The sequence below is a fragment of the Bradyrhizobium pachyrhizi genome, assembly GCF_001189245.1.
Classification (GTDB): Bacteria; Pseudomonadota; Alphaproteobacteria; order Rhizobiales; family Xanthobacteraceae; genus Bradyrhizobium; species Bradyrhizobium pachyrhizi.
This window is the reverse complement of sequence record NZ_LFIQ01000052.1, coordinates 1-55,846: the sequence shown is the minus strand read 5'-3', so window position 1 is coordinate 55,846 and position 55,846 is coordinate 1. Positions and strand designations below refer to the sequence as shown.

General features: G+C 64.3%; 52 protein-coding genes and 1 pseudogene (1 of these 53 cut by a window edge). 21 read left to right on the top strand and 32 right to left on the bottom strand.

The features are described from left to right. The 3 genes from AKL29_RS09800 to AKL29_RS09790 all read right to left on the bottom strand — a co-directional run. Nucleotides 1-1,720: the 5' portion of an AMP-binding protein gene (locus AKL29_RS09800; RefSeq protein WP_082190531.1), read on the bottom strand. 896 nt of this gene lie to the left of the window's left edge; 1,720 of the gene's 2,616 nt are visible here — the first part of the coding sequence; the start codon lies at nt 1,718-1,720; its stop codon lies off the left edge, out of view. Between the two features lie 275 nt (nt 1,721-1,995). Continuing rightward, nucleotides 1,996-3,006: a UDP-glucose 4-epimerase GalE gene (galE, locus tag AKL29_RS09795; RefSeq protein WP_050384000.1), complete on the bottom strand. Its 1,011-nt coding sequence runs from the start codon at nt 3,004-3,006 to the stop codon at nt 1,996-1,998. 97 nt (nt 3,007-3,103) lie between these two features. Then, nucleotides 3,104-4,021 (bottom strand): LuxR C-terminal-related transcriptional regulator, encoded by a 918-nt coding sequence (locus tag AKL29_RS09790; protein WP_028335244.1) that lies wholly within the window; start codon nt 4,019-4,021, stop codon nt 3,104-3,106. Between the two features lie 460 nt (nt 4,022-4,481). Here AKL29_RS09790 and AKL29_RS09785 point away from each other — a divergent pair, with 460 nt between their 5' ends. Beyond that, on the top strand, nt 4,482-5,138 hold the full coding sequence (locus tag AKL29_RS09785) for a LuxR C-terminal-related transcriptional regulator (protein WP_225162391.1): 657 nt from the start codon (nt 4,482-4,484) through the stop codon (nt 5,136-5,138). A gap of 53 nt (nt 5,139-5,191) precedes the next feature. Here AKL29_RS09785 and AKL29_RS09780 read toward each other — a convergent pair whose 3' ends face one another. Beyond that, nucleotides 5,192-5,608: a VanZ family protein gene (locus AKL29_RS09780; protein WP_082190530.1), complete on the bottom strand. Its 417-nt coding sequence runs from the start codon at nt 5,606-5,608 to the stop codon at nt 5,192-5,194. A gap of 620 nt (nt 5,609-6,228) precedes the next feature. Next, nucleotides 6,229-6,465, bottom strand: coding sequence for a DUF6894 family protein (locus AKL29_RS09770; protein ID WP_028335246.1), 237 nt, complete (start codon nt 6,463-6,465; stop codon nt 6,229-6,231). A gap of 499 nt (nt 6,466-6,964) precedes the next feature. Here AKL29_RS09770 and AKL29_RS09765 point away from each other — a divergent pair, with 499 nt between their 5' ends. Continuing rightward, the gene (locus AKL29_RS09765; protein ID WP_028335247.1) at nt 6,965-7,225 is read left to right on the top strand and encodes a hypothetical protein; all 261 of its coding nucleotides are present in this window, start codon (nt 6,965-6,967) and stop codon (nt 7,223-7,225) included. A 314-nt stretch (nt 7,226-7,539) separates the two neighbouring features. Here AKL29_RS09765 and AKL29_RS42745 read toward each other — a convergent pair whose 3' ends face one another. Next, a complete protein-coding gene (locus AKL29_RS42745; RefSeq protein WP_157347893.1) occupies nt 7,540-7,728 on the bottom strand; it encodes a hypothetical protein in 189 nt (62 codons plus the stop codon). Between the two features lie 236 nt (nt 7,729-7,964). Here AKL29_RS42745 and minC point away from each other — a divergent pair, with 236 nt between their 5' ends. From minC to AKL29_RS09740, 4 genes are read left to right on the top strand one after another with little or no spacing between them, the layout of a single operon-like run. Next, on the top strand, nt 7,965-8,681 hold the full coding sequence (minC, locus tag AKL29_RS09755) for a septum site-determining protein MinC (protein WP_028335249.1): 717 nt from the start codon (nt 7,965-7,967) through the stop codon (nt 8,679-8,681). Between the two features lie 21 nt (nt 8,682-8,702). Next, the gene (gene minD, locus AKL29_RS09750) at nt 8,703-9,518 is read left to right on the top strand and encodes a septum site-determining protein MinD (RefSeq protein ID WP_028335250.1); all 816 of its coding nucleotides are present in this window, start codon (nt 8,703-8,705) and stop codon (nt 9,516-9,518) included. Further along, nucleotides 9,518-9,796: a cell division topological specificity factor MinE gene (gene minE / locus AKL29_RS09745; RefSeq protein WP_026192121.1), complete on the top strand. Its 279-nt coding sequence runs from the start codon at nt 9,518-9,520 to the stop codon at nt 9,794-9,796. Before minD ends, minE begins: the two co-directional genes overlap by 1 nt. Further along, nucleotides 9,793-10,089, top strand: coding sequence for a hypothetical protein (locus tag AKL29_RS09740; RefSeq protein ID WP_016842303.1), 297 nt, complete (start codon nt 9,793-9,795; stop codon nt 10,087-10,089). Before minE ends, AKL29_RS09740 begins: the two co-directional genes overlap by 4 nt. A 156-nt stretch (nt 10,090-10,245) precedes the next feature. Here AKL29_RS09740 and AKL29_RS09735 read toward each other — a convergent pair whose 3' ends face one another. Next, entirely contained in the window at nt 10,246-11,049 is an 804-nt protein-coding gene (locus tag AKL29_RS09735; protein ID WP_050383996.1) for an NAD-dependent protein deacetylase, read from the bottom strand. Between the two features lie 152 nt (nt 11,050-11,201). Here AKL29_RS09735 and AKL29_RS09730 point away from each other — a divergent pair, with 152 nt between their 5' ends. Continuing rightward, entirely contained in the window at nt 11,202-11,570 is a 369-nt protein-coding gene (locus AKL29_RS09730; RefSeq protein ID WP_050383995.1) for a c-type cytochrome, read from the top strand. A gap of 32 nt (nt 11,571-11,602) precedes the next feature. Here AKL29_RS09730 and AKL29_RS09725 read toward each other — a convergent pair whose 3' ends face one another. Both AKL29_RS09725 and AKL29_RS09720 read right to left on the bottom strand, forming a co-directional pair. Continuing rightward, complete coding sequence (locus AKL29_RS09725) at nt 11,603-12,754, bottom strand: Ig-like domain-containing protein (protein WP_244481875.1); 1,152 nt, start codon at nt 12,752-12,754, stop codon at nt 11,603-11,605. Nucleotides 12,755-12,939: 185 nt separating this feature from the next. Further along, nucleotides 12,940-13,404 (bottom strand): Lrp/AsnC family transcriptional regulator, encoded by a 465-nt coding sequence (locus AKL29_RS09720; protein ID WP_028335254.1) that lies wholly within the window; start codon nt 13,402-13,404, stop codon nt 12,940-12,942. Nucleotides 13,405-13,565: 161 nt separating this feature from the next. Between AKL29_RS09720 and AKL29_RS09715 the strand changes: the two genes are divergently transcribed. Next, the gene (locus AKL29_RS09715) at nt 13,566-14,579 is read left to right on the top strand and encodes a 1-aminocyclopropane-1-carboxylate deaminase (protein ID WP_028335255.1); all 1,014 of its coding nucleotides are present in this window, start codon (nt 13,566-13,568) and stop codon (nt 14,577-14,579) included. A 405-nt stretch (nt 14,580-14,984) separates the two neighbouring features. Further along, nucleotides 14,985-15,227, top strand: coding sequence for a hypothetical protein (locus tag AKL29_RS09710; protein ID WP_050383993.1), 243 nt, complete (start codon nt 14,985-14,987; stop codon nt 15,225-15,227). A gap of 1,205 nt (nt 15,228-16,432) precedes the next feature. Here the strand turns inward: AKL29_RS09710 and AKL29_RS09705 are convergent. After that, complete coding sequence (locus AKL29_RS09705) at nt 16,433-16,744, bottom strand: hypothetical protein (protein WP_244481874.1); 312 nt, start codon at nt 16,742-16,744, stop codon at nt 16,433-16,435. Between the two features lie 475 nt (nt 16,745-17,219). Between AKL29_RS09705 and AKL29_RS09700 the strand changes: the two genes are divergently transcribed. Then, a complete protein-coding gene (locus AKL29_RS09700; RefSeq protein ID WP_050384059.1) occupies nt 17,220-18,485 on the top strand; it encodes a S1C family serine protease in 1,266 nt (421 codons plus the stop codon). Nucleotides 18,486-18,793: 308 nt separating this feature from the next. Here the strand turns inward: AKL29_RS09700 and AKL29_RS09695 are convergent, their stop codons facing one another. The 5 genes and pseudogenes from AKL29_RS09695 to recQ all read right to left on the bottom strand — a co-directional run bounded on the left by AKL29_RS09695 (nt 18,794) and on the right by recQ (nt 24,827). Then, the gene (locus AKL29_RS09695) at nt 18,794-19,738 is read right to left on the bottom strand and encodes a metallophosphoesterase (RefSeq protein WP_050383992.1); all 945 of its coding nucleotides are present in this window, start codon (nt 19,736-19,738) and stop codon (nt 18,794-18,796) included. 82 nt (nt 19,739-19,820) lie between these two features. Continuing rightward, nucleotides 19,821-21,569 (bottom strand): flavin-containing monooxygenase, encoded by a 1,749-nt coding sequence (locus AKL29_RS09690; protein WP_050383991.1) that lies wholly within the window; start codon nt 21,567-21,569, stop codon nt 19,821-19,823. Nucleotides 21,570-21,730: 161 nt separating this feature from the next. After that, nucleotides 21,731-22,025, bottom strand: a pseudogene (locus AKL29_RS09685) (MFS transporter); the annotation flags it as partial. A gap of 90 nt (nt 22,026-22,115) precedes the next feature. Then, entirely contained in the window at nt 22,116-22,814 is a 699-nt protein-coding gene (locus tag AKL29_RS09680; protein ID WP_028335262.1) for an alpha/beta hydrolase, read from the bottom strand. Nucleotides 22,815-22,958: 144 nt separating this feature from the next. Next, nucleotides 22,959-24,827 (bottom strand): DNA helicase RecQ, encoded by a 1,869-nt coding sequence (recQ, locus tag AKL29_RS09675; RefSeq protein ID WP_050383990.1) that lies wholly within the window; start codon nt 24,825-24,827, stop codon nt 22,959-22,961. 131 nt (nt 24,828-24,958) lie between these two features. On the opposite strand from recQ, the gene AKL29_RS09670 reads away from it, so the two are divergent. From AKL29_RS09670 to AKL29_RS09660, 3 genes are read left to right on the top strand one after another with little or no spacing between them, the layout of a single operon-like run. After that, entirely contained in the window at nt 24,959-26,302 is a 1,344-nt protein-coding gene (locus tag AKL29_RS09670) for a cytochrome c (protein ID WP_050383989.1), read from the top strand. Next, nucleotides 26,299-26,790, top strand: a complete 492-nt coding sequence (locus tag AKL29_RS09665) for a (2Fe-2S)-binding protein (protein ID WP_050383988.1) — start codon at nt 26,299-26,301, stop codon at nt 26,788-26,790. Before AKL29_RS09670 ends, AKL29_RS09665 begins: the two co-directional genes overlap by 4 nt. After that, a complete protein-coding gene (locus AKL29_RS09660) occupies nt 26,787-29,009 on the top strand; it encodes a xanthine dehydrogenase family protein molybdopterin-binding subunit (protein ID WP_050383987.1) in 2,223 nt (740 codons plus the stop codon). The genes AKL29_RS09665 and AKL29_RS09660 overlap by 4 nt, the downstream gene beginning before the upstream one ends. A gap of 233 nt (nt 29,010-29,242) precedes the next feature. Here the strand turns inward: AKL29_RS09660 and AKL29_RS09655 are convergent, their stop codons facing one another. Beyond that, complete coding sequence (locus AKL29_RS09655; protein WP_050383986.1) at nt 29,243-30,463, bottom strand: T6SS phospholipase effector Tle1-like catalytic domain-containing protein; 1,221 nt, start codon at nt 30,461-30,463, stop codon at nt 29,243-29,245. After that, on the bottom strand, nt 30,445-30,822 hold the full coding sequence (locus AKL29_RS42740; protein ID WP_160321726.1) for a hypothetical protein: 378 nt from the start codon (nt 30,820-30,822) through the stop codon (nt 30,445-30,447). Before AKL29_RS42740 ends, AKL29_RS09655 begins: the two co-directional genes overlap by 19 nt. Before the next feature lie 88 nt (nt 30,823-30,910). Between AKL29_RS42740 and AKL29_RS09650 the strand changes: the two genes are divergently transcribed. After that, nucleotides 30,911-31,438, top strand: coding sequence for a hypothetical protein (locus AKL29_RS09650; RefSeq protein WP_244481872.1), 528 nt, complete (start codon nt 30,911-30,913; stop codon nt 31,436-31,438). 15 nt (nt 31,439-31,453) lie between these two features. Here AKL29_RS09650 and AKL29_RS09645 read toward each other — a convergent pair whose 3' ends face one another. The 10 genes from AKL29_RS09645 to AKL29_RS09600 all read right to left on the bottom strand — a co-directional run bounded on the left by AKL29_RS09645 (nt 31,454) and on the right by AKL29_RS09600 (nt 40,715). Further along, entirely contained in the window at nt 31,454-32,830 is a 1,377-nt protein-coding gene (locus tag AKL29_RS09645; protein ID WP_050383984.1) for a vWA domain-containing protein, read from the bottom strand. A 104-nt stretch (nt 32,831-32,934) separates the two neighbouring features. Beyond that, entirely contained in the window at nt 32,935-33,882 is a 948-nt protein-coding gene (locus AKL29_RS09640; protein WP_021078095.1) for an AAA family ATPase, read from the bottom strand. Between the two features lie 309 nt (nt 33,883-34,191). Next, nucleotides 34,192-34,509, bottom strand: coding sequence for a hypothetical protein (locus AKL29_RS09635; RefSeq protein ID WP_028335270.1), 318 nt, complete (start codon nt 34,507-34,509; stop codon nt 34,192-34,194). 165 nt (nt 34,510-34,674) lie between these two features. Next, complete coding sequence (locus AKL29_RS09630) at nt 34,675-35,307, bottom strand: HAD-IA family hydrolase (protein ID WP_157347913.1); 633 nt, start codon at nt 35,305-35,307, stop codon at nt 34,675-34,677. 169 nt (nt 35,308-35,476) lie between these two features. Beyond that, a complete protein-coding gene (locus AKL29_RS09625; RefSeq protein ID WP_050383983.1) occupies nt 35,477-36,163 on the bottom strand; it encodes a methyltransferase family protein in 687 nt (228 codons plus the stop codon). A 97-nt stretch (nt 36,164-36,260) separates the two neighbouring features. Next, complete coding sequence (locus tag AKL29_RS09620) at nt 36,261-36,602, bottom strand: hypothetical protein (RefSeq protein WP_152977495.1); 342 nt, start codon at nt 36,600-36,602, stop codon at nt 36,261-36,263. A 36-nt stretch (nt 36,603-36,638) separates the two neighbouring features. After that, on the bottom strand, nt 36,639-36,818 hold the full coding sequence (locus AKL29_RS09615) for a hypothetical protein (protein ID WP_016842277.1): 180 nt from the start codon (nt 36,816-36,818) through the stop codon (nt 36,639-36,641). Between the two features lie 56 nt (nt 36,819-36,874). After that, the gene (locus AKL29_RS09610; RefSeq protein ID WP_016842276.1) at nt 36,875-37,066 is read right to left on the bottom strand and encodes a hypothetical protein; all 192 of its coding nucleotides are present in this window, start codon (nt 37,064-37,066) and stop codon (nt 36,875-36,877) included. Between the two features lie 172 nt (nt 37,067-37,238). Continuing rightward, the gene (locus AKL29_RS09605) at nt 37,239-39,686 is read right to left on the bottom strand and encodes a S8 family serine peptidase (RefSeq protein ID WP_050383982.1); all 2,448 of its coding nucleotides are present in this window, start codon (nt 39,684-39,686) and stop codon (nt 37,239-37,241) included. A gap of 354 nt (nt 39,687-40,040) precedes the next feature. After that, complete coding sequence (locus AKL29_RS09600) at nt 40,041-40,715, bottom strand: LuxR C-terminal-related transcriptional regulator (protein ID WP_050383981.1); 675 nt, start codon at nt 40,713-40,715, stop codon at nt 40,041-40,043. 28 nt (nt 40,716-40,743) lie between these two features. Between AKL29_RS09600 and AKL29_RS40450 the strand changes: the two genes are divergently transcribed. Together AKL29_RS40450 and AKL29_RS09595 are read left to right on the top strand one after the other, a co-directional pair. After that, nucleotides 40,744-41,019, top strand: coding sequence for a hypothetical protein (locus AKL29_RS40450; RefSeq protein WP_082190529.1), 276 nt, complete (start codon nt 40,744-40,746; stop codon nt 41,017-41,019). Nucleotides 41,020-41,149: 130 nt separating this feature from the next. Continuing rightward, the gene (locus tag AKL29_RS09595) at nt 41,150-41,911 is read left to right on the top strand and encodes a S1 family peptidase (RefSeq protein ID WP_050383980.1); all 762 of its coding nucleotides are present in this window, start codon (nt 41,150-41,152) and stop codon (nt 41,909-41,911) included. A 98-nt stretch (nt 41,912-42,009) separates the two neighbouring features. On the opposite strand, the gene AKL29_RS09590 is transcribed toward AKL29_RS09595, so the two are convergent. The 3 genes from AKL29_RS09590 to AKL29_RS09580 form a co-directional block, all read right to left on the bottom strand. Next, the gene (locus AKL29_RS09590; RefSeq protein ID WP_050383979.1) at nt 42,010-44,232 is read right to left on the bottom strand and encodes an acetate--CoA ligase family protein; all 2,223 of its coding nucleotides are present in this window, start codon (nt 44,230-44,232) and stop codon (nt 42,010-42,012) included. A 170-nt stretch (nt 44,233-44,402) separates the two neighbouring features. After that, entirely contained in the window at nt 44,403-44,993 is a 591-nt protein-coding gene (locus AKL29_RS09585) for a class GN sortase (protein WP_050383978.1), read from the bottom strand. Between the two features lie 205 nt (nt 44,994-45,198). Beyond that, nucleotides 45,199-47,472 carry a marine proteobacterial sortase target protein gene (locus AKL29_RS09580; protein WP_050383977.1) on the bottom strand — a complete coding sequence of 758 codons (2,274 nt, stop codon included), beginning with the start codon at nt 47,470-47,472 and terminating at the stop codon, nt 45,199-45,201. 199 nt (nt 47,473-47,671) lie between these two features. Here AKL29_RS09580 and AKL29_RS09575 point away from each other — a divergent pair, with 199 nt between their 5' ends. Beyond that, the gene (locus AKL29_RS09575; protein ID WP_050383976.1) at nt 47,672-48,439 is read left to right on the top strand and encodes a helix-turn-helix domain-containing protein; all 768 of its coding nucleotides are present in this window, start codon (nt 47,672-47,674) and stop codon (nt 48,437-48,439) included. Between the two features lie 108 nt (nt 48,440-48,547). Here the strand turns inward: AKL29_RS09575 and AKL29_RS09570 are convergent, their stop codons facing one another. Next, a complete protein-coding gene (locus AKL29_RS09570) occupies nt 48,548-49,768 on the bottom strand; it encodes an ABC transporter substrate-binding protein (protein WP_028341508.1) in 1,221 nt (406 codons plus the stop codon). A 125-nt stretch (nt 49,769-49,893) separates the two neighbouring features. Beyond that, the gene (locus AKL29_RS09565; protein ID WP_050383975.1) at nt 49,894-51,435 is read right to left on the bottom strand and encodes an acyl-CoA synthetase; all 1,542 of its coding nucleotides are present in this window, start codon (nt 51,433-51,435) and stop codon (nt 49,894-49,896) included. 215 nt (nt 51,436-51,650) lie between these two features. On the opposite strand from AKL29_RS09565, the gene AKL29_RS09560 reads away from it, so the two are divergent. From AKL29_RS09560 to AKL29_RS09545, 4 genes are all read left to right on the top strand, one after another. Next, complete coding sequence (locus AKL29_RS09560; protein ID WP_028335282.1) at nt 51,651-52,787, top strand: acyl-CoA dehydrogenase family protein; 1,137 nt, start codon at nt 51,651-51,653, stop codon at nt 52,785-52,787. Between the two features lie 190 nt (nt 52,788-52,977). Then, on the top strand, nt 52,978-54,147 hold the full coding sequence (locus AKL29_RS09555; RefSeq protein ID WP_028335283.1) for an acyl-CoA dehydrogenase family protein: 1,170 nt from the start codon (nt 52,978-52,980) through the stop codon (nt 54,145-54,147). Then, the gene (locus AKL29_RS09550) at nt 54,147-54,803 is read left to right on the top strand and encodes a glutathione S-transferase family protein (RefSeq protein WP_028335284.1); all 657 of its coding nucleotides are present in this window, start codon (nt 54,147-54,149) and stop codon (nt 54,801-54,803) included. Before AKL29_RS09555 ends, AKL29_RS09550 begins: the two co-directional genes overlap by 1 nt. Nucleotides 54,804-54,978: 175 nt before the next feature. After that, complete coding sequence (locus tag AKL29_RS09545; RefSeq protein ID WP_028335285.1) at nt 54,979-55,809, top strand: helix-turn-helix domain-containing protein; 831 nt, start codon at nt 54,979-54,981, stop codon at nt 55,807-55,809. Nucleotides 55,810-55,846 lie beyond the last annotated feature (37 nt).

The following is a 55,846-nucleotide window of genomic DNA, read 5'->3' as shown; positions in this document are numbered from 1 at the left end:
CAAAGAAATCATCGTCAACGGTCACGGCCTCGTTCTTGAGCAGCCTGCGCCAGAGGGTCAGCAACTCGGCTTCCAAATTCAACGGCCCGTTCGCGACGGGCTCCGGCATCGTCGCCTGGTGCCCCCGTGGCCGGTCGACCAGCTCGCGCAGACGTCGCCGCTGAACCTTTCCCGTCACCCCCTTCGGCAGATGGTCGAGCGTCAGAATACGTCTCGGAATCTTGAACGAGGCCAGCTCGCGTTGCAGGAACAGCCGAAGCTCCGCAGCGCTCGCCTGCGCGCCGCGATGAAGGACGATGGCGACTGCGACGTCCTCGCCCAGGCGCGGATGCGAGATCGCGAAGGCCGCAGCCTCGGCGATCGCCGAATGTCGCAACAGCGCGGCTTCGATCTCGGCGGGAGAAATCTTCTCACCGCCGCGATTGATCAGCTCGCTCAGGCGGCCGTGCAGCGAAAGGAAGCCGTCTTCGTCGAGGCTGCCGATATCGCCGGTCTGAAACCAACCCTTCGTGAAAGCGGCTTGATTGAGTCCCGGCGCATCGAGATAGCCCGACGTCACGGTCGGTCCACGAATCCAGATCTCTCCGCGCTCGCCGGCTGCCAAGGGATGTCCATCCTCGCCAACGATCGCCACAGTATCGGGCCAGGGTCTTCCGCAGGTGCCGGGCCTGTTCGGACCGGGCGGCAGCTGGTTGGCGGCGATTTGGGCCGCCTCGCTGGAGCCGTAATGCTCCAGCACCGGCACGCCGAGAGCGTGTTGCAGGCCGTCCTGCACGGCTCTCGGGAGCGGCGCGCCGCCCGACATCGCGAACCGCAGAGTGTGCGCAGCCTGTGCATTCTCGAGGCCCTGCGCCTTGTCCAGCACCGCGGTGTGAAGCGCAGGGCCTGCCGAGTACCAGGTCGGCCGCAGGACATCGAACCACTCATCGAGTGCGACGACGGCACTGTTCGCCGGGATGGCAATGCTGCCTCCGGTCAGCAACGGCGTGAAGATCGTCACTTTGAGCCCATGGGAATAGTAGGGGGGCGACACGCTCAGGCATCGGTCCCGGGACGTGAGGCCGAACCAGGCCTGAAGGCGTTCGGCTGCCGCCAGCATATTGTCATGACTGAACGGAATGAGCTTCGGCTGCGCGGTCGTGCCCGACGTCTGCAGAATGAAGGCGGGGGAGCGCGGATCCGGCTCGGCGTCGATGGCAGGGGAGCCGGCAACTTGCACGGCGATCTCGAGTCCAAGCTGGCCCTGTCCGACCGGAGCGGCTTCTATGATGGCAAGCGTTCTGCGGGCCGCGGCTTGGCGAGCTTCAGGGGCACTGCCCTGCAGCACAACGAGCGCGCTCAGGTTCAGCATGTCGAGACGCTGCTCGATTTCAGGCTGGGAGAGGCGTGGGTCGAGAGGAACCGCGATGGTACAGCAGGCGACAGCCACGATGGCGAGAACCGCCTCCGGGCCGTTCGGCATCAGGACCCCGATCCGGGTATTGCAATCGAATCCGGCCAAGCGCAGCTGCCGGCGGAATGCGTTCAACTGGCGTTCAAGACCGTTGTATGTCAGGGGCTCGAAAGCGCTCGAGACGATCGCCGGCTGGTTCGGAAACTGACTGGCAGTTCGACCGATGACCTGGCCTATTGTGAGCCGGGCTTCCGGCTCCCCACGGTCGCGAGCGCGGAAGCTCTCGGAACACATGGTGGCGCCAGTCGTCTCGTTGTCCAGAAGCATTCCGTCCTACCTTGAACCGAAAGTCGGTTCACAGGACGATAGCCCGCAGTTCCCGAAGATGCCTTGTCGTACAGCAAGTGAAGGCAGCAATTAAGGATTAACCAATACTCGGTGCGTCATCCTGCCATTCTGCGAATTGCGAGCATTGGTGAGTGGTGGCTTAACCAGGCGGCGCTACTTGAGCTGGCCGATGAGAGCAGTCGTCTGGCTTGCGCGGGATTGAGCAGGCCTCGAACAAGACAGAAATTCTCGAAGACGCAGATGGCTCTCGCCGACTACGCGCCGCGATAGCCGTTCGGGTTCTTCATCTGGAAATGCCAATGGTCGGCACACATCTGTGTCAGTGATCGCGTTGATGTCCAGCCCAACAGGTTCTTCGCGAGAGTTGAATCGGCATAGCAGATTGCGACGTCACCGACCCTGCGTTGGTCGATCACATACGGGACTGGCCGGCCACTCACTTCCTTGAATGTTTGGATCACGTCCATGACGCTACTGCCGCTTCCTGTTCCGAGATTGACCGTCAGAAGGCCGGGCTGTCTCAGTTGGCTCAGGGCGCTCAGATGTCCGGATGCAAGATCGACAACGTGAATGAAGTCACGGATCCCGGTGCCGTCCGGAGTATCATAGTCGTTTCCCCAAACATGCACCTCCGGACGCCGTCCGATCGCCACTTGTGCTACAATCGGCAACAGATTGTTCGGCACGTCCAGGGGATCTTCTCCGATCAGTCCGCTTTCGTGGGCGCCAACCGGATTGAAGTAGCGCAAGATGGCAATCCGCCAATCCTTGTCGGACTCATGAAGATCCTTCAGTATTTCTTCGATGAAGTATTTTGTGCGGCCGTACGGATTGATCGGTGCGACAGGATGCTTCTCGTCCAGCGGCAGGTACGCGGGTGTCCCGTAAACGGTTGCGGATGAACTGAAGACCAGCGTCTTGACGGATGCTCGCGTCATGGCGGACACGAGCCGCATCGTTCCCACGACGTTGTTGTCGTAATAGGTGATGGGTTGAGCGCTGGACTCGCCCACCGCCTTGAGGCCGGCGAGATGAATGACCGCGGTCACGTCGTGGGCGCGCAGGATTTGGTAGATCGCCTCTTCATTGCGGATATCGGCATGCCGGAAAATGACCGATCGCCCGCAGATGGCTCGTATCCGTTCGAGGGAGGCGCTGTTGCTGTTGGAAAGATTGTCGACCGCGACGACATCGAGCCCGGCGTCGAGTAGCGCGACAGCGATGTGGGATCCGATATAGCCGGCACCGCCGGTCAACAAGATCATTTCCGCTTCCGTTTCGCGTCTGCGTGGTCAATGCTCGCCGCGCGCGGGAAATCATCCCGCGCGGTGATGTCGATGCGCCAGACCGGACGAGTCTCGGCTATTTCCGCAGTCGGATCGCCCCGTCGGCTTTGCTCATGTCCTTGCGGGTATGGCCGTTGGTGAGGGAGACTTCGAAGTAGTTCTCCGCATGGTCGATCGCGCCAAGTGGTGCCGGCCGGCCCGCTCTCGCGATCTTGGGAATTTCCCGGCCGGGTGGGAGGAGCCGCTCGGTCACGTCAACGATCTGATGCGCCGAACTGCTGTTTCTCGACCAAGCCGCAGATCGATGGTTCAATCCCCAGATTGCTGCCTGCGTTCTGTTTTGAACCCGAATCTTGCGAAGGATCGCCTTGATGTGAACCTTCACCGTGGCTTCGGCAATCTTGATCTTGCGCGCAATGCACTTGTTGGAATCGCCTTCAATCAGGCACTGCACGATTGAAACTTCCCGCGGCGAAAGTTGCTGAGCCAGCGTGTCATCTGCCGTTGCGACGGCATGATCGTCATCGTTGGCTACAGGGGCATCGTCCAGCTCGCGTTTCTCGGTATCGAGAGCGGACTCCAAAAATGCCGGCGGGAATACCGTCCCACCCATCATGACGAGTTCGATGGACTTGATGAACGCGTCGCAGTTCATCACGTCGATGAAATATCCGGTGGCGCCGGCTCGGAATGCGGCAACCAGATCATTCAGTTGAAAGTGATCCGCGACAACTGCGACACGTGCATCCGCGTGACGGCGCTTGAACGAGTCGATTTGCTCGACTGTCGGGCGAAAATCATCGCCACTATGAACGATGAGGAACAGCGCCGGACTGGCGGGGGCTTTCTGAAGCGCCTCGTCGCCGGGCCAATCATCGGCGTCGTATATTGAGGTTAGGACGAAATTCTCCGAATTTAGAATTCTTGCAAGGCCTTCTTTGCGAAGACTATTTTCACCAACCAGCGCAATGGCAAAAGGATATCGTCGTCTCATGGAAACTCTCCCGGACGCTACAATGATACAAGCGGTTGAACGGTTGAACCCGGCTCATTTTTGGTGGCCCGCCCAGCTGAAAAGAACGACGTAAAAACAAGCTTCCTCAGATTTGGTCGATGGAACAAACCTGGGACGAAAAGCGCTTAACCCACTCCGAAAATATTTAAGAATGTTAGATGCTAATCCCCAATATCCCTATATACCGTTGGTTATAGGCATTTGGGGCCGCCAAACTGACGAGGGTGATCTCTTGGTCCTGGTCGACGGGCACTCGCTGAGGGTGCGTCGGATCGTCGCTGCGATTACGCGTTGTGTAATCACTTTGTCGGCGTGCTCCGGGCGGTAGATTCACGGGACCCAGCGACAACAAAACCTTACTGAAATGTCTCATATTGGAGTAGCTTATTAATGACATGGGCGCCGATCTGAACTGAGGGGGACTGAGGGTTGATCGGAAATGCATTTCAGTCGTGTAGTCATTGCCAGTAGATATCCAGTCGTTTTATTGGGTCTGAACTGCCTGCTCGAAGCAGAGCGTGATTTCAAAGTTGTTGCTCGCTGCAATGATATTGCGAGCTGCTTCAAGGCAATACAGAGCCTTGCGCCCGACATCGCCATTTTGGACATGTCGATGCCTGACATTTCTGGGCAGGCCATGCTCGAGGTCGCAAATTCCGGGGCGCTTGGTGTGCGGCTCGTGTTTCTTGCCGCCTCGGTTGAGGATCGCGATCTCGCGATGCTCGCAGCAGCGGGAGCTTGCGGTGTTCTTCTGAGCGAGGAGGAGCCCGAAACGCTCTTGCAGACGTTGCGGCAAGTCGCCGACGGCCAGAAGACGTTGCCTCCGCCCTCGTACGAAGAAGCCATCCCTTACGCGCAAACGACGATCCCGGAGAAATATCTTGCGGTGCTGACGGACCGCGAGCGTCAGATCATGCGTTTGGTATCGGAGGGCTTGTCGAACAAGGAGATTGGCCGCCGTCTGAAGGTGGCCGACGGTACCATCAAGGTTCATCTGCACCACATCTTCCGCAAGCTCGAGATCAGCAACAGGACCGTCCTTGCTACGCTTGCCGTCTCATATTCCGGGCCGACCGGGTCTCCATCCGTCGAATAGCGGCGACGGGCCGGCGTTTTTTCATCGAGCTTCGCGCGCGATGATCATCCGCGCTAGATCAACGGGCTGCCTGTCCGCTTGGAGATTGCGGAAAACGTGCGTCGCAAGGCAGTTGCGATGATGACGCCTGCGCAGCAGCCAGTGCCTTTGACGAGCATGTCCTTTACGTATCCATGTCTGTCGGGGAGCGTTCTTTGGATGAGTTCGAAGCCGACGACTATAGCGAGAAGGACGAGCAGGATTGGCAGCACGTGCTTCGGATAGGCGAGCGAAAAGGCGACCCCGATAATGAACAGAGCTGCAAAACGATCGATGTTCGCCGATATCAACGTGTGCGGACGGAATGCCAGCGGAGTATCGGTGACGATGAAGAGGCCTAGGATCAAACCCCAAGCCAAGCATCGGAATACGGTTTGCGTCATCCCTTGTGGTTCAGCAAGAGCGCAGTAACCTGGTTTCATCATTCGCATTCGCAACTACTCTTCAGGCGCGGCCGTTTCAAAAGATGGATCGTCGTTGCACGATGGGATCAAGCTCAACTGCGGATCACCATGGCGGGCTAGGTTTTGCCAAGCCACTGGCCAATGTCTCTCGATCCGATGACCCGTTTGGGCCGGTACGGGTTGATCGTTCCAGCCGAAAGTCTCTCGATGCGCTGGTCCTCCGCCAGTTTCCTTGTGAACTGCTTCGCATCCTGTTCGGATACGAATGTCGCAGTCCTTCGTGCGTGCCTGTCGGGCGGAGCATCGCGTTGATCAATGAAGGAGACGTACCAGATGTGCCTTGCTGTCATGCGGGACCTCCGAGGTCAGGTCTAGGCGCGAATACAAATTCGAGACACCAGGCGGTGATATCTGAAAGCGCTTCGGCGAAGCGTCTTCTCCGTTGTGTAGTCGTGATTGGTTTCTGCGAGCCAAAGCAAGCCGGCGATTGGTCCGTCCACAATGGACGGGAATTGCAGCTTTAGCTCAGCGTGTCTCCGGGGCTTTCAGAGTACTCCTCCTGGACATCAAGCTTGCACGCTTCGCTCCATCGCGAAGTTTTAAGATGGCCACGAGGCGCCGCAAGCGAGCGCTGCGTTCGCTGCTATTCATGCCGCAATGGAAAACTGAAGGACGAACAGTGACTGGCCGCCCGGCTCGGGGCTGTCGCTGATTTCGACATGCCAGCGAAGATGACGCAAGAATGGCTCCGTCACGTCGTGCTTGAGTATCTCGCCGCTCAGTTCAATCGCCGTCGTCCGTGCGGCGAAAATGTCGGGAAGATCCAGGCCGACATCATCGAGCACTGAATGGCCGCCGTGGATATGAAAAAAATACCGCGGCATTGATGTCTCCGGATGAGGCGAACATTCCGACGACTGCGACGAGCTCGACGCATCAAAGTGGTGTCATCGCACCACGGTGAGGCGGACGGCAAGCCGCTATTCTAGGAGGGCGGATCATCATTGTTGGGTACCCCGACGTGGACCTGCACCATCATCGGTTCGGAAGGTCGAGCGACGCATCGGGTCGACAGAGGAGACCAGCCGAATTCGTGCGGGCTTGTCGGCAATGAGCCAGCGATTCGGTCGTCGTGATTTCGAGACAATGGCAAGCGGCCGGCAGGACGCCGAGAACGCCGCTCGTCACCGCGAATACAATCACGCCGCTACAGAAGCAGAGGCAGGCCAGCACCCGAAGCTAACGAGCAGCATTTTCACGACGGCCCATGGTGCTCGCCAGAGACGCGGGCGATCAATTATTTGTGCGGTGCGGCAACATTTATATTGCATTGCAATAATAGCTGACTAACTCTGCTTCTCACGTGCCATTGAGGAGCCTTCCGTGATCAAGATTTCCCTCTCCGCCATTGCCGCCGCTCTCGCGATCGCAACCGCTGCGTCCGCTGCGGAACTTCCGACCTACGAGGCCGCGGGCCTGCCGATCTCGGCGGTGCAGGCCGGCGTGATCGGCGCCGCCAATGCCCGCGAGCAGGCGCCCGTTGCCACCACGTCGGCAACGCCGCATCAGCTCAGCGTTCTGACGCCCCGCAACAAGATGACGACCGCGCGGGCCGCTGCCCGCACCGACCGTTCGGTCCACTGATCGGCGTAGCCGTTCCCGGGAGGCCCGCGACGAAGTCGCGGGTCTTCGGCGGGCCAATCCTCTTAGACCAAAATAGATCGCGTCGCCGCCAGGTCGCGCTTGCCGGCGGGTGATACGCTTGGCGCGAACTCCCGCAAGTGGAGTTTGATTGCGGCGTCGACCTCGTCAGGGTGATCGACCTGAGGCAGCCGTCGAGGTCGAGAAATGGTGGCTGATCGTCAAGTCGGCGAATATCAAGCCGGAATAGCTGCAATTAATTGATCCAATGACAATTTTTTGGCGTGATTGGCGGATGCGCGCCAAGACATGCGCTGTCATGGCAGGGCTGGCAGCTTGCAGGCTCGGCACTGGAAATCGTCGCCGCGCTCGTCGGCGCGAATTTCGAATTCCTCCGAGACCCGAACAATTCGGTTGCGAAACGGGGCGACCTCGGAAAGCTCAGCGTGGCCCGTGCGTCGGCATTTCGGGCACCGCAGGATCTCGATCCAGCTGGAGTGGGTCATGACGTGGTCTGCAAACGCTCGCGGAATGATAACCCCGTCTGGCGCGAAGAAAATTGATCCAGCTCAAAAACGCGGTCGTATCTCCCCCAATTCCGCACCTGTTCAAACGCCAAAGCGCGTTTCGAGGCTCCCGGGCGAGCGCTGTCCAAATCGGTGAAAACCCTGACCGCGTTAACCTTTGATTAACCATGCGGTCCGATTGTTAACCATTCGACAAGACAACCGAGTCAGGGGCGATGGACGCAACTCAACAGGTCGCACGTCAGCAGGTCCGCATGCGCGGCCGTTCCTACGTTGCGTTCGTTTTCTCGCCGGTCGTGCCTGTGGTGTCCTGGCTGGCCGAGATCGACGCGACGCTGGCGAAGTCGCCGGGTTTCTTCACCGGCAAGCCCATCGTGCTCGACCTCTCGGCGGTCGATCTCAGCCAGACCGCGATCGCGCATCTGATCGGCAGCCTCGGTGAGCGCAACATCCGCATCCTCGGCATCGAGGGCGTCGACGAATCGAAGCTCGGCGCCAACATGCCGCCGCTTCTGACCGGCGGCCGGGCCTGCGCGATCACCCATGTCGAGCCGCAGAAGCCGCAGGTGCAGGAAAAAAACAAGGACAAGGACAAGACCAAGTTGCCGTCGCTGCTGCTGGAGAGCCCGGTCCGTTCCGGTCAGTCGATCGTGTTTGCCGAGGGCGATGTCACCGTGCTCGGCTCGGTCGGCTCCGGTGCCGAGATCGTCGCCGGCGGCTCGATCCATGTCTACGGCACTCTGCGCGGCCGCGCGATGGCTGGCATCAACGGCAATTCGGCAGCCCGCATCTTCTGTCAGAGGATCGAGGCCGAGCTGCTCGCGATCGACGGCTACTACCAGACTGCGGAAGAAATCGCCGACAGCTTGCGCAACCGGCCCGCCCAGGCGTGGCTCGAGGGCGAAATGCTGCGCATCACACCATTGAACTGACCGACCACAAGGAGAGAGAGAATGGCCAAGGTTTTGGTCGTGACGTCTGGGAAGGGCGGGGTCGGTAAGACGACCTCAACCGCCGCGCTCGGCGCGGCGCTCGCACAAATGGGTCAGAACGTCGTCGTCATCGATTTCGACGTCGGCCTGCGCAACCTCGACCTCGTGATGGGCGCGGAGCGGCGGGTGGTGTTCGACCTCATCAACGTGGTGCAGGGCGTCGCCAAGCTGCCGCAGGCGCTGATCCGCGACAAGCGGCTGGAGAATCTCTGGCTGCTGCCGGCGTCGCAGACCCGCGACAAGGACGCGCTGACCGAAGAGGGCATCAAGAGCGTGATCGCCGACCTCAAGACCAAATTCGACTGGATCCTGTGCGACAGCCCGGCCGGTATCGAGCGCGGCGCGACGCTCGCGATGCGCTACGCCGACGAGGCCATCATCGTCACCAATCCGGAAGTGTCGTCGGTGCGCGACTCCGATCGCATCATCGGCATGCTCGATTCCAAGACGGTCCGCGCCGAGCGCGGCGAGCGAGTCGAGAAGCATCTTCTGGTCACCCGCTATGATGCCGGCCGCGCCGCGCGCGGCGAGATGCTGTCGATCGACGACATCCTGGAAATCCTTGCGACCCCCTTGCTCGGCATCGTCCCGGAAAGCCAGGACGTGCTGCGCGCTTCCAATGTCGGCTGTCCGGTCACGCTGAACGCAGCAAGCAGCGCGCCGGCGCGGGCCTATACCGACGCGGTACGCCGCCTGATGGGCGAGGCGGTGGAGATGACCGTACCGGTTCAACGCAAGGGGCTGATGGACCGGCTACTGCGACGGAGGGCGGCATGATGAACGTAATGCGGCTGTTCGGCGGCCGCGCCGCATCGGCGCCCGTCGCGCGGGAGCGGTTGCAGATCCTGCTTTCGCATGAGCGTGGCCGGACCGGCGCGCCGGATCTCCTGGAGACACTTCGTTCGGAAATCCTGAGCGTGGTTTCCAAACATATCGACGTCGACCCCGACAAGGTCGTGGTCCGGATGGACCGTGGCAAGTTCGTCTCGATGCTCGAGGTCGACATCGAGGTTCCCAATGGCGTGCAACGATCGAAGATGGTGGCGGCCACATGACGGCAGACAGCGATAGTCACATTGCCTGGCAGCGCGCGCAGCTCAAGAAGCTGCGGGCGGCGTTGAAGGCGATCGAGGCCGATCAGCTCGGTAAGGCCAATTGCGGCCGCGCGACGCAGATGACGATCGACGAATTGCAGCGCAAGATCGGCGAGTCGGGCCGCTGCATCGCCGAGTACGAGCGCCGTACCCGTCGCCCGCTGGCGACGGATCTCGGCAGCCTCGCCAGCGTCAGCTGGACGCACTGGAACGCCAACATGCCGATGGCCAAGGCGCCGCGCCATCGCGCGTGAGAGCTGGTTGTGACCGCTTGCTCCGTCATTGCGAGCCACCCGGTCGGCGCAAGGCGCCGCCGGATGACAGGCTCCGCGACGCAATCCATCCCTCCGCGCGTGGGGTGACGATAGATTGCTTCGCTTCGCTCGCAATGACCTGGAGAGGCCAGCGGCCTACAGCAAGAACGCCAGCGCGCTCTCACAACTATCCTCGATCTTGAGCGTGAGCAGTTCGTCGGCGCGGGTGCGGCCGAGATTGACGGCGGCAATCGGCAGGCCGCGCTGCTCTGCCATTCGGACGAAGCGAAAGCCGGAATAGACCATCAGCGAGGAGCCGACCACCAGCACGGCGTCGGCCTGCTCGAGATGGGCCTGCGCTGACGCGACCGTATCGCGCGGCACATTCTCGCCGAAGAACACCACATCGGGTTTCAGCACGGCGCCGCAGGCCTCGCAGACCGGCACCACAAACGACGAAAAATCCTGCTCGAGATCGGCGTCGCCGTCGGGTGCGTCGGCGGCATCGAGCGCGAGCCAGGCGGGGTTTCGTCGCGCGAGCTCGTCCTGGAATTGTTCGCGCGGCATCGTCGCGCCGCAGCCGAGGCAGCGCACCACGTCGAGCCGGCCGTGCAGGTCGATTACCCGCTGGCTGCCGGCGGCCTGGTGCAGGCGGTCGACATTCTGCGTCAGCAGCAGCTCGCAGCGCCCTTGCTGTTCGAGCTTGGCCAGTGCGCGATGCGCGCCATTTGGCGCGGCGCGGCCGAACCGCCGCCAGCCCACCATGCTGCGCGCCCAATAGCGCTGCCGCGTCGCCGCTTCGCCCAAGAACGCCTGGATCGTCACCGGGCGCGTCCGCTTCCAGTTGCCGTCACTGTCGCGATAATCGGGAATGCCGGAATTCGTGCTGCAGCCGGCTCCGGTCAGGACAAACAGGCGCTTGTGGCTGGCGACGAAATCCTCGAGGGCGGGGTGTTGCATGGCAGCACATCTAGTGCGGCGCGCGCATCTGCGCCAGATGTGGGGCTGCCGCGAGCGGACCTTTCACGGCGCCTCTGCGTTGACGGCATGGCACCCGAGACGTGGTGCTGCGCGCGCCTGTTTGCCTGGCGCAATTGCCGACGGAGTGATCGATGCGGCCGGGATTCATCGTCGTCGTTTGCGGGCTGATGTCGCTGGCGCTGTCGCCGTCCCATGGTCAGGATACGGGCGTGTCCGGCGAGCAGGCGTTCAACAATTCCTGCCGCACCTGCCATACGGTCAAGGACGGCGACAACCGCGTTGGCCCGAACCTGCACAATGTCGTCGGCCGCAAGGCCGGATCGGTTGCGAACTTTTCTTATTCGGAGGCGATGAAATCATCCGACATCGTCTGGGATGAGAGCACGCTGCTGCGCTTCATCGAGGATCCCGAGGCCGTGGTGTCGGGCAACGGCATGAAGCCGTATACCGGCGTGCGCTCGGCGGAGGATCGCGCCAGGATCGTGGCGTTCCTGAAATAACCCGGCAAGTGACCGTTGGCGAAAGGCCGGTCTCACTTTGCCGGCACGACGAAGACCTGGCCGGGATAGATCAAATTGGGATTGCGGATCTGCTGCGAGTTGGCCCGATAGATCACGGCGTAGCGCTGTCCGGCGCCGAATGCGCGCTGGCTGATCCGCCACAGGCTGTCGCCGCGGGCGACGGTGGTCGTGGTGATCTTTGGCACGATCACAGCGGAGGGGGACTTCACATCAGATGCGGTGGTGGTCGCCGCGGCGGCGAGCTGCGGTTTGGCGATATCCGCACGGACGGACGAGGTTGGCGATGCCGGGATCGATGCGGTCGTCATCGTGTCCGGAACGTTGAACGGCACCTCGGCCCGCGCGCGGACCTTGCCGGAGGTGGGGTCGACGTCGTCGAGCCGCACCTGATAGTTGCCGGCGGTCACGCCCTTGTTGATCGTGACCGAGAGGTGCCCCGCCTCGTCGGCTGTCGCGGACGTGATCAAGCTGCCGTTGAGATAGAGCCTGACGGTCGCGCCGGGAGCTGCCTGACCGCTCACATGGAGCTTGCCGTCCGGTTCGGTCTCGACGGCCTCGATGGCCACTTTCGCCGGCGCCGTGGCCGCAGGTTGCGACAGCACGCGGACCGGTTTGTCCGGCGCCATCAGCGCCACCATCGGCCGCTCCCTCGTCGCAGCCTCGAGCGCCACCGCCACGCTTTGTTTGGAGGTCACCTGCTTGCCGTCGCGCGTGATGCGCAGGGTGAGGTCATAGTCTCCCGGCGGAAGCGGGCGCGGGACCATGACGAACTGGCCGGACTTGTCTGCCACGGCGCGATCGTGCACCTCGCCATTGCGCAGCAGTTCCACCGTCGTGCCCGGTGGCGCCCGGCCGGCGACAACGGTCTCGCCGGTCGGTTCGATGTTGACGACGTCGAACTCCGGCACCGCGTCGCCGCCCGGTGCCGGCGCCGGTCCCGCCAGCACGTCGGCCAGCGCCGCGGTCTCGGTTTGTGCCTTTGCCAGCGCGGTCTTGCTTTGGTCTCGCGCCGGAGCCGCCGGCGCGGATGGTGCCGTCGCCGTCAAAGGCGTGTTCCCGCCCAGGATTTGCTGGGTTTGGCGGATGCCGAAGACGAGCGCCGCCGTGCCGCCGGCGGCAAGTGCCAGCAACGGAATGACCAGTCGGATCGCCGTGGCATTCATGATTGTCATCCGCGGATGATGTCCCCCGCGCATCCGCGCGCGACCCCCGCCCCCCGCGGGGATTTAGTGAGAGACTGCGCCGGTTTGCGCCGGCCATCAAGTCGGATGTAGGGATTACTTCTCTCGGGCAGGCCGGCCGATCTGCCGGCTCACGGCGCCCGGCCCGTGCCGGGATCACGTCAGGTTCAGAACTCCAGCGCCGCATTGTCCACTACCTCCTTCATGACGAAGAAGGTGCGGGTCTGCCGCACGCCGGGCAGCGCGATCAGCTGATCGCCATGGATGCGCTTGAAGTCGTCGACGTCGCCGGCGCGGATCTTGAGGAAGTAGTCGAAATCGCCGGCGACGAGGTGGCAGTCGAGCACGCATTTGAGCTTCGCCACCGCCTGCTCGAAGCTCGCAAAGCTCTCCGGCGTCGAGCGGTCGAGCACGACGCCGACCATGACCAGCGTGCCCTTGCCGAGCTTGCGCGGCGCCACCATGGCGCGGACGCCGCTGAGATACCCCTCGTCGAACAGCGCTTGCGTCCGGCGATGGCAGGTGGCGGGGCTGACGCCGACCTGATCGGCCAGCTCGGCATTGCTGAGCCGGCCGTTCTTTTGCAGCAATCTCAACATCTTGAGGTCGATGCGATCGAGACGCGCGGGCATGGAAGAATCTCTCACCATTAGCGAATTTTGTGAGAGAAAACATATCATTTGGGCCAGATCCAGCAATCTTTAGGAACTACGCGAGCCGAGTTAGAGAGCACCTTTCGCGCCAGGGGTGATAGCTGTGGCCGCCGTTCCAGACCACCAAAGAGGATGCCAGCATGCTGGAGAAGTTCGCGCGCTATCCGCTCACATTCGGGCCGACCGCCATCGAGAAGCTCGATCGGCTGTCAAAGCATCTCGGCGGCAAGGTCGAGCTCTATGCCAAGCGCGAGGATTGCAATTCCGGGCTCGCCTATGGCGGCAACAAGCTGCGCAAGCTCGAATACATCATCCCCGATGCGATCGCCTCCAACGCCGACACGCTGGTCTCGATCGGCGGCGTGCAGTCGAACCACACCCGCATGGTCGCGGCCGTCGCGGCCAAGATCGGCATGAAGTGCCGGCTGGTGCAGGAAAGCTGGGTGCCGCATGAGGACGCGGTCTATGATCGCGTCGGCAACATCCTGCTCTCGCGGGTGATGGGCGCCGATGTGCGGCTGGTCGACGAAGGCTTCGACATCGGCATCCGCAAGAGCTGGGAGCAGGCGATCGAGGAAGTGAAGGCGGCGGGCGGCAAGCCCTATGCGATTCCGGCCGGTGCGTCCGTGCACAAATATGGCGGGCTCGGCTATGTCGGGTTCGCCGAAGAGGTGCGCGCGCAGGAGCGCCAGCTCGGCGTCAAGTTCGACTACATCATCGTCTGCACGGTGACCGGCTCGACCCATGCCGGCATGCTGGTCGGCTTCGCCGCCGATGGGCGTGCGCGCAACGTGATCGGCATCGACGGTTCGTTCACGCCGGCGCAGACCAAGGCGCAGGTGCTGTCGATCGCGCAGAACACGGCAAAGCTGGTCGAGCTCGGCCGCGACATCGTCGAGGATGATGTCGTGCTGATCGAGGACTACGCCTATCCCGCCTACGGCGTGCCGTCGGAGGAGACGAAGGAGGCGATCCGCCTCAGCGCGCGGCTCGAGGGCATGATCACCGACCCCGTCTATGAGGGCAAGTCGATGCAGGGCATGATCGATCTGGTCCAGAAGGGCTTCTTCCCGGCCGGATCGAAAGTGCTCTACGCGCATCTCGGCGGCGCACCGGCGCTCAACGGCTACGCCTACGCGTTCAGGAACGGCTGAGGCGAGCCGGCTTCTGATTTCGTGGCTTCGTAGCCCGGATGAAGCGCAGCGCAATCCGGGTAGGTCTCTCGGCTGCACGATCCCCGGATTTTCGCGGAGCCTGTCACCGGGCGCGCGTTCGCGCGACCCGTTGGCTCCATCCGGGCTACGCATTCCTACCTCCTCTTGAAAAGGGGAGGTCGCTTTGCTCGCAGAGCAAAGCGGGTGGGGATCTGCTCTCTCCGCTTGCAGCGTCGCCTGCGGCTGACCCCCATCCCGACCTTCCCCCTTGCAGGGGGAAGGAGCTGGCGGGCTTCTGATTTCGTGGCTTCATCCGGGCTTCTTTCGATGTCCCATGTCAGGTCCGCGTCAGCTTCGCCCGGTAATTTTACTGGGCCAGGCGAGTTGGGAGACCATCGCGTGAGGATGAATGCATTCGGCCGAGCCATCGCCACGCTCGGCATTGGCATCGTCGCCGTGGGGCATTGGGTCTGGACCTACCAGGGCCAGGGTGCCGCGCCGCACGCCCGCCTGCTGGCGATGAATCACGCAGTCGAGCTCTACGCCGGCATCTTCCTGATCGGCGTCGGCGTCCATGCCCTCGCATCCTGGTACTGGTTCAGCGATCCAAATCCGCCGGCGCGCTCCTCCGTCGGGGAGCCGCAGTAGCGTCCGCCTTGGCGGCAATGCCGGTTGAGGTACTGTCCCGGTTAGGACACTCGGAGAGGGAAGTCAGGACACCTGATGCCCGGTGGAATCTGGAATGGGACACTGCCGCTGACTGACATACGCTAAAGCGCCCGCCTGATCAGACGTGTAACACTTTGAACATTATGTTCAGGACCGATTTAGATGGCGTCGAGTTCAGCCTCATAGGTTTGGCGGGGATATCGCTCGTCGCGTTCATCATCAGCTTAGGCTGGCTTCTGATCGGCTGAACTGCCGTAGCTCATTGGAGACGTCAACTTGGCCTTAGCGCTCTCCCGGCGCTGGGGCCGTTTTCTAATTAGGACACTTCCAAAATCAACCTAGGACACGGGGCATCAATACGGACAGCCGCCCGGTTGAGGTGCTGTCCTAGTTAGGACACTCGCTTGGGGAAATCAGGACACTCATTCACATATGCAAATGCCCTTCCGTGCCATCGAGGTTCTAGCTTACGCGGGGGTGTCCATAATCTTTCCCTACCCCACGGGCGCTCCCCGGCCTCAGCCTCGTTGTCCGAGTGCTGGGGCCGTTTGTTTGAGTGCCGCATCGCATCTGCCATGACACGCATGCTGACTTTCCCATGTGAATGCGGGAGCAGACCTATTGGACGCAGGGTCGAGTTCTCATGGAATGACAATCCCTCTGGCCCCGGCGCTAGCTGCGTGCCGGGGCCGCTTTATTCTCAGCGGCGCGGTAAGGCGGCCTCAGCGTTCGTTCCAACGCGCTGGGGCCGTTTCCTTGAGGGGAACAGTCTCGCTGGAAGGCCTGATTGATCGCCACTCTCTACATAGCATCTCGGATTGGTGTCCCAGCATACCCGATTGGGCTGCGACATTCCGGACAATGGCGCGCTCGGGAGCGAGTAGCTTCAAGGCCACATCATCACACTGCGCTGCCATCGCTCGCATCTCTTCCGACGTCATGGTGTCGTATTAGAGGGCGCTTCGACCGGGGCTGCATTTGCCTATGTTTCAGCCCCAAGCTGGGGATTGTGCCAGAGATTCAGCCGCGGGCTTGCGGAGGATGGATCGCAACTACAGGAAGGGACGCGCCGCTCTCTTTTGGCGTGACGGCTAACTCGGAAGCAGAAGTGCGCGAGCGATTTGAATCGAGCTTGCGCCGATGGATCGGCATCATAAACGGAGAGGCCGCCAACTGAGGCGGCCTTACTCAACGACGCCTTTGATATCGGACCTTCGCCGGAACAGTCTTATTTGTCCGATCAGCGGTCGGATCAGATATTTTAGAGCAAGGCCGAGACCTATGATCGACACCAGGATTGGCCAGTAGGCCAAGATCGCAAGAACGGCCAACCATTCCGGGCTGCGCCGCTCCCGCCAATAATACACCGACGCCGCGATGACGTGGGCCACCAATAGCGCGGCCCAAATGGCTAGCGCGACGATGACGGGCTCATCGAATGTCAACGCTTCCCACGCGGCTTCAGCCGGCCTTGAAGGCGCACTTTCGCTTCCCATGGCTTGCTCGACCTCCCTCAGCTTCCAACCCCCGCGAGGGCGGGCTTATTCCATTGGAATGCTAAGGGGGACGGTAGCGGCGGCTGGAACTCCGTTCACCCACGGAGAACCCCGGTAATACTTCTTCCCCGTGGAGGGAGAGCACTTGGCGGACCATAACGATTGCTAAAGCCAGAACATCTGACGTGCGACTCAGTATTCTTACCGAGAACATCGGCCAAGCTACGGTTTTCGTTAGCTTTATCGGAATCAGGACACCCCAAAATTCAACTTGGGACACGGGGCTTAAATACGGACAGCATCTCGGTTGACAAAGAAACAAAATAGGAACATAGGTTCTGTAACCTGAGGATGTGGCGATCGCCTCATTTGCGGCGGTATTGCGCGGCTGCAGGACCAAGGACCAAGCCGCGCACCACTTGCGGATGAATTTCGCCGCCCCCTATGATAGGTTGTGGCTGGGGGAATGCGCGTCATGAGAGTTGCGATCTGGGCGGCCGTTGCGGCCGCGTGGCTGTTTGCGCCTGCAACTCCGTCGAGCGCCCGCGGTCCCTACGGCTCGATCACGGTCGGCAACTGGAAGGGCGGTGCTTTCACCAACGACAAGAATGGCGCCTTCACCCATTGCTCGGCAGGCACCACGTATCAAAGCGGCATCTTCTTCATGGTGTCGATCGCCGAGAATGGCAGCTGGCGGCTGGGCTTTGCCCATGACAGCTGGCGTCTCACGCCGGGCGAAGCGTTTCCGCTGGCGCTGACCTTCGACGGCCAGCCGGCGTTCAACGTCTACGGCATGCCGCTCGGCACCCAGCTCGTGAATGTCGAGATGCCGGTGAATTCCAGCCTGATCAACCAGTTCCGCAAGGCGCGCCAGATGACGGCCTTCGCGCAGGGACAATTGTTTCAGTTCAACCTCAATCAGACCGCGCAGCTGCTGCCGGCACTGCTCAACTGCGTCGTCTCGGTGAAGAAGAACGGCGTCTCCAATGCCGGCGAGTTCGCGGTCGCGGCGAAGCCTGCGGCTGCCCCGCCGCAGCAGGCGGCAGCACCCAACGCGCCGCCGGCGAAACAGGCGAGATCGGGGACGGGGACCGGCTTTGTGGTCAGCAGCAGCGGCCATGTCGTCACCAATCACCATGTCGTCGGCGGCTGCAGCGAGATCACGGGCAACCTGAGCGGCGAGGCGCCGGTCAAGCTGCGCCTGGTGTCCGACGACGAGACCAATGATCTCGCGTTGCTGCAGGCGCCGACTCCGTTCAAGGATGTCGTCAGCCTCAGGCAAAACCCCATCCTGGTCGGCAACGGCGTAGTGGCGATCGGTTATCCCTATCACGGATTGCTGACATCGGATTTCACGGTCACCACGGGCATTGTCTCTTCGCTGAGCGGCATCCTCAACGACACGCGTCATCTGCAGATCAGCGCCGCCGTGCAGCCAGGCAACAGCGGCGGTCCGCTGTTCGACCTTACCGGCGCGGTGGTCGGCGTGGTGGCCGCCAAACTCGACGCGGTCAGGATGGCGCGGGCAACGGGGACCATCCCGGAGAACATCAATTTCGCGATCAAGACCGGCGCGCTGCGCGACTTTCTCGACAACAGCGCGGTGGCGTACCGGACCGCCGAGTGGCGCGAGGAGATGAAGAAGGAAACCGCCGAGATTGCCAGGAATGCGCGCGGCTACACGCTGCTGATCACCTGCACAGTGAACGAGCAGAGCGCGAACGCGAAGCGGGGAAACTGAGGCCTCCGCTGTTCCCTCTCCCCGTCCTTGCGGCAGGGCGACCGGATAGGGCTATCGGCCACACGTCCTTCCCTGCGAAATCCGGGCAGCCGCCGGCTCCTTTGCATGGGGTTGTTTTCGATATTTTGGCAATGCGCGCCTGCGACGTCGGTTCGTAGGATGGTAGAGCGAAGCGAAACCCATCATCGTTCAGGTGAGAGATCGATGGGTTTCGCTGAGTTTATCATCGAGCCGCGCGTTGCGCGGACCCGTTGGCTCTACCATCCTACGCTTGCCATGCCTGCCGCGTGCAGGCGGGGCATCAGAGCTCAGTCGCCGAGCCGCCGCAGCGTATGCACCGTGATCTCGGCCGGGCAGTTCAGCCGCACCGGCGCAAGGCTGGTGCCGGCACCGGTCGATGTGTAGCCGGCAAGTTCACCGAACCGCCAGGCGCCTCTGCCCATCCGACGCGGCAGCCGCGCCTCCAGCTTGATCGCGATGCCGCCGGGCAGGCAGAGCTGGCCGCCATGGGTATGGCCGCTCAGCATCAAATCGAAGCCGGCCGCCGCCGCCGCGCGGTAGGATTCGGGCGTATGCGCCAGCAGGATCGAGAACGCATCGCGCGGGATCGCCGCGGCAGCCTTTGCAATGTCGTCGGTGCGGTAGAAGTGCGCATCGTCGATCCCGGCGAGGTGGATCGTCACGCCATCGCGCGTGACCGGCTCCTGCTCATTGAACAGCATCCTGATGCCCATCGCCTCCAGCGCCGGCGTCATGCGGATGCTGTCATGATTGCCGAGGATGCCGTAGAGCGGCAGCTTGATCCGTGCGCACAGATCCCGCATCAACGTGAGGCTCGTTTCAAACGGCCCATACGTCTTGCCGCGGTAGTCGCCCGTGAGAACGCAGATATCGCAGGCGATGTCGCTCACGATGTCCATCAGATGCCGCATCGCGTCCTGGCTGATGTCGGCGTGGAGATCGCTGAGCTGAAGCATGGTGAAGCCGTCGAAGGCCGCCGGCAGGCGCGCCGACGTCACCAGATTGCGTCGCACCTCAACCTGGTCGGCATTGCGCCGCGCGCGGCCATGGAGGCCGGCGACTTTCAGCGCAGTCTCGACGATCCGCGGCGCCAGCTTCCAGTTCTCGACATTGAACAGCAGCGTGCCCTGGCCGAACACCTGCTTCTCATGCGCGGCCTCGATCCCAAGCCGGCGCACGACGTGATCCGCGCCGATCCGCTCGACCAGTCCCTGCAATGCCGTGTCGGCCATCGTCCCCCGTGCGGCCCGCGATGCGAAGCGCGGACCGGCGCGACACTATCATGCGCAATCCCGGTGGGGATACCGCCGGCCCTCAGACCACGGGAACCCGCTTCGCGGCGACCGCGGCCGGCGAGATCACCTCGATGTCGAGCGGCACCTGCCAGCGCTCGGTGAAACGCACCTGCGGCGGTGCATTGCCGTTGCGCCCGCCCTGCAGCACGAAGCCGTCGTAACCCGAGTTCATCACCTCATTGCACTTCTGCACATAGATCGGGAAGCCGCCGATATAGGGCATGAACACGCGGGGACGGCCCGGGATGTTGGCGCCGACATACCACGAGCTGCAGGTCGAGCGTAGCGAGACCGTGGAGACGTCGTTGACATGGGCGACCCAGGCGTCCTCGTCGTCGCGGACCGCTTCGATCGTGCCGGCGCCGATGTCGCGCATATGACTGATGCAATCCGCCAGCCAGTCGACATGCTGCTCGATCGCCTGGATCATGCTGGCGAGTACTGAGGGGCTGCCGGGCCCGGTGATCATGAACAGGTTCGGAAAGCCCTCGGAGGCAAGGCCGAGATAGGCGCGCGGGCCTGCGCACCATTTCTCGGCCAGCGTCTGCCCGCCGCGGCCGGTGATCGCGATCTTGTCGAACGAGCCGGTCATGGCGGCAAAGCCGGTGGCGGAGACGATCGCATCGAACTTGTATTCGGTGCCGTCGACGATAATGCCTTCCGTCGTGAAGCGATCGATCGGCGTCGTCGACACGTCGACGAGCTTCACATGCGGCAGATTGTAGGTCTCGAAATAATTGGTGTCGACGCAGAGCCGCTTGCAGCCGAACACGTTTCGCGGGCACAGCAGCTCGGCGGTGGCGGGATCCTTGACGATGCCGCGGATCTTCTCGCGCGCGAAATCAGCGATGGTGTCGTTGGCGGCCTTCTCGAACAGGAGATCGCCGAACGCGCCGAGGAAGGGCAGGCCACCGCGCTGCCAGGCCTCCTCATAGAGCCGCTCGCGTTCCTGCTCGCTCGCCTGCAAGGCGGGCTGGGCGTTGAATTGGAAATAGAAGCCAGTCGGGCGCGCGCGGGCCTTGGCGCGCAGCTCCGGATAATGCGCTTTGGCCTCCTTGAGATATTCCGCCGACAGCCGCTCGTTCCACGCCGGCACCGACCAGGTCGCGGTGCGCTGAAACACGGTGAGCTCGGAGGCCTGCTGCGCGATGATCGGGATCGACTGGATCGCCGACGAGCCGGTTCCGATCACGCCGACGCGCAGGCCGGTGAAGTCGACACCCTCATGCGGCCATTCGCCGGTGTGATAGATCGGCCCGCGGAAATCCGCCATGCCCGGGAAAGCCGGCCGGTTCGGCGCAGACAGACAGCCGACCGCCATGATGCAGAACTTTGCGGTGACCTTGTCGCCGCGGTCGGTCTCGATCAGCCATGCGCCTGCCTGCTCGTCGAAGGTCGCCGCGGTGACGCGGGTGTCGAACACGATCTGGCTGCGCAGGTCGAAGCGATCGGCGACGTGATTGGCGTAAGCGAGAATTTCGGGCTGCGGAGAATATTTCTCCGACCAGCTCCAGTCCTGATCGAGTTCCTCGGAGAACGAGAAGGAATATTGCAGGCTCTCGACGTCGCAACGCGCGCCGGGATAGCGATTCCAGTACCAGGTGCCGCCGACGCCGCCGCCGGCTTCATAGACCCGCGCGGTGAAGCCGAGTCCGCGCAGCCGATGCAGCATGTACATGCCGGCGAACCCGGCGCCGATCACCACGGCATCGAACGTTCCACTTTCGGCAGGGCGCGCAGCCTTGCGCGCGGTGCTCTCCTGAGCCATGGGCCGTCTCTTCCCTATATCGTTGTGTCTTGTCCGTGTCTCGTTGGACGCGGTGGGCAAAGATTAGGGCCAGGGCGGCGCGGCCTGCAAGCGCAGGCGTTGCCCCGTCGGGTATGGCTCCTATGCCGCGAGGCGAAGGGCTGCGGTATCCGGGCGCCGCTTCACTCCAGCCGCTGGACCTTGCGCAGCGCCGGGAACAACCACATCCAAAGCAGCGCCACCGCAACAGTGCCGATTGCCGCCGATCAATGCAGCCGGCACCGTGCCGAACAAGGCGGCGGTGATGCCGCTCTCGAACTCGCTGAGCTGGTTGGAGGCGTTGACGAACAGATAGTTCACCGCGCCGACGCGGCCGCGCATCTCGTCCGGCGTCGCAAGCTGCACCAGCGAGACGCGGATCACGACGCTGATCGTGTCGGCCGCGCCCATCGCGGCGAGTGCCAGCGTCGAGAGCCAGGTGTTTGAGGCTCCATCGGCTTCCCCGTCGCAGCGACACAAACTGACATGGCCGGAACACGTCCGGCCATGTCAGGACAACTCGCGTGCTTACGCATTTGCCAGACTGGCTGCGGCCTCGTCGATGAAGGCGGTCACCTCGTCCGGCTTCGAGGCCAGCGAGGCGTGGCCGGCGGCGAGCGTGATGATCTTGCGGGGCTTCATCCGTTCCGACATCCGCTTCTGGTTGTCGGGGTTGATCATCCGGTCTTCGCTGGAAATCTGGTACCAGACCGGCTTCTTTTTCCAGGCCGGCGCGGTGACGTTGTCTCCGAACGTGCTGGCGAGCGGTGCCTTCTGCGTGACTGCCATCACCAGCGCTTCATCGGCGGGCAGATCCTGGCAGAAGCTCTCGTGAAACTTGTCAGGCTTGATCCAGAGATAGCCGTCGCTATCCGGTGCGACATTGGCAATCGCCGCCGGCGGGAGGCCCGCGGTGATGGCGCCGGGGCTCTCGCCGGCGTCCGGCGCGAAGGCCGCGATGTAAACGAGGCCGACCACGTTTGCCAGATCGCCGGCTTCGGTGATGACTGCGCCACCATAGGAATGGCCGACCAGCAGCGTCGGGCCGGCCTGCTGCTTGACCATCTTGCGCAGGCGTTCGGCGTCGTCGGCGAGCGAGGTCAGCGGCATCTCGACCGCTTGCAGACCGGTGTGCCCCTTGCGCGAGAGTGCGACGATCACCTTGCTCCAGTGCGCCGCGCCTCCCCAGAATCCGTGAACCAGAACGATCGTCGGCTTGCTGCTCATGTTCGGCTCCTCTGGTCAATGAGTTAAGGAAACGTGGTCAGCATGAGTGGGCGTCCAGCGGCCGTCAACGAGACAAAGCACGGCCGCGTCGCGCCGGTGTCACGATGTCGTCACCAACAGGCGGCAGTCGTCGACACGGGCTGTTCAGCCGTCGGTGGATTTCACAATGCGGATCAGCTCGTCGCCGTAATGCTCGAGCTTCTTGTCGCCGATCCCTGCGATGTTGCGCAGCTCGCCCAGCGTGTCCGGCCGCATCGCGGCGATGCCGTCGATGGTGGAATCGTGCAGCACCACATAGGCCGGCACGCCGCGCTGGCGCGCGACGTCCGAGCGCCAGGCGCGCAACGCCGCATGCAACGCGGGATTTGCGACGCCACCCGGACTGTCGGCCGCGGGCGCGAGCTCGCCGCGGCGCGACTTGCCGCGGACTGCGCGGTTGCGCGCGCCTTCCGGCTGCTCGCGCAGCATCACCGCGGTCTCGCCCTTCAGCACGCCGCGGGCGCTGTCGGTCAGAACAAGCGCGCCGAAGGCGTCGCTGTCGGCGCGCAGATGGCCCATCGCCACCAGCTGGCGCAGCACCGCGCGCCATTGCTTCTCGTTGAGCTCGCGGCCGATGCCGAACACCGACAGCTGGTCGTGGTTGAACTGCTTGACCCGTTCGGTGAGCCGCCCGACCAGCACGTCGATCAGGTGCATGGCGCCGAAACGTTGCCCGGTGCGGTAGACGCAGGACAGTAGCTTTTGTGCGAGCACCTTGCCGTCGCGGACGCGCGGCGGCGTCAGGCAGTTGTCGCAATTGCCGCAACTTTCCTCCGCGCGGGTCTCGCCGAAATAGCCGAGCAGGCGCTGCCGGCGGCAATGCACCGTTTCAGCTAGCGCAACCAGCGCGTCGAGCTTGCCGACCGAGACGCGCTTGAAGGCGTCGGAGCCGGTCGATTCATCGATCATGCGGCGCTGTTGCACGATGTCGGACAGGCCATAGGCCATCCATGCCGCCGACGGCTTGCCGTCGCGGCCGGCACGTCCGGTCTCCTGGTAGTAGGCTTCGATGCTCTTCGGCAGATCGAGATGCGCGACGAAGCGCACATCGGGCTTGTCGATGCCCATGCCGAAGGCGATCGTGGCGACGATCACGAGGCCGTCCTCGTTGAGGAAGCGGTCCTGATGCCGGGCGCGCACGCCGGCATCAAGCCCGGCATGATAGGGCAGCGCCGGAATGCCGGCCTCGCTGAGCGCCGCCGCGACATCCTCGACCTTGGCGCGGGACAGGCAATAGACCACGCCGGCGTCGCCGGCATGCCGCTCCTTGATGAAGTTCTTCAGCTGCGTGGTCGCATTCTGCTTGTCGACGATCTCGTAGCGGATATTGGGCCGGTCGAAGCTCGCGACGAATTGCGGTGCGCCGGTAAGCTGCAGCCGCTCGGCGATCTCCCTTCGGGTCAGCGCGTCCGCGGTCGCGGTCAGCGCGATGCGCGGCACCTTGGGGAAGCGCTCGGCGAGTGCGGACAGGCCGATATATTCCGGGCGGAAGTCATGGCCCCATTGCGAGACGCAATGCGCCTCGTCGATCGCAAACAGCGCGATCTGCGCCTGGCCAAGCAAATTGAGGCAGCGCGGCGTCAGCAGCCGCTCCGGCGCCACATAGAGCAGATCGAGATCGCCCGCGAGCAGCCGTCGCTCGACCTCGGAGGCTTCCTCATAGGACAGCGTCGAGTTCAGCGCCGCGGCGTTGACGCCGGCTTCAGTGAGGCCCGCGACCTGGTCGCGCATCAGCGCGATCAAAGGCGATACCACGATGCCGCAGCCGTCGCGCAGCAGCGACGGCAGCTGATAGCACAGCGACTTGCCGCCGCCCGTCGGCATCAGCACCAGGCAATTGCCGCCATCGGTGACGTGGCGGATGATGTTTTCCTGCGCGCCGCGGAAGCCCGACAGGCCGAACACGGAACTGAGCACGGACAGCGCATCGCGAGACGGGCCGGATGCGCGATCGAGGGCGGGCTGGGCGGTCATGATCCCTTGCGCGATCCCTTTGGGATTTTCAGGATTCCTTGAGGTCAACAGGCGGTGATCGAGGTCTTCTGGCCGAACGATACCGGAACGAAAGGTGTTAATACACGTCCCAACAACAAACTCAATTCAGCATGACTGGTCAGCTGCGGATCATCACAGGCATTGCCGCGATCGTGCTGGTCGCGGGCGCGGCGGCAGCCCTTGCCGTCGCCTGGCGGCCGCAGATTGCCGCCATTGCGCCGCCGCGGGCCGATACCTTCGACCCTGATCTGGTCAAGCGCGGCCGCGAACTCGCCGCGATCGGCAATTGCAACACCTGCCATACCGTGCAGGCCGGCGCGACTTATGCCGGCGGGCTCCCGGTTCCAACGCCGTTCGGCATCGTCTTCTCATCCAACATCACGCCGGATGCCGACACCGGCATCGGGGGCTGGCCGGAGGAGGCGTTCGTCCGCGCGATGCGCTCGGGCGTGGCTCGCGATGGCCAGCATCTCTACCCGACCTTTCCCTATGACCATTTCACCAACGTCTCGGATGCGGACGACCGGGCGCTGTATGCGTTCCTGATGACGCGGCAGCCGGTCCACGCGTCGCCGCCGGCGAATCAGCTTTCGTTTCCGTTGAACTATCGACTGCTGATCGCGGGGTGGAAGCTGCTGTATCTGCGCAGCGGCGATGCCCTTCAGGACTCGGCGAAGGGCGCGGAATGGAACCGCGGCGCTTATCTGGTGGAGGGGCTCGCGCATTGCGGCGCCTGCCACACGCCGCGTAACGCGCTCGGCGCCGAGCGGGTGAATGCGCAGTTCTCCGGTGGCGAGGTCGACAATTGGCACGCCTACGCGCTGAACGACACCTCGCACGCCCCGGTGCGGTGGACCGCCGATGCGCTCTACGCCTATTTGCGCCACGGATGGCAGGCCGATCATGGCACCGCGCGCGGGCCGATGGCTGAAGTGGTCGGTAATCTGGCGACGGTGCCCGACGGCGACGTGCGGGCCATCGCCGTGTACATGGCCGATATCTCGGGCGCGCTGGCGCCGGATCGCAAACGGCCAGCCGACGTCGTCGCACAATCGTCTTCGGATGATGCGGCACAGACCCATGCGGCCGGTGCGGCGATCTATGCCGCCGCGTGTGCCTCCTGCCATGAGGGCCGCCGGGCGTTGCCTTATGGTGGCGTCAATCTCGCGCTCAGCACGGCGATCGCGAGCCCCGACCCGCGCAACCTCCTCAATATCGTGTTGTCGGGCGTCGGCGCTATCGAAGGCGAGCGCAGCCCGATCATGCCGGGCTTTGCCGCCAGCATCGATGATACGCAGATGGTCGCGCTCACGGCCTATCTGCGCGAGCGGTTCGGCAAGCGGCCGGCGTGGGCCAATCTCGACAAGGCGGAGCGCGATGCGCGCGCGGTGCAGGCGACGTCGCTTGCGGCGCGCGACACGCCAGCGGAATCCAGACAGCGAGGCAAGCCATGATGACATTGAAGGTCAATGGCAGGGATCATCAGGTCGATGCGGAGGCGGATACGCCGCTGCTCTATGTGTTGCGCAATGATCTGGCGCTCAATGCCGCCAAGTTCGGCTGCGGGCTCGGGCAATGCGGCTCCTGCACGGTGATCGTCGACGGCAAGGCCGTGCTGTCCTGCGTCACGCCGCTGGTCCTGGTCGAGGGCAAGCAGGTGACGACGCTCGAGGGGCTCGGCACCGTGGCCACGCCGGCGCCGATCCAGCGCGCCTTCATGGAGGAGCAGGCGGCGCAGTGCGGCTACTGCATCGCCGGGATGATGATGCGCGCACAGGCGCTGCTGATGCGCAACCCGAAGCCGTCGGATGCGCAGATCCGTGCCGAGCTGGAGCCCAATCTCTGCCGTTGCGGCACCCATATGCGAATCCTGCGCGCGGTGCATCGCGCCGCCAGGTTGATGGATACGGCCGACGCCGCAAGCGACAGGAGCATCCGATGACCGCGCCGGTGGTTCTCGATCGCCGCAGCGTGCTGGCCGGCGGTGGCGCGCTGATCGTCAGTTTCTCGCTGCGCGGCGCGATCGCACAGGAGCAGAAGCCGCAGAGCCCCGCGTTGCCGGGCAGCCTGGCGAAATCGCCCAATCTGGATTCCTGGATCCGCATCGATGCCAATGGCCAGGTCACGGCCTTTACCGGCAAGGCCGAACTCGGCCAGGGATTCCGCACCGCGTTTCAGCAGATCGCGGCCGAGCAGCTCGATATTCCCTTCGATGCGCTGAAGGTGATCACCGCCGACACCAAACTCACGGCGAACGAGGGCTATACGTCAGGCAGCCATTCGATGCAGGACAGCGGCACGGCGATCCTGCATGCGGCGGCGCAAGCGCGTGCGCTGCTGGTGGCGGAGGCAGCAAGGCGTTTCGACTTGCCGCCCGACGGTCTGCGAACCGAGAATGCGGCCGTCATCGCTCCCGATGGACGGCGTCTGGGCTATGGCGAGCTTGTCGCCTCGGACATGTTGCACGTCCAGGCGCAACCGACATCGAGCCTGAAGGATCCGGCGGGCTTCAAGGTGATGGGCCAGCCGGTGCCGCGCGTCGACATTCCTGCCAAGGTCACGGGCGGCGCGGCCTATGTGCAGGACATGCGGCTTCCCGGCATGGTGCATGCGCGCGTGGTACGCCCGCCGAGCTACGGCGCGCAGTTCGTGGAATGCGACACGGCCGCGATCGAGAAAATGCCCGGCGTGATTCAAATCGTGCGCGACGGCAACTTCCTGGCCGTGGTGGCGGAGAAGGAGTTTTCGGCGGTCAAGGCCATGCACGCGCTGGCCGCGGCGGCGAAGTGGCGGGAGAGCGCGAAGCTGCCGAACCAGCACGATCTGGCCAACGTGCTGACCGCGCTGCCGTCGCAGGATTTCGCGATCTTGCAGCGTAGCGATCCCACGGTGAGCGGCGCGCGGTCGCTCGAAGCGACCTACACGCGGCCTTACCAGTCGCACGGTTCGATCGGGCCGTCCTGCGCGGTCGCGCAATTCATCGATGGCGCGATGACGGTATGGACGCACACGCAGGGCGTCTATCCCGACCGGCAGGCGATCGCCGAGATGCTCGGCATGGCGCCCGCCAGCGTCCGCCTGATCCATGTCGAAGGCTCCGGCTGCTACGGCCACAACGGCGCCGACGATGCCGCGGCCGACGCCGCGCTGATCGCCCGGGCGCTGCCAGGGCGCCCAGTTCGGGTGCAGTGGATGCGCGAGCAGGAGCACGGCTGGGAGCCCTATGGCCCGGCGATGGTGACGAAATTGAGCGCGTCGCTCACGGCCGACGGCAAGATTGCCGACTGGAATTTTGCGGTGTGGAGCAACACCCATTCGATGCGGCCGGGCGGCGCCGGCGCGCTGCTTGCGGCCCAGCACATGGCGCGATCATTCGCGGTGCCGGCACCAAAGCCGTTGCCGCTGCCGGAGGGGGGCGGCGACCGCAACGCGATCCCGATCTACAATTTTCCGAACGCGCACGTGATGCATCATTTCATCCCCGCGATGCCGCTGCGGATCTCCGCGATGCGCGCGCTCGGCGCCTATCACAACGTGTTCTCGACCGAGAGCTTCATGGATGAACTGGCCGCTCTCGCCGGCGCCGATCCGGTCGAGTTTCGTCTCAGGCATCTCGACGATCAGCGTGGCCGCGCGGTGGTCGTGAAGGCCGCGGAGGAATTCGGCTGGACGCGCGGACAGCAGCCGCCGCGAAATCGCGGCTACGGCTTCGCGTTTGCACGCTACAAGAATCTCGCCGCCTATTGCGCCATCGCGTCCGAGGTCGAGGTCGATCGCGAAACCGGGCGGGCCCGGCTGGTGCGCGCGGTCGCCGCCGTCGATGCCGGCCAGGTCGTCAATCCGGACGGCATCACCAACCAGATCGAGGGCGCGATCGTGCAGTCGACGAGCTGGACGCTCTATGAAAGCGTCACCTTCGACGAGACAAGGATCACCAGCATCGACTGGCAGACCTACCCGATCCTGCGCTTCAATGCGGTGCCCGACAGCATCGCCGTCCACATCATCAACCGTCCCGGCCAGCCGTTTCTCGGCAGCGGCGAGACCGGGCAGGGCCCGGCCGCCGCTTCGCTCGCCAATGCCATCGCGCACGCGACCGGCAAGCGGCTGCGCGACCTGCCGCTCAGCCGCAAGCGGATCAAGGACGCGATCGACGCGTAATGCGTGATGAGAACAGGTCGAATACCCAAAGCGACGGCGCTGCGCTCCCTCTCCCTGTGCTTACGGGGAGAGGGTTGGGGTGTGGGGTCTTCTCCGCGTGTAGGGTGATAGCTGCCTTTGCGGAGACTCCCCCTCACCCGGAACGCATCTGCCGATGCGTTCCGACCTCTCCCCGCCCACGGGGCGAGGTGAAGCAGAGGACTGTCCGATCCAAAGCAAATTCATTCTGGTCTTCAGGCCGACGGCGCGGGTGGCGCCGGGGGCGGCGTCATCGGCTCGACCTTGTAGGTCTTCGGTATATTGATCGGCTTGTAGGCCGGATCCTTCTCCATGCGTTCCAGCACCGAGGCATGGATGGTCGCGCCATCCGCAATCGGCCGCGGCTCGCCCATCGGCAGATAGAAGCCGAGGAAGGATTTCCGCTCCGGCCATTCCTTCCATTTGTCGCTCTTCGGAATCCATTCCAGGATTTCCCAGGCGGCGGTCAGCGAATTGTGCAGCGGAGCGGTCGCGCTCGGCGGCACATAGTCGTGCTTGTGCGGCGGCAACGGCATGCCCCAGGCGAGATGATCGATCAGCGCCTGATTCATGTGCAGCCCGGCCGCCTTGGCCTGCTCGAGCAGCCAGATCAGCGGAAACTTTGACGGTCCGCTCTGGTCCTCCGGATAGCCGCCGCCGACGTCGGAGTGCACGCCGGCAAACCAGACCTGGCTGATGTCTTGCTCCACCTCCGTCGCCGGATCGAATGGATCCGAGCGAAATTTCTGCGGCTCTATCCAGCGATTGAGCCGGAACATGCGCCTGCGCTCGTCGATTGAGATCGCCTGGCGGAACCGTTTGACGCTGGAATTGGTGCGGGTGAACAGCAGCGTCTGCAAGTCGAACAGGAAATTGTCCTGTCGCGGCACGATGATCGAGGCCACGGTGTCCCAGACCCCGACGAACTCGACGTCGATGTTGCGGCCGCCGGCAATCTGGCTGAAGTGCCAGGCTTCCTTCAACGGAGCATAGTCGAATGTGCCGTCGGACTTCTGGGCGTCGGAGCTGGCTTTCTTGTAGGTGCCGAAGGCGTAGCTCGCGAGGTCGAGCTGGTCGACGGGCAGAAGGCCCATCACATGGACGAAGGCCGCGAGCACGCGCACCGTGTAGGCACCGCGGCTGAAGCCGAACATCCAGACCCGGTCACCGGGCTCCCACGTTCGGCACAGGAACAGGTAGGCGCCGAGCGTGTCCTGGTCGAGACCGGCGCCGAAGGCCAGCCCGAACAGGCCGCGCATCTGCTGCTTGAAGCGGCCCCAGGCGTTTTGCAGGCCGACGGTGCCGAGGCCGGGATGATAATAGATCCGCTGTCGGTCATTCTTGTCGGCGACGCGGAACAACTTCAGCACGTTGGAGATATTGTCACCGATCTCGTTGCCGGTGCCGTCGCAGCAAATCACAATATCCTTCGGCATCCGTTGCCCCCGCGGCCGCCGTGAAAATTCGCGGTCTCTATGTACGGCAGAACGCGGTGAAAATTCAATCTCCAATTGAAGACGGTTCTATGGCGGCGGCGTGACCGCCGGTGGTGCCGGGACGCCGAAGCGCGATGCGCGTCGGCGTTGCCTGCCGTTGGATCGAATTGAACCTCGCCACGGCCAGCCAAGCTGCGCCAAGGACGGCGTCGCTTCAGCTCGCGGATGCCCGGCCATGAGAGATCCAATTCCGTTTGCGATGCTTTGGGCCGGCCGCCAATGGCGCTCCCAGAATTCAATTGCAACACTTCGGAAAAGATGGAAATCTGCTCGTCGATCATTGCTTTATGCGTCGACATTTCTCCCTTTCAGGGACTCCGCGGTGCACGCGATCATCTTTCCTGCGGCCTGCCGCCGCTTCCTCAACAACAACAGGAACAGGTCGGCATGAGCCCTCAAGCTCTCGTGACGGCCATTCTCTCGGGACTTGTGGTGGCGGCGTTCGGACTGTTCTGGTGGGTTGGCAGCTATTCCGATCGCGTGTTCGCAAGCAGGTTCCGCACCCGCTTTCCGGAGAAGACGCTGAGCTACACCGGCGACCAGCTTGGCGAGCTGGTGCAGTCGGATTTGCGGATGAAGTATGTCTTTCCGATCCTGTTTCCGTTCGATCTGATCGTCATGTTGGCGCTGGCGGGCGCGATGGGCGCGGCGTCATCGCACTGGCTCAGCCGGATCTATCCGTCCGCGGCGTGGCTCGGCCTGGTCGTGCCGGCGGTGTACCTACTCAGCGATCTGATCGAGGATTGTCTCCTGGCATGGCTGCTGCTGCACGGCGACCCGCATGCGGCGGCGCGGTCTGTCTCGATCCTGAAGGCGATCACGACGATCAAGCTGGTCGGCATCTTCGCCTCGATCGCGCTGACACTGGCTGCGTTCGTCGGGTGGCTGTTCCACGGCGAGTCGCTTGCCATCTAAAGCGCGGCCGGCGGCCTACTGATACGTCGCGACGATATCCGACACGGCACGCTCGAGCTGCTGCGCGGTCGCGCATTGCCGCACCACGCTGCAGAAGGTCGCGTAGCGCGGCATCTCGGAATCGCCAAAACCCCAGACCATGCGGCCTTCGGGGTTGAGCCAGACCAGCCGCTTGGAGCGCTCGCCGATACGGCGCAGGATATCGGCGCGCGGATCGAGATTGTTGCTGCGGGCGTCGCCGAGCACGATCACCGTGGTCTGCGGCGTGATCGCGCTCATCCAGTTGTCCTCGAAATCGGCGAAGGAATTGCCGTAGTCGGACGAGCCGAAGCCGACCTTGGACATGATCTCCTTCATCGCCTCTTCCGGCGATTTCGATTCCAGGATGTCGCTGACCTCGATCAGGTGGCCCGAGAAGGCGAACGAGCGGACATCGTCCACCACCTCGTGCAGGCTGTGGATCAGGAGCAGGAAGAAGTCCGAGACGCGGGCGACCGAGCCCGAGACGTCGCACAGCGCGACGATCTTCGGCCGGTCGCGATGCTTGCGCTTCCAGGCGGTGAGGAAGGGGACGCCGCCCCAGGCCGCGTTGCGGCGCAGCGTGCGGCGGACATCGAGATGGCCGCGGCGCTGGCGCTTGCGCGGCTTGGAGTAGCGCTCGCGCAGCCGGCGCGCGATCTGGCGGATCAGCGCGCGCATCTGCTCGACCTGCCGCGGCTCGATCCGCGCCAGCGGCGCGTTGCGCAGGATCTCGTTGCGCAGATTCTCCGTTTCCTCGCGCCCGTACAGCAGCAGAGCCTGCGAGACCGCATCGCGAACGGTGCCGCGCAGCCCGTTGAGCGCCTCCTGCAGCCGTTCGGCGAGCGCGGGATTGCGCGTGGTCAGGTCGTCGATGTCGTCGCGCAGGCGCTGGATCCCCATCGCGTCGAGGATGCGGGTCTGGAAGATGCCGCGCTGGGTGAAGTAGCGGATATCTGGCAGCGAGGCGGCGCCGGAGGCGTTGGCGATCGCGCTCGATATCGCGGAGCGATCCTGCGACAGCAGCATCTGCGCCAGCGGCCCGACATTCTCGCTGGCGCCGTCGTCCGACACATCGCCATGCTCGTCGGCCGACGGGTTGGCGTCGGATTCGCTGCCGTCGTCGGTCTTGCTCTGCTCCGCGTTCTCCTGCTGCGGCTCGGGCTGGCTGAAGAACAGATCGAAGCATTCGCCGAGTGCGCGCTTCTCGTCCTGGGTCTTGGCCAACGTCAGCAGGAAGGTGTCGCGCAGGATATCACGATCGGCAAAGCCGACCTGGGCGACCGCCCGCATCGCATCGATGCTTTCGGCGGGCGAGACCCGGACCCCGGCTCCCCGCGCCGCACGAAAGAAGCGATGCAGGTTCTCGCGCATGTTCTAAAGCGCGATGAAATTGGATTGAATTGTCATCGCGCTTTAGCTCCTTCCTTGAGCATGGTCTGATCGGAAAACCGCTTCACACTTTTCCGGATCATGCTCTAGCTGAACACGCCCTGGCGCGACGCCTTGGCGATGAAGGACGAAATCTGGGGCGTCGCGGCCTCGATATCGGCCTCGTATTTCAGCAGCACGTTGAGCGTGTCCTTGACGATCTCGTGGTCGAGCTCGCTGGCCTGCAGCAGCACCAGCACGCGCGCCCAGTCGATCGCCTCGCTGACCGAGGGCAGCTTCTTCAGGTCCAGCGAGCGGATCTCGTGGATGAAGCCGACCATTTGCTTGCGCAGAGTCTGCGAGATGCCGGGCACCCGGCTCTCGACGATACGCTCCTCCAGCTTCTGCTCGGGAAAGCCGATGTGCAGATGCAGGCAGCGCCGCTTCAAGGCGTCGCCAAGATCGCGCTCGCTGTTCGAGGTCAGGATCACGGTCGGCGGCGCCACCGCGGAGACGGTGCCGAGCTCGGGAATCGTGACCTGGAAGTCCGAGAGGATTTCCAGCAGCAGCGATTCGAATTCGGCATCCGACTTGTCGATCTCGTCGATCAGGAGCACGCAGCCGGCCGGCTGCTCCAGCGCCTGCAACAGCGGCCGTGGCTCGACGAATTCCTTGGAGAAGAACACGTCGCCGAAGGTGTGGAGCTGGTCGAGCGCCGCCGCCAGCGACTGAGCGCCGCCGAGCACCTCGCCGAGCTTGTCCTTCAGGATCTGGGTGTAGAGCAGCTGCTTGGCGTATTTCCACTCATACAGCGCCTTGGCCTCGTCGAGGCCCTCATAGCATTGCAGGCGGATCATCTTCATGCCGCGCCATGCGGCGATCGCCTTCGCCAACTCGGTCTTGCCGACGCCGGCAGGGCCCTCGACCAGGATCGGCTTTTCGATCTGCTGCGACAGATAGACCGCAGTCGCGATCTGCCGGCTCGCAATATAGCCTTGCGCGGCGAGGCCGCTTTCCACGGCCTCGATCGAGGCGGTGGGCCTGGTATCAGCCACGAGGATCAGCTCCGGATTTGCCTTGAACTCGGACCTGTTCTGCGCTCGTTGCCGGCAAAGCACAAGGCTCGTTTGGCCCGCAAAGGCATGGGGTTAGCGCATGGTTCCGGGGTATTTCCGCCAAGCGCAATACGGGCTACGCTTGTTAGCGTGTAGTTCGAACCTCCCCTTGAAAAGGGGAGGTCTTTTTGCTCGCAGAGCAAAGCGGGTGGGGATCTGCTCTCTCAATCAACACCGGCGTCGGCCGACCCCCATCCCGACCTTCCCCCTTTCAGGGGGAAGGAGAAGAATCTCGTAGCCCGGCTACCGTCAACCCGAACAGCTCTTCACGAAATCCTTGCGCTGCGGGCCCGTGATCTTCTGGTCGATCGCCTGCTTCAGGCAGTCGAGATGCGCCTGCGCCATGCAGAGCTGCATCTGGTCGTGCCGCTCCTGACCCTTCAGCGCCTTCGCCGCGCTCTGGCAGGCCGCGCGCTTCGCGCCGGGCACGGGCGCCGCCGTCGACGCGCTCTGTTGCGCGGGAGCTGCCGCCGGCGCTGTTGCGGGGGCCGGCGTTGTCTGCGCGAGCGCTGCAGCCGAGATCAGCAGCGAACCAGCCGAGACAAGGGCGACGACAAGACGTTTCATGGGAAGTGCCTCCGCAGGCATGATCCGGAGAAGCGGACGTCGGTTTTCCGGAACGTCATGCTCAGACCAGGAAAGGGGTCACGATGCGATCGCGCCGTGACCCGGGGGAGGCCGACAATTAGAAGCCGCCGCGTGAATGCGGCATGAATAGGCGCGTAGCCCGCTTCACCTCAGCGTGAGGCCGGTCGCGGCTTCAAGCTCGCCGATCGCCTGCGCGGCACTCGCGACCTTGATCGTGGTCATGCCCATCTCGCGCGCCGGCTTCAAATTGACGCCGAGATCGTCGAGATAGACGCAGTTCTTCGGGTTTACCTGCAGCGTCTCCACCATCATCCGGTAGATTCGCGGGTCGGGCTTGCGCAGGCCGATCTTCGCGGACTCGATGACGTGGTCGAACAGCGCCATCACCTCGGCGACATAAAGCGTGCGTCCGCTGCGGCTGCCGATCGCGTTCGCCGGCAGATTGTTGGTGATGCAACCGGTCTTGAAGTTCGCCTTGATGCGCTTCAGCGCCTCGACCATCTCGGGGCGCAGGTCGCCGGAGAGCAGCGGCAGCACGTCCTTGCCGCGCACCTCGGCGCCGAGCGCCTTCGATTCCGTAGCGAACAGCGCGTCGAACGCCTCGATATCGATCTCGGCGCGCTCGAACTTGGCCCAGGCGTTCTCGAGATGATTGGCGGCGTTGGTGCGGCGGATGATGTCGATCGGCAGGCCGCGCTCGGTCTCATAGCGCGCGAACGCCTCGAACGGCGAGGTGGTCAAGACGCCGCCGAAATCCCAGATCACTGCCTCGATCATCAAAGTGTCGACCATCAAAGTCCTGCCCGTTGCAAAGCGGCGGCTTCGCCTCGGATCGTCCGGCCGACTGCAGGACAACAGGGAAACGCGCGTCCAGCCTTCTTTATTGGAATTGCCGCCGATCAGGCAAGCCGCCAGTTCGCGGCAAAATCCGCCACGCGGAACCAGCTCACCAGACCATCGGCACCAGACGATAGCGCACCCGCGCGAGATACTCGGCATAGCCGTCGAGCTCGGCAGTGAGCATCCGCTCCTCCATCAGCGACCGCAAGCCGAGCAGCGCCGCCATGATAGGCACGATGGCAAGGCCATACCACGATCCCAGCAGCAGCGGCGTACCGACATAGGTCAGGAGGCCGCTGGCATAGATCGGATGCCGCACATAGGCGTAGGGTCCGGTGGTCACCGCAGCATGCCCGCGCTCGCGCTGGATCTTCACGACCGGCGCGGCGTAGCTGTTTTCCCGGTAGGTCCGGTAGACGATGTAGAACGATGCCGCGATCATCACGGCGCCGGCGCATTGCAACCAGAAGGGGACGAGCGATGTCTGGTAGCGGACTGCGTCGAGCGCCATCAGCGGCAGCCATGTCAGCCACAACAGCGGCATGATCGTCGTGATGACGCGGTCCCAGCCCGCCTGGTCGCGCGCGGTGCGCCGCTCTGCCAGCAACCCCGGATCGTGCCGGGCGAGCCAGGCTTCGGTGATCAGCCCGCCGATCGTGATCTCGACCAGGAACGTCCAGGCGCCGGCCCATCGCAGCGTACCGGCCGCGAGAAACAGGAATGTGCCGAGGCCCACACATGTGAAGGCGGCGCGGCGCAGATTGATGCGAGGGGGACTGCCGTTCTCGTTCATGTTTCTCTCCGGCGAACGGCAACGGCCGCGCCGCCGGATCGGGCGGGCCGTTGCGTGCGTGGTTGCGGATCGCGGCCTGCTCGGCGCGCAAAGCCGATTACGGCCTGCGCGTCCAGTTTCGCGCCTGTCCGGAATAGACCTTGCTCGGCAGCGCGCGCGCCGCGGGATCGAGCAGGATCTTCATCGCGGTGTTGAGCCGCTCCTCCGAATGCGGCGAGCCATCATGGCGCATCTGCTGCGGAGCCCCCGGGCCCTGCGGCGGCGCCAGATAGGTCGGCGTCGTCGGCGGAGTGGGGGTGGTGGCGATCTTCGGGCGGGCGACCAGAGCGGCCTCCATCGGGCGCCGCGCCTGGGCCATGCGTGACGCTGCGGAAGGTGCTTCCGCTGGTGGCGGCGAGGCGGCGCTGTCGGATCCGGATTTGCGGGGCGGTTTTGCCATGGCATCGGCTCCATAGGTTCGGTGATGACGACGACGTCAGGATTTGTCTTCGTCGGATGTGGTGCGTTTGGCGATGATCGGGTTGCGGTCGCTGATCGCGGCGATCAGCGAGGCGTGGCTCACCACTGACGACACGACGATCTTGCCGGATGGCTCGATCCGGCGACCGTTCTGCTGCTGTTGCTGTGGGCTCCTGGCGGTGGATTTCTGCATCATGTCGGCCTCCTCGAGGATGGGTGGGGCCCGACATCGCCGGGCCCCGAGTTTGGCGATCAGATGCCGAAAGCACCGAGGACGCCCGGCAGCGCCTGCGCGACGCCGCCGAGGATTTCGCCCCAGCCCTGCGGGTTGACCGACCCGTTGGTCGCCACGTCGGCAATCCGCTTCGGTCCGCGCTCGATGCCCTCACACTGGATCGGGCTACGCACGCTGCCGAAGGTCTCAAAGTCGTTCCTTGCGTACATGTTCAGCTCCTTCTTTCGGTTTGAATTGACGGCAACTACGGGAGGTGGACACCGACCGGGGCAGCCGTCGCTGGACGTCGCCCAGGGGATCGCTCATCGCGTCGATCCCCTGGACCACGTGACGCATTCGCGCCACGTTCTGATCTCCTCCGGACGCAGAGGAGCAATCGCGTCAATAGACCTGCCACTGCCGCAGCGGTCCGACCGCCACCGGCACCACGTCGCTCACGTCGATCGTGTACTGATAGACTTCGCGCGCCTGGGTCAGGACCTGGGTCGGATTGAAGAAGCGGTAAGTCACGTCGTGACAAACCGAGTCCGGGCGGCAGATGACGCTCTGGTCGACCTCGACGGTATCGAGCCGCAAGCCCTTCTTGGCGACGTCGGTAAAGATCTTCCGCGTGTTGTAGGCATTCATCGCGGAATAGTTCAGCGCGCGATCCTGCGGCGAGAGGCCGACATTGCGGAACTCGTTGTAGATCCGCTCGAGGAAGCCTTCCGCGCCGGCCGGCCAGGTGTCGGGATCGGGTCCGAACAGCGTGTAGAGATCCCACTGGTAGAAGCCGCGCCAGTCGGTCACCAGCGTCGGCACCACGGTCCCGTTCAGGAGCTTGGTCGTGTTGGCGCTGTCGACCCAGCCGGCCATCGAGATCCGCGCAACGCCGCCGCGCGGCGGGAAAGCCGGCGGCGTGGTCGGCGGTGTATCGTCGCCGCCGCGCGCTGCCGGTACCACGGTTCGGGTGTTCGATGGATCGTCATGCGAGACCTCCTGATGCCAGAGCGCCAGGATCAGCGCGGCGAAGAATCCGAGACCGAACACATCGAGCGGCTTGACCGCATAGATCGGGATCGAGTCGATCGTCATCGTCCAGATGATGGCATCGGCATCCGGGAAGTTGTTGCCGGATCCGCTCGGTGTCGCGCTCTCGCCTTCGGCCTGGTTCAGCAGATAGCGCGCCATGATCGCCGGATTGTACGGCGCCGAGGTATCGCCGGAGCGGTCGCGCTCCGGCCCGAACGCCGGATCGCCGCGTCCGATCAGGCTGTCGCGCCAATTGGCGATGGCCTGCACGAAGTAGTCGAGGCGCGCCTCCTTGCCGAAATCGTAGAACAGCCGGCCGATCGGGAACGCGAGCTGTCCGGTGGATTCCGCCGCGGCGCCCTGCGGACGCATGCCGCCGCCACAGCCGCAGCTCTTCTCGCTGGTACGAACCGCGGGGGCTTCGTACATCGGCAGCGCCTGCGGCATCGCGACGGGAAGCGCGTTGCTCGGCATCAGCGCAGGCAGCTGCTGCGGCTGCAGCCAGGCCTGCGGCATCATGCCGGCCGCCGGCATCGCCATCTGGGGCATCATCATCGGCGGCATGACGATCTGCGGTGCCGGCGTCGGCATCCAGACCAGGTCGCCGCCCGCATGGGGGGCGTGAAACGGATAGGGCGCCGGCGCCGCGATCGGCGCGGCGGCGACGCCGTGATCAACGGGCGCGGCCGCAGGCGCTGCGGGCGCAGCAGGCTGCGCTTCGCTCGGCATGATCCCGGCGCTGCTGCGCAGGACCGAGCCGTCCGGCCCGAATATGCGCGGAGCCGATGGTGCAGACATTGCTGATAGATCTCCCATGGAACCCTCTCTGGTTGCAGTTGGCTGAGCGGCGGATGACGGTTGGACGAAAGGGCGCGCGGACACTCCCCGGAAGAGGGGAGACGCGGCCGTAGCACCCGACGGCATGACGGCGTCCGCCTGCTCGCCAAGCAGGGCGGCGACAGCCGCGGGAATATCGAGCCGTCCGGCGAGGCAGCGCGAGGCGCTGCCGTCGCTGCGGCAGGGCACTGCGCTTTCGAGCAGCGCAGCACGGACGGCTTGCGGATCGGCCTTGCGTCCGGTCTGGCGCAGGCACGAGAGCAGCAGAGCGACGACGCCGGTGACGATCGGCGCTGCGAAGCTCGTTCCGGAACGCAGGCTGATATTGCGGACCGGCGAGGCGCCGGCGATGTTTTCGCCCGGCGCGAGGATGCCGTTCTCGAGATAGGCGTCGCCGAAATTGCTGAAGGGCAGCGGATTGCCGGCCGGATCGCACGCGCCGACCGCAAGCACCGAAGCGAGGCTGCCCGGCACCTGGACGCAGCGGCATCCGTCATTGCCTGCGGCGGCGACGATCAGCTTGCCGGCGCGCTCGCAGGCGCGGACCGCGTCGACCAGAATGCGGTCGGCCTGGCCGGTCGCGGATTGCTGGCCGCTACTGATATTGATGACGTCGGCGCCGGCGGCGAGCGCCTGGTTGATCGCAAGTGCCAAGGTGCTTTGCGAGGACGGCTCGATCTGCCCGGAGGTGTCCTCGCGATAGATCGAGAAGACGGTCGCGTTGCAATTCGGCGCGACGCCGAGCACCGGGCTGCCGGGCGTACCCATCAGGACGCTCGTGACATGCGTGCCGTGCTCGGACTGGATCATCGGCGAGGCCGGAGCGACGAACTCGCCGCCCCTGGCGACGCGGGCCTGCCTGAGCGAAGGATGATTGAAATCGACGGGGCCGTCGATGATCGCGATCTTCACCGCGGGGTCGCCGCCCAACGTTCTCTGCCACAAGGCAGCCAGGCCAGCGATGTCGGCAACTGGATTCATGAAATCAATCCCGACTGATCTGCCCGCAAATCCGTGCAGCCGATCCGTCTTCCGCGGCAATTTGCTTTCACGCAGCGAACCAGCAGAACGGCATGTCGTTGCGTTGGAGCAGTTGTGGCAGCTGTGACGCGAAAGGCCTATTCGCCGCGGCGGATCAGAAAGGATCGAGCCGACGATACGGATCGATCGGTCCATGAGATCGATCCTGCATCTCGAACAATCGATCGAAGGGTTTAGTCGGGACCAATCCCACCGCACGATTGTGCGCGCCTGGGCAGACATGCGCGTGCATTTGCGCGCAGGTGCGCGAACGGGACTGCGCGTCGGCCGAACACGGAATTCAGGATGTTGATGTCAGTCGAGCTCGCGGGACCGATCGGGGATCGCTGCCGATGATGCGATCCACGGCGCTTCGCGCACCCGTCGCATCGCCTGTGCCCTGCGCGGCAGGCCGAGTTTCTGCAGCACGTGATGGACGTGGTGCTTGACCGTCGCAAGGCTGAGATTGAGATCGCGCGCGATCTCCTTGTTCGACATGCCTTGTCCGATCAGCTTGAGAACCTCGCCTTCGCGGCGCGTCAGTCCCTGGTCCGCGTCGATCGTATCCGTCTGACGTTCCATGCAGAACAGCGCGCGTAGCAGGCCGCCGGAAATCTCGGCGCTGCAGGCGAGCCGACCCGATGCCACGTCCGACAGCGCGCGGCAGAGCTCATCGAAGCTGGCGTTCCGGGAGATGTAGCCGCTGAACCCGGCCCGGCCACAGCGGACCACGTCGCGCCGGTCCTCGTTGAGGCCGAGCGCCACCAGCGCGACATCCGCATGCTCGCTCGCGATCACGCGCACTTCATCGAGATCGATGCCCTGTGTGACGTCGATCAGAATGACATTCACGCTGCCGGCCTCGAGGGTCTCGCGCAGGCCGGCGAGATCGGACACCGCCGCCGCAATCGCAAACTCGGCGTGGTTCTGGAAACTCGAGGTAAGCCCCTCGCTGAACAGCCTGATCGGCGTGACGATCGCTATCCTCATATTATCCTCTAACTCAACGAAATGGCGGATGGAACGCCGTGTTGAGATCAACGGCACCGGCATCCAGAAAGTCATGAAGGTAAGTATGCGATATGCTGCCGGAGGTTGTATTCGTATCGCGCCGAAATTACGGCTCCGATGCAGGCGATCAAGAGACGCAGTTCACATTCGAACATCGTCGGGCCGCGCGGCGCGCGATCCGAGGTGTTGCGTATCGCGACAAGACGTCGATGTGTGGCGCCGGCAAGCGATGGCGGTGCTGAATTCCGGCGGCGACTTCAACGGCGTAGTGATCGACGCCTAGATATTTAGACAATTGACGCGTGCAGGCCTGGATGCTCTGTACAATATTGCGTGTTCTCCAGAGCCTGGTGCGAGCGACGCAATGCCGCGCCTCGAATGGGCTCAATTCCGATGCCGACCGACAGGGTTCCATGACGAGCGTGATTCGAGCGACAGCTTTTCTCAGCCTGTTGGCGGCGACGCCGGCGCTGGCCATCGTCGGCGGCGGCGCGCCGTCGACGGATGGCGTTGCACGCTCCGTCGTCACCATCGTCGGCTCGCGCGGCAATTTCTGCACCGGCGCGCTGATCGCGCCGAAGGTCGTGCTGACCGCGGCGCATTGCGTGCAGCCCGGCGCCGATTACAAGATCGTCGAATATGGCGCGGACAGGCAGCCGAAGCTGCAGGACGTCAGGACGGTTGCGATCCATCCCGGCTTCCGGATGCAGGCGATGGCCAATCATGTCGCGACCGCCGATGTCGCACTGCTGCAGCTCGCGGCGCCGGCCGCAGGCAAGGTGCCCGCCGCGCTCGGCATGCCAAACATTCCGATCCAGGTCGGCGGCCGCTTCACCATCGCAGGCGTCGGCGTCACCGTGCGCGGTGACGGCAAAAGCGGCGGCGCCACCCGCGTCGCCGGCCTGATCGCGAGCGGCAAGCCCGGCACGTTGCAGATCCGTCTCGTCGATCCGGTCGGGCAGGGCGTGCGCGACGGGCTCGGGGCCTGCACCGGCGATTCCGGCGCGCCGGTGTTCGAGGACAAGCAAGGCGGCCCCGCAATCGTCGGCGTGGTGAGCTGGTCAACGGGACCGAACGGCGCCGCCGGCTGCGGCGGCATCACCGGCGTGACGCCGCTGACACTCTATCGCGACTGGGTGATGCAGACCGCGCGGCAGTGGGGTGCGAGCTTCTGACGACGGTTGTCATTGCCGGGTTTGACCGGCAATCCATCCGGAAACGACTTACTTCTGATGATGAATGCGCGGGTCAAGCCCGCGCATGACGATTGAGCCTAATGCCCCGCCGCCTTGTTCGCGGCGGCGTTGTTCAGCACGATCAGCCCGTCGACGGCGACGCCGAGCTTGCTGTTGATCAGGAACGGGTTGACGTCGATCGAGGCAATGCGGCCATTGGCGTCGGCCATCAGGTTGGAAAGACCGACCAGCGCCTTCACTGCCGACGGCTCGTGCAGCGCGGGCTTGCCGCGATAGCCCTTCATCTTGACCCCGGCCTTGGTCCTGGCGATCAGCTCCTTGGCCTCGGCGGCGTCGAGCGGCGCGCCGGCGAGCGCGACGTCCTTCATCAGCTCGATGTCGACGCCGCCGGTGCCGAACAGCACGACGGGGCCCATCTCGGCGTCGAGCGAGGCGCCGACCACGAGCTCGAGGTCGGCCTTGACCTGTTGCGCGATCAGGATGCCTTCGAGCTTCGGCTTGCCCTTCAGCTTCTTCACCCGCGCGGTGATGTCGTTGAACGCCTTCTTCACCTCGGCTGCATTGGCGAGATTCAGCACCACGCCGCCGATATCGGATTTGTGCAGGATGTCGGGGCTGACAACCTTGGCGACCACCGGGAAGCCGATTTTCTTGGCGATCTTCACAGCCTCGGCCGCGGTCTGCGCGACCTCTTCCTTTGAGATCGGGATGTCATAGGCCTTGAGCAGCTTCTTCGAGGCGACCTCGTCGAGCGCGGCGGCGCCGTTGGCGGCCTTCAGCGTCTTCTCCAGCACCGCGCGCGCCGATGCCTTCGAGCTCGAGGCGATATCGGGCACCTCCTTGCGCAGGCCGGCATATTCGATCAGCGACTTGATCGCGCCGACCGCGCGGTCGAGGCCCTGCATGACCGCGATATAGGGCAGCGACTTGCGCAGCCCCTTGGTGAATTCGGTGAAGCCGATCGACATCGCGCTGATATAGATCACGGGCTTGTTGGCCTGGCCGGCCATCTCGTTGACGATGCGCAGATTGCGCTCGCGCAGCTCGTGCGGCGCCTTCGGCAGCTCGGCATCGATGATGACGATATCGGTGTCGGGATCGTCGATCATGATCTTGATCGACTTCATGTAGACGGAGGGATCGACCACCGCGGCAAAGCCCGCGTCGAGCGGATTGCCGACGATGCTGCCGGGGCCAAGCATCTTCGCCAGCTGCTCCGAGGCGTTCGGACTCAGCGGCGCGAAGTTCAGCCCGGCAGAATAGAACGCGTCGATCAGAAGGCCGCGCTTGCCGCCCGATAGCGACACCGCCGCGAGGCGATTGCCCTTCGGCGAATCGGCATGGACGAAGCACTCGGTGGTCTCGATCAGTTCATCCAGCCCACGCACCCGGATCACGCCTTCGCGGGTCGAGATCGCATCGAAGGTCTCGATCGAGCCGGCAAGCGCGCCGGTATGGGCCATCGCCGCGGCGCGGCCGCCCTCGGAGGCGCCGAGCTTGAGCGCGATCACCGGCTTGCCGGCGGCGCGCGCGGCCTTGCAGGCATCGCGGAATACCTTCGTGTTCCTGACGCCTTCAAGATAGACCACGATGACGCGGATGCTCGGATCGGCGGCGAAGTAGCTCATCAGGTCCGGGGTCTCGAGGCCGGATTCGTTGCCGGTCGTGACCATGTAGCCGACGCCGACGCCGCGATCCTCCAGCGCCTGGCGGATCGCCATCACGATCGCGCCGGATTGGCCGGCGATCGCCACCGCGCCCTGCTCCATGGTGACGATGCGGTCGTCGATATTGGTGAACAGGTTCTCGCCGGCGCTGAGATTGCCGAGGCAGTTGGGGCCGGTGACGGCGAGCCCGGTCTCCTTGATCGCCTGCTTCAGCTCGACCGCGAGGCGCTGGCTCTCCTCATCCTGCAGCTCGCTGAAGCCGGAGGTGACGATGGTCGCCGAGCGCGCGCCGGCCGCGGCCGCATCGCGGATCACCTGCACCGCGAACCGGGCCGGCACCAGCACCAGCACATGGTCGGGCTTCTCGGGAAGGCTGGCGAAGTCCTTGTAGCAGGTGACGCCCCAGATCGCTTCGCGCTTGGCGTTGATCGGATAAAGGCCGCCGGCATATCCGTACTTGACCAGATTGTTCCAGATCCGTTCGGCGTAATTGCCGGGCTTGTCGGTGGCACCGACCAGCACGATGTTGCGCGGATGCAGCATCGCGTGGATGCTCTTGACGATATCGCTGGCGTCAGCGGGCGGCGCCCATTCGTGGGACACATGAGACGCGGTGCTTGCGAAAGCTTCCATAGAGCCTGCCCTTATCCTTGTTGTCTTTGTTTCCTCTGGCCACGGCGGATCACCGTGAGGCGCGCGATTTTTCATTGTTTTTATGGCGAGGGAAAGGGGGTAGCAACTCATGCTGGCGCAGGTCAGGGCACCGCGCGCAATATCCCGGCAGGCGCAAAATTGATTGCCTATCAGGAACCCGATTCGCGCGCGTGCGAATCCGTTTCGATCAAGGTCGCGTGCAGCAAGTAGCGCTCAGGGCCTGCCGTCAGCGCGTCGAACGGCCAGCAGGTCGACAGCACCAGTTCATACCGGTCAGTAGTCGGATCGATGCCGGATTGATCGAATCGGACCACCGAGCTGCGATCGGCCCGATAGCGAAGCATCTTGCCGTCGCTTCGCGTGACGTCGATCTCGTCACCGATTGTGACATCCCTGAGAAAGCGAAAATGCGTGTCGCGGTGCGCGGAATAGACCGCGACGCCCCGCTCGCCGGCATCGACGGTCTGCTCGACATGGCCGGGGCCGAACGCCAGTGCCTGGCCGCTGCTGCCGGCAAGCACGGTCGCGGAGGCGTGCAGGCGCTTCACCTCGATCCGCGCCACCGGCCAGGTATCGGCCCAGCTCCACGGCTTCACCGGCTGGCCGGTCGCGATGCTCTGTGCGAAGGCGCGCTCCAGCAGCACCTGCGCCAGCAGCGCCTTGGCATGGATGTAGGCGCCCTGGCCGAACAGGATCACACCGATGAGAGCGAAGGCGAGGGATGGGACGAAGCGGGGCATTGTTGCGCCTGTTGCTGTCATTCCGGAATGGTCCGAAGGACCAGACCCGGAATCTCGAGATTCCGGGTTCGATGCTGCGCATCGCCCCGGAATGACATTGCGAGTTGAGGAAGAGTTGCGCGCGCGGCCCTTGGGGGACGGGTGGGAAGGCCGCGCGCGCGCTTGAAGGAGGAGGTCGGGGGGCACCTCCTCCTTTCATCCGACGTCATTGGGGCGACGTCTGACGCCGGTTGATCATCAGGAGGAGAAGGCTCACCGTGAGCAGGATCACGCCCGCGATCATCTTCAGCTCCGCATCAGTCGCGGTCTTCGGCAGCTGGATCGTGCCGGGACCTTGTGTGGGGACCGGTGACCGCTTCAGCGCAGCGAGCTGCAGCTTGCCGTCGCCGGCGTCGGCGCGACGCTCGCCCGGTACGGCCGGCAGACTCGGACGCTCGCCGAACACCTTCGCAAAATCCCAGCCGGCGGGCAGGTTGAGCGGCAGCTCGGAGAGTTTCAGCGGCTCGCCCTCGGGACGGCTCGGCGTCTTGTCGACCGCGACAAGGCTGGTCAGCCGCGTGACGAACTGATGCTCCAGCGCCAGCGCGAGGATGGTCTTGTCGGCGTCCTCGGCGCTCTGCTGCCGCGTGGTGCGCGCCACCTCGGCATCGGCGATCTTGCGGCGCGCCCACAGTTTCGACAGGCCCCTGCCTTCAGCGGCATTCGCGAGCGGCAGCGTCACGCTCCACGGACGGTCGCCGATGCGGCCCTTGATCTCGACCGAGCCGGCCAGCTTGTCGAGCTTGGCGGCCAGCACCAGCGGCTCGTCGCGATAGACGTCGGGCAGTGCCGACGGCGTCAGGTCGGCCGTCGCCTCGGAGAATTTCGCGGAGAGATTCGTCACCGCGGGATTCTCCAGCTTGGCGAACAGGCCGCGCATGCGCTCGTCGACCTGCTCGACCGAGCCGATATGGGTGAAGGTGCCGCGGCCGAGCTCGGCGGCGCGTGTCATCAGATAGGTGTTCGGCGCCGAGCCGATGCCGACCATGAAGATGCGCGAGCGGCCGCGCAGCGCGCCGATGGTCTCGAACAATTGCTGCTCGTTGCCGATGGCGCCGTCGGTCAGGAACACGACCTGGCGGACGTAATTGGCGTCGCCATGGCTGGTGTCGGACAGCGCCGCGCGCATCGCCGGCACCATCTCGGTGCCGCCGCGGGCCTGCAGCGCGCTGACGAACGCCGTCGCGCTGCCGATATTGGCGCTGTTGGCCGCGACCGGCGACGGGAACAGCGTGTCCATGGTGTCGTCGAACCGGATCACATTGAAGCGATCGGTCGGCTGCAGGCGGCCGAGCGCGTAAGTCAGGCTCGCCTTGGCCTGGATGATGGAGGTGCCGCTCATCGAACCGGAATTGTCGATCACGAAGATCACCTCGCGCGGCAACGTTTTCTGTTGCGCCTGCTCGACCGACGGCGGGGTGACGAAGGCCAGCAGATAGTCGGAATTGCCGACATGCTCGCGGAACAGCCCGACCGACGGCGCCTTCTCGGCGGCCGGCTTCCAGGTCAGCTCGAAATCACGATCGGCCGGCACCGGGCCTTCGGCGAGCTTGACGACGCGCGTGGTGCTGTCGGGGCTCTCGATCTTGACCTGGTGGAAATGGCTCTTCACCTCGCCGAGCGGAAAGCCGGCGTTGAGGTGCACCGTGACGTTGGTCGGATTGACCGGCGCATTTTCCGCCGGATCGAGCACTTCGCGCGCAATGCGGTCGCGGTCCGGCACGGGATCGGTGGTGGTGGCGCCCCAGCCGTTGCCATCGGCGCGGAGATCGACGCTCTGCACCACCGGGCGCGGATTGTAGCGCGGGCCGACCACCATCGGCACCCGCAGCGAGAACTCGCTGCCGTTCTGCTGCACCGGCTCCTGATATTCGATCTGCACCAGCACGGTTTCGCCGGGGCCGATATTGGCGACCGAATTGGTGAAGATGTTGGGCCGCTCCTGTTCGGTGAGCGCGGCCTTCTGGCCGTTCTGCTTGGCCTGCTCGTAGATCGCGCGAGCCTGCTGCCGCTCCTTGATGTCGCCGACTACGACGCGGTCGCCGACCACCATCTTCAGCGTGTCGACCGCGCCGCCCGCCGGCAGCGGATAGACATAGGTCGCCTCCACCCAGTCCTTGGTCGGGTTGCGGAAGATTTGCGTGACGCGGGCGCGGACCGTCGGCCCCGACACCGTGAGGTCGACGTCGATGCCGAGCCTGGTCGCGTCGGCATAGCCGTCGTCGGTCTTGAACAGCAGCGAGCCGGAACGCGCATCGCTCGGCCGCAGCACCACCTGTCGCGGCAGTTCGGCCGACCACACCGGATCGAAACTCACGAACAAGGCCGCAAAGCCGATCACCAGCGCGGCCACACCTTCCACCAGAAAGAACAGCACAATGCGCATCCTGCGCGACAGGCGGATCTGCGGGCTGCTGTCACATGCATCGTAAATCGTCATTTTCGTCACTCCCGAGCGAGGCTTTCGCTGCCTCGCGATCATGGAGAACGGCGGTTTTGGCGCGAGCAGAATGATCGGCAATGATTGGCCGCCGTCCGGCGCGGCCCGCCGCCGGCTGAGGCGGGTTTGTGCGGTTTGGTGATGGATTGTCCGGTCTGCTAGACTGCGCGGAATCAAGGGGAACCGGGCAGGAATCTGGATGCCGACGCCTGACAAGCAGCTATCCGCCGAGCAGAGCCAGCAGGTCGCGGAGACCATCCGCGAGGAAATCGCGCGCCGACGCATCTCACGGCAGACGCTGGCCGAGCAGGCCAAGCTCAGCCTGTCGACGCTGGAAAAGGTGCTTGGCGGCCGCCGCCCGTTCACGCTGGCGACCACGGTGCGGCTGGAGCAGGCGCTGGGCGTGTCCTTGCGCAAGCTGCCGGAGGCGATCACGGTGGCCGCACCTGCCAATGGCGGGATCGCACCCGACAGCCTCGGATCCTATTCGCGCCGCGCGGTGGCACGGATCGAAGGGACCTACATCACGGTGCGTCCGTCGTTCGGCGAGCAGGGCGCGCTCTACGCCTATCGCACCGAGATCGCCTGGGACGAAGCGGCGTCATCGCTCGGCTTTCGCGAGGGCGAACGGCAGGATGCCGATTACACCCAGTATGGCGAGGTGGCGGTGCCCAATGAATCCGGCTTCGTCTACCTCGTGACCAACCGGCACGGCCAGCATCGCGTGATCACGGTGTCGCGCCCGCGCAATTCCGGCGAGATGTACGGCATCATCACGACGCTGCTCGCGGGCCGCGGCTCGCTGCTGACGCCGGTTGCCGCGCCGATCGCGTTCCTGCCGGTGAAGAATGTGCCCCAGCCAAGCCTCGGCCGGGTGTCGGCGGATGACGCGAACTACGCCGCCTATCGCGAGCATCTGCGCCGGACGATCGATGAGCCGTTCGCGATTTTCTTGCCGGGTAGTTGAAGCTGGTCATTCCGGGGCGCGCGTGAGCGCGAACCCGGAATCTCGATCCACGAGCTTCAGATTCCGGGTTCGCTCGCGATCGCGAGCGCCCCGGAATAACAGGCTCGACTAGCCGCCGGTCTCGGCGCTGATGATGTCGCCGAACAGCTCCCACTGCCCGTTCTTGAACTGCATCATCTTGAGTTGCTCGACCGGCGCGAAGTCGGTCGCGCTGGTGTTGATCCTGATGCCGGGAATCAGCGTGTCGGGCGCAAAATCCTTCAGGCTGGCGGCCTGCTTCATCACGTTCTCACGTGTCAGGTTGTCGCCGGCCTGCTTCAGTACCTGCACCATGGTTTGCGCCGCGGCGTAGCCATAGACCAGATTGGCGTCGGCGAGGTTGGCGCCCGGCATGTACTTCTCGGCGAAGGCCATGAACTTCTTCATGCCCTCATCATTCTTCCATTGCGGATCGGACGCGTCCTTCAGATAGCCGGCCGACAGCACGCCTTCCGAAGCCTCGAGCCCGGCGGGCTTCATGACCGCGCCGATCGAGATCGAGACGTCGGTCATCACCTGCATCGGCTTCCAGTTGAGCTCGGCGATCTTCTTGATCGCCTGCGCCGCGAATTTCGGCGTCGAGATGTTGACGAACACGTCGGCGCCGGTGTCCTTCAGCTTGACGATGTGGGAGTCGATCGAGGGCTCGGTGGTCTCGTAGCTCTCTTCGGCGACGATCTTGACGCTCGACTTGTCGAGGATCTCCTTCAAGCCGACCAGGTAGTCCTTGCCGAAATCGTCATTGGCGTAGAAGATCGCGACCTTGGCATCCGGCTTGGCTTTCAGGATGTACTTGCCGAAGATCCGCGCCTCGACGCGATAGCTCGGCTGAAAACCCATGGTCCATGGGAAATCCTTCGGATCGTTCCACTTGCTGGCGCCGGTGGCGAGGAACAGCTGCGGCACCTTCTTGGCGTTGTGATACTTCTGCACCGCGGTCTGGGTCGGCGTGCCCAGCGCGTTGAACACCAGGAAGACCTCGTCGCTCTCGATCAGCTTGCGAATCTGCTCCACGGTCTTCGGCGGCGAGTAGCCGTCGTCATAGGAGATCCAGTTGATCTTGCGGCCGTTGATGCCGCCCTGGTCGTTGATCATCTTGAAATAGGCTTCTTCGGTCTTGCCGATGACGCCGTAGGCGGAGGCGGGACCGCTATAGGCCTCGACATTGCCGATCTTGATCTCGGTGTCGGAGGCGCCGGTATCATACTTCTTTTGTGCAAAGGCGGCCTGGGTGGAAAGCAGGCAGAGCGCCGTGGCGGCTGCCAGCAGCGACAGTGTTGTTGTTTTCATAAAGACAATTTCCTCGATTGATCCTGGTTGGGGACTTACGCAACGAACCCGCAGCCGGTCCCGGCAGACGGCGGCGGGGCAATCCTTGTCGCGGCGAAATCCGGAACGCGCGGCGCGCGTCTGGCTCACGCCGCGGTATCGGTTGGCTTCGGCCGGCTGAATTGCTGCCGGAGCGTCGGCTTATGAATTTTGCCTGTCGCGTTCCGCGGCAGGACCTCGATGAATTCGATCAGGCGCGGACATTTGAACCGCGCCAGATTGGCCTGGCAGTGCGCGTGGACCTCGGCCGGGGTCAGCGAATGGCCTGATTTCACGGCAATGATCGCCATGCCGACTTCGCCCCATTGCTCGTCGGGGATGCCGATCACGGCGGCTTCGGCGACGGCCGCCAGTTGATGCAGCACGCTCTCGACCTCGGCCGGATAGACGTTCTCGCCGCCCGAGATGTACATGTCCTTCCAGCGGTCGACGATGTAGTAGAAGCCTTCCTCGTCGATCCGCGTGGCGTCGCCGGTGTGCAGCCAGCCGTCGGTGAAGGAGGAGGCATTGGCGTCCGGCCTGTTCCAGTAGCCCGGCGTGATGTTCGGCCCCCTGACCCAGAGTTCGCCGAGCTCGCCGACCGCCGCATCGCTGCCGTCGGGCCGCACGATGCGGACCTCGGTATGCAGCACCGGCTTGCCGGAGGAGCCGGCTTTGCGCGCCGCATCCTCGCGGTCGAGCACCATCACCGCCGGCGACGTCTCGGTCATGCCGTAGCCCTGCTGCAGCGCGACGCCGCGCGCCTCCCAGGTCTTGAGCAGCGGCACTGGCATCGGCGCGCCGCCGACGCCGCCAATGACGAGGCGGCTGAAATCCGCTGATGCGAAGGCCGGGTGCTGCGCCATGAACTGGTAGATCGCGGGCACGCCGAAGAACACGTTGATGCCCTGCAAGGGATCGCCGATCAGCTTCAGCGCCTCGCCGGGATCGAAGGCGCGCATGATCAGCACAGTGCCGCCGGCATGCAGCACCGGGTTGGTATAGCAATTCAGCCCGCCGGTGTGGAATAGCGGCAGCACCGTCAGCAGCACCGAGGCCGGCGAGATGTAGGCGGGGCCGCCGAGATTGACGCAATTCCAGAACGTCATCCCATGCGTGATGATCGCGCCCTTCGGTTGGCCCGTCGTCCCCGATGTGTACATGATGGTCGAGATGTCATCGAGCATGACCTCCTCGAATCGCTCGAGTGGCGTGGCTGCCGCGATGCCGGCCTCATAGGCGCCGCCTGGGCCGAGCCTCACGGTCGCAGCGACATTGCAGAGCTTTGCCACCGCAAGCGCGGTCTCGGCGAGATCGTCGTCGTGGATCATCACCTTCGGCGCGGCGTCGCCGGTGATGTAGCGCAGCTCGGGAACGGTGAGGCGGGTGTTGAGCGGCAGGAAGATCGCGCCGATCCGGAAGCAGGCGAACTGCACCTCCAGCGTATCCGTCGTGTTCAGTGCCAGCACCGCGACGCGGTCGCCGCGGGCAACCTTGAGCCCATCGCGCAGCCAGGCGGCGAGCCGCGACACGCGGGCGTCGAGCTCCGCGTAGCTGAAGCGGCGATCGCTGGCGAGATCGACAAGCGCCATCTTGTCCGGCGTGCGCCGGCGATGATGCGCGATCCAGTCGTAATAACGAACCGGCAAATTTCCCTCCTCCGGAACGGCAGTCTTGCGCCGCCTGTTCCTGGCTCAATTGATGCCATGAATTGGCAGTGGAGGGGGCGTATAAGGATGCTGTCTTGCGTTTAGTGGCTGGCAAATCGCCGGACCGGGCCTCGGCACTGATGGCAGCCACTCGACGCAAGTGAACCGGGCGAAATCCGGACATCGTCGGAGGGAAGAATCAACGGAGCACGCGGATGGCAAACCCGTTCTACACCGGCGAGCATGAGGCCTTTCGCGAGGTGATGCGGCGCTTTGTTGCCAGGGAAATCGAGCCTTATGCCCATCAATGGGACGAGGACGGAGAGTTTCCGCGCGAGCTCTATGCCAAGGCATCTGCGATCGGGCTGCTCGGCCTTGGCTTCCCGGAAGAGTATGGCGGCATCGCCGCCGACCAGTTCATGAAGATCGTGGCCTCGCAGGAGCTGGCGCGTGCCGGCGCCGGCGGCGTCTCATCGAGCCTGATGAGCCATACCATCGGCTCGCCGCCGATCGCGCGCGCCGCGCGGCCCGAGGTCAAGGCGCGGGTGCTGCCGGACGTGCTCGCCGGCAAGAAGATCTCCGCGCTCGCGATCACCGAGCCGAGCGGCGGCTCCGATGTCGCGAACCTGCGCACCAGGGCGCGGCGCGACGCCGACCACTACGTCGTCTCCGGCGAGAAGACCTTCATCACCTCGGGCATGCGCGCCGACTACCTGACGGTCGCGGTGCGCACCGGCGGCGAGGGCCCGGGCGGCGTCAGCCTGCTGTTGATCGAAGGCAATACGGCCGGCCTGTCCCGCACCAAGCTGAAGAAGATGGGCTGGTGGGCCTCGGATACCGCGACACTTCACTTCGACGAATGCCGCGTGCCGGCCGAGAACCTGATCGGCGAGGAGGGGCAGGGCTTCAAGATCATCATGCAGAACTTCAACAGCGAGCGCATGGGCATGGCGGCGAGCTGCACTGCCTATGCGCGCGTCTGCCTCGACGAGGCGATCGCCTATGCCAAGGAGCGCAAGACGTTCGGCAAGCCGATCGCCCAGCACCAGGTGATCAGGCACAAGATCGTCGACATGGCGCAGAAGGTCGCGGCCTCGCAGGCGATGCTGGAGATGCTGGCCTGGCGGCTCGGCCAGGGCGAAAGCCCGGTCGCCGAGATCTGCATGATGAAGAATCAGGCGACCCAGACCATGGCGCACTGCGCCTCCGAAGCGGTGCAGATCTTCGGCGGCGCCGGCTTCATGCGCGGCGTCAAGGTCGAGCGCATCTACCGCGAGGTCAAGGTCAACGCGATCGGCGGCGGCACCGAGGAGATCATGAAGGATCTCGCGAGCCGGCAGATGGGATTGTGAGAACAGCGGCAAGTTGAGCTGCGAGAGAGGAAACACCCTCCCCCTGAAAGGGGGAGGGCAGGGTGGGGGTCACGCCGCGAGTCCAACTGCCGGTGTGACCCCCACCCGGCCCGCTCGGCGTTGCCGAGCGTTCCGACCTCCCCCTTTCAGGGGGAGGTGAAGAAAGACGACGAGAAAACACGAGATAAACATGCTCTTCACCGCCGACCACGACGAGCCGCGCCGCGCACTACAGAAGTTCATTGCGGCCGAGATCAACCCTCATGTCGACGAATGGGAGAAGGCCGACATCTTCCCGGCGCATGAGCTGTTCAAGAAGCTCGGCAATCTCGGCTTCCTCGGCCTCAACAAGCCGGTCGAGTTCGGCGGCCAGGGACTGGATTATTCCTACGCGCTGATGATGGCCGAGGAGTTAGGGGCCATCACCTGCGGCGGCGTGCCGATGGCGATCGGGGTGCAGACCGACATGGCGACGCCGGCGCTGGCGCGGTTCGGCTCCGACGAGGTGCGCCGCGAATTTCTGGCGCCGGCGATTGCCGGCGATCAGGTCGCCTGCATCGGCGTCTCCGAGCCCGGCGCCGGCTCCGACGTCGCCTCGATCAAGACCAGTGCGCGCTCCGACGGCGACGACTACGTCATCAATGGCGGCAAGATGTGGATCACCAACGGCACCCAGGCCGACTGGATCTGCCTGCTCGCCAACACCAGCGACGGCCCGGTCCATCGCAACAAGTCGCTGATCTGCGTGCCCATGAAGACCAAGGGCGTGCAGGTCGCGCGCAAGCTCGACAAGCTCGGCATGCGCTCCTCCGATACCGCGCAGATTTTCTTCGACAATGTCCGGGTCCCGAAGCGCAACCGGATCGGCGAGGAAGGCCAGGGCTTCACCTACCAGATGATCCAGTTCCAGGAGGAGCGGCTGTGGGGGGCGGCCGCCTGCCTGAAGGCGCATGAATTCATCATCAACGAGACCATCGACTACACTCGCAACCGCAAGGCGTTCGGCGGCTCGATCCTCGACAACCAGGTGGTGCACTTCAAGCTCGCGGAAATGCAGACCGAGGTCGAGCTGCTGCGCTCGCTGATCTATCGTGCCGGCGAGGCGCTGGTGGCCGGCGAGGACGTGACCCGGCTCGCGACCATGGCCAAGCTGAAGGCCGGCCGGCTCGGCCGCGAGCTCACCGACGCCTGCCTGCAATATTGGGGCGGCATGGGCTTCACCAACGAGACGCCGGTCAGCCGCGCCTATCGCGACAGCCGCCTGACATCGATCGGCGGCGGCGCCGACGAGGTCATGCTCATGGTATTGTGCAAGATGATGGGCACGCTGCCTGGCCTGAAGCAAAAGGGAAACGCCTGATGATCACGCTCTATCATTGCGATGCCGCGCGCTCGTTCCGTCCGCTGTGGATGCTGGAGGAGCTTGGGCTTGCCTATGAGCTGAAGATGCTGCCGTTCCCGCCGCGGGTGTTCGCCAAGGAATATCTCGGCATCAATCCGCTCGGCACCATCCCGTTCATGATCGATGGCGAGACCAGGATGACGGAGTCCTCCGGCATCTGCCACTATCTCGGCACCAAATACGGCCCGACGCCGCTGATTGTCGGCGTCGACGAGCCGGCCTATGGCGCGTTCCTGAACTGGATGTATTTTTCCGACGCAACGCTGACCTTTCCGCAGACGCTGGTGCTCCGCTACAGCCAGCTCGAGCCGGAGGAGCGGCGCAACCCGCAGGTCTCGGGCGACTATGCAAAATGGTTCCTGGGCCGGCTGCGTGCGGTCGAGGCCGCCGCCTCGAAGTCGGAATTCCTCTGCGCGGAACGCTTCACCGCGGCCGACATCGCCAACGGTTATGCGCTCCGTCTCGCCGGCAATATCGGCCTCGCCAAGGATTTCGGGCCGAATGTCGCGGCCTATTGGGCGCGGCTGCAGCAGCGCGACGGTTACCAGCGCGCGGTCGCGGCGGAGCAAAAAGCCGGTCAGGAACAGAACGTTGCGCCGCGGGCGCGGCCGTAACCTACGCTGTCGTTCGGGGATGGTCCGAAGGGCCAGACCCGGAACCTCGAGATTCCGGGTTCGATGCGTCGCATCGCCCCGGAATGACGACTCTTCACATCGGTGACAGGCCTCGAATTTGCGTTATGGTAGCTCCGCCGCAGCGGCCCAAAGAGCCGCGCGAGGAGGAACCGCCATGGACGCGATCGTGGACGCGAAGTGCCAGAGCTCCAGCCAGCAATCCGGTCACCGGATGCTGATTACGCCGGAACGGGTGTTCTATGCCGGGCTGCTCGGCCGCCCGCGCGAGCGCTGTCCCGGCGCATTCCACGTCTATGTCGCGATCCGCGACGGGCTGCATCTGTCGACCAGCGAAGGCCGCGAGTCGCATGGCGAACTCGCGGTGACGATGCCGAACCTGCGCCACACCATCACCAGCGAATATCGTTCGGCGATCTGCGTTGCGATCGAGCCGGAAAGCGTGCCCGACGGCACGCTCGAAGCCGTCGCCCGCCGCCTGCAAGGACCGGACTCTCATCTGTTCGCCAATCGCATCCGCAACGCCTATGCGACGCTCGCCGAGATGCAACATCGCGACGCGATCGCGAATGCCGAGTTCGACACGATGTGCTTCGGCGACGCGCTGCCGCAGCGCGTGCTCGATCCGCGTGTCGTGCGCGCGATCGGCCGCATCGGGCAGTTCTCCGGCGAGCCGGTGACCGCGGCGGGCTGCGCCGCGGAAGCCGGGCTATCGCCCTCGCGCTTCCTGCATCTGTTCAAGGAGGAGACCGGAATCTCGTTCCGCTCCTTCCGCGCCTGGAAGCGCGCGCGGCATCTGCTGCACTTCGCCAACCAGGACATCAACCTCGCGCATCTCGCGCAGGATATCGGCTATCCCGACAGCACGCATTTCAGCCACTCGATTCGGCGCTTCTACGGCCTGAAGCCGCGCGCGATCTTCTCCGGCTCGCGGGACCTTGCGATCTACCGCACCGGGCAAGCCGGGAGCGAGCGCGCGCTGACCTAACCTCCGCTGTCGTCCCGGCCTAGTGCGCAATTGCGCA

Excerpts from the sequence above, each read along its gene's own strand:
- galE (WP_050384000.1), bottom strand. The coding sequence starts at position 3,006 with ATGATCTTGTTGACCGGCGGTGCCGGCTATATCGGATCCCACATCGCT.
- AKL29_RS09790 (WP_028335244.1), bottom strand. The coding sequence starts at position 4,021 with ATGAGACGACGATATCCTTTTGCCATTGCGCTGGTTGGTGAAAATAGT.
- AKL29_RS09785 (WP_225162391.1), top strand. The coding sequence starts at position 4,482 with ATGCATTTCAGTCGTGTAGTCATTGCCAGTAGATATCCAGTCGTTTTA.
- AKL29_RS09780 (WP_082190530.1), bottom strand. The coding sequence starts at position 5,608 with ATGCGAATGATGAAACCAGGTTACTGCGCTCTTGCTGAACCACAAGGG.
- AKL29_RS09770 (WP_028335246.1), bottom strand. The coding sequence starts at position 6,465 with ATGCCGCGGTATTTTTTTCATATCCACGGCGGCCATTCAGTGCTCGAT.
- AKL29_RS42745 (WP_157347893.1), bottom strand. The coding sequence starts at position 7,728 with ATGACCCACTCCAGCTGGATCGAGATCCTGCGGTGCCCGAAATGCCGA.
- minC (WP_028335249.1), top strand. The coding sequence starts at position 7,965 with ATGGACGCAACTCAACAGGTCGCACGTCAGCAGGTCCGCATGCGCGGC.
- minD (WP_028335250.1), top strand. The coding sequence starts at position 8,703 with ATGGCCAAGGTTTTGGTCGTGACGTCTGGGAAGGGCGGGGTCGGTAAG.
- minE (WP_026192121.1), top strand. The coding sequence starts at position 9,518 with ATGAACGTAATGCGGCTGTTCGGCGGCCGCGCCGCATCGGCGCCCGTC.
- AKL29_RS09740 (WP_016842303.1), top strand. The coding sequence starts at position 9,793 with ATGACGGCAGACAGCGATAGTCACATTGCCTGGCAGCGCGCGCAGCTC.
- AKL29_RS09735 (WP_050383996.1), bottom strand. The coding sequence starts at position 11,049 with ATGCAACACCCCGCCCTCGAGGATTTCGTCGCCAGCCACAAGCGCCTG.
- AKL29_RS09730 (WP_050383995.1), top strand. The coding sequence starts at position 11,202 with ATGCGGCCGGGATTCATCGTCGTCGTTTGCGGGCTGATGTCGCTGGCG.
- AKL29_RS09725 (WP_244481875.1), bottom strand. The coding sequence starts at position 12,754 with ATGAATGCCACGGCGATCCGACTGGTCATTCCGTTGCTGGCACTTGCC.
- AKL29_RS09720 (WP_028335254.1), bottom strand. The coding sequence starts at position 13,404 with ATGCCCGCGCGTCTCGATCGCATCGACCTCAAGATGTTGAGATTGCTG.
- AKL29_RS09715 (WP_028335255.1), top strand. The coding sequence starts at position 13,566 with ATGCTGGAGAAGTTCGCGCGCTATCCGCTCACATTCGGGCCGACCGCC.
- AKL29_RS09710 (WP_050383993.1), top strand. The coding sequence starts at position 14,985 with ATGAATGCATTCGGCCGAGCCATCGCCACGCTCGGCATTGGCATCGTC.
- AKL29_RS09705 (WP_244481874.1), bottom strand. The coding sequence starts at position 16,744 with ATGGGAAGCGAAAGTGCGCCTTCAAGGCCGGCTGAAGCCGCGTGGGAA.
- AKL29_RS09700 (WP_050384059.1), top strand. The coding sequence starts at position 17,220 with ATGAGAGTTGCGATCTGGGCGGCCGTTGCGGCCGCGTGGCTGTTTGCG.
- AKL29_RS09695 (WP_050383992.1), bottom strand. The coding sequence starts at position 19,738 with ATGGCCGACACGGCATTGCAGGGACTGGTCGAGCGGATCGGCGCGGAT.
- AKL29_RS09690 (WP_050383991.1), bottom strand. The coding sequence starts at position 21,569 with ATGGCTCAGGAGAGCACCGCGCGCAAGGCTGCGCGCCCTGCCGAAAGT.
- AKL29_RS09680 (WP_028335262.1), bottom strand. The coding sequence starts at position 22,814 with ATGAGCAGCAAGCCGACGATCGTTCTGGTTCACGGATTCTGGGGAGGC.
- recQ (WP_050383990.1), bottom strand. The coding sequence starts at position 24,827 with ATGACCGCCCAGCCCGCCCTCGATCGCGCATCCGGCCCGTCTCGCGAT.
- AKL29_RS09670 (WP_050383989.1), top strand. The coding sequence starts at position 24,959 with ATGACTGGTCAGCTGCGGATCATCACAGGCATTGCCGCGATCGTGCTG.
- AKL29_RS09665 (WP_050383988.1), top strand. The coding sequence starts at position 26,299 with ATGATGACATTGAAGGTCAATGGCAGGGATCATCAGGTCGATGCGGAG.
- AKL29_RS09660 (WP_050383987.1), top strand. The coding sequence starts at position 26,787 with ATGACCGCGCCGGTGGTTCTCGATCGCCGCAGCGTGCTGGCCGGCGGT.
- AKL29_RS09655 (WP_050383986.1), bottom strand. The coding sequence starts at position 30,463 with ATGCCGAAGGATATTGTGATTTGCTGCGACGGCACCGGCAACGAGATC.
- AKL29_RS42740 (WP_160321726.1), bottom strand. The coding sequence starts at position 30,822 with ATGTCGACGCATAAAGCAATGATCGACGAGCAGATTTCCATCTTTTCC.
- AKL29_RS09650 (WP_244481872.1), top strand. The coding sequence starts at position 30,911 with ATGAGCCCTCAAGCTCTCGTGACGGCCATTCTCTCGGGACTTGTGGTG.
- AKL29_RS09645 (WP_050383984.1), bottom strand. The coding sequence starts at position 32,830 with ATGCGCGAGAACCTGCATCGCTTCTTTCGTGCGGCGCGGGGAGCCGGG.
- AKL29_RS09635 (WP_028335270.1), bottom strand. The coding sequence starts at position 34,509 with ATGAAACGTCTTGTCGTCGCCCTTGTCTCGGCTGGTTCGCTGCTGATC.
- AKL29_RS09630 (WP_157347913.1), bottom strand. The coding sequence starts at position 35,307 with ATGATCGAGGCAGTGATCTGGGATTTCGGCGGCGTCTTGACCACCTCG.
- AKL29_RS09625 (WP_050383983.1), bottom strand. The coding sequence starts at position 36,163 with ATGAACGAGAACGGCAGTCCCCCTCGCATCAATCTGCGCCGCGCCGCC.
- AKL29_RS09620 (WP_152977495.1), bottom strand. The coding sequence starts at position 36,602 with ATGGCAAAACCGCCCCGCAAATCCGGATCCGACAGCGCCGCCTCGCCG.
- AKL29_RS09615 (WP_016842277.1), bottom strand. The coding sequence starts at position 36,818 with ATGATGCAGAAATCCACCGCCAGGAGCCCACAGCAACAGCAGCAGAAC.
- AKL29_RS09610 (WP_016842276.1), bottom strand. The coding sequence starts at position 37,066 with ATGTACGCAAGGAACGACTTTGAGACCTTCGGCAGCGTGCGTAGCCCG.
- AKL29_RS09605 (WP_050383982.1), bottom strand. The coding sequence starts at position 39,686 with ATGAATCCAGTTGCCGACATCGCTGGCCTGGCTGCCTTGTGGCAGAGA.
- AKL29_RS09600 (WP_050383981.1), bottom strand. The coding sequence starts at position 40,715 with ATGAGGATAGCGATCGTCACGCCGATCAGGCTGTTCAGCGAGGGGCTT.
- AKL29_RS40450 (WP_082190529.1), top strand. The coding sequence starts at position 40,744 with ATGGAACGCCGTGTTGAGATCAACGGCACCGGCATCCAGAAAGTCATG.
- AKL29_RS09595 (WP_050383980.1), top strand. The coding sequence starts at position 41,150 with ATGACGAGCGTGATTCGAGCGACAGCTTTTCTCAGCCTGTTGGCGGCG.
- AKL29_RS09590 (WP_050383979.1), bottom strand. The coding sequence starts at position 44,232 with ATGGAAGCTTTCGCAAGCACCGCGTCTCATGTGTCCCACGAATGGGCG.
- AKL29_RS09585 (WP_050383978.1), bottom strand. The coding sequence starts at position 44,993 with ATGCCCCGCTTCGTCCCATCCCTCGCCTTCGCTCTCATCGGTGTGATC.
- AKL29_RS09580 (WP_050383977.1), bottom strand. The coding sequence starts at position 47,472 with ATGACGATTTACGATGCATGTGACAGCAGCCCGCAGATCCGCCTGTCG.
- AKL29_RS09575 (WP_050383976.1), top strand. The coding sequence starts at position 47,672 with ATGCCGACGCCTGACAAGCAGCTATCCGCCGAGCAGAGCCAGCAGGTC.
- AKL29_RS09570 (WP_028341508.1), bottom strand. The coding sequence starts at position 49,768 with ATGAAAACAACAACACTGTCGCTGCTGGCAGCCGCCACGGCGCTCTGC.
- AKL29_RS09560 (WP_028335282.1), top strand. The coding sequence starts at position 51,651 with ATGGCAAACCCGTTCTACACCGGCGAGCATGAGGCCTTTCGCGAGGTG.
- AKL29_RS09555 (WP_028335283.1), top strand. The coding sequence starts at position 52,978 with ATGCTCTTCACCGCCGACCACGACGAGCCGCGCCGCGCACTACAGAAG.
- AKL29_RS09550 (WP_028335284.1), top strand. The coding sequence starts at position 54,147 with ATGATCACGCTCTATCATTGCGATGCCGCGCGCTCGTTCCGTCCGCTG.
- AKL29_RS09545 (WP_028335285.1), top strand. The coding sequence starts at position 54,979 with ATGGACGCGATCGTGGACGCGAAGTGCCAGAGCTCCAGCCAGCAATCC.